Genomic DNA, 57,671 nt, shown 5'->3' on the forward strand with positions numbered 1-57,671 from the left:
TGAAGCGGGCACAGGCGTTCCAGCGCAAAACGGCATCTTGGTTGTTCGGGTCGCAGCCGGCTAGCGCTTCCCCATAGGCTTTCATGGCTTTGACAAACCAATCATAAGCCACGGTGCTTGAACCCGGGCCACCCTGATTGAAATGAAATTTGGCGCGCCGCTCGAACACAATCCCGCTATAGTATGATTTGCAGTAGGCGCTGTCCAGCCGGTTCACGATATCCTGGGCCTGTTCAAACGAGGGGTTTAGACCGCTTTTGGAAAACTTGTCGGTCAATGCCAGCAAGAGGACGATCAAGGCCTCCTGATGGTCGGGAGCGACCGCCAGGATGTCCAGGCAGATGCTTTCGGCCCCGTCCGGTTCATTGAGCATGCGATAACTTCTGGCCATGTCCAGCGCGGATGGAACCGCTTCGGGATTGAGGGTCTTCAGTTCAACCATATCGGCCTCCCTTCCAGATTAAGTTGACACCTGCCTTCGATATCTCAAGAACTGTATTATACGAAGTATTCACTTATTTTCAAGGGGCGCTCACCATCCAATGACGGCAGCGGGTATCTTGCATGGACATTGAAGACAAGCTGACCATACTGGCCGATGCGGCCAAATACGATGTTTCCTGCGCATCTAGCGGCAGCCCCCGGAAGAACAGTGGCCGGCGGCTGGGCAACACCGCTCCCTCGGGCATCTGCCATACCTACACCGAAGACGGCCGATGCGTGTCGCTGCTGAAAATCCTTCTCACCAACGTGTGCATCTATGACTGCGCCTATTGCGTCAACCGCTGCAGCAACGATATCCCCCGGGCGGCTTTCACGACGCGCGAGGTCGTCTCTTTGACCATCGACTTTTACCGGCGCAACTACATCGAGGGACTCTTCTTGAGTTCGGGGGTCATCCGCAGTCCCGACGACACCATGGAGCGGCTGGTTCGAACCGTGCAGATGCTTCGCGGCCAGGGGTTCAAAGGGTACATCCATTTAAAATGCTTACCCTTCGCCAGCCGGCGATTGATTCAACAGGCCGGGCAGCATGCGGACCGGCTGAGCGTCAATATCGAACTACCCTCTGAAGCCAGCTTGATGCGCTTAGCACGGGATAAAACCTACGCCTCCGTGCTGACCCCCATGGGGGTGATTCGTGAAGCGATCGCCGAGACGCGGGCGGACCGCAAACGCTTGCGGCATGTACCTGCCTTTGCCCCCGCCGGACAGAGCACCCAGTTGATTGTCGGCGCCAGCCCGGAGTCCGACTACGAGATACTGAACCTGGCCGATGGGCTCTACCGGCAGCAAACCCTCAAGCGGGTCTATTACTCGGCTTATGTGCCGGTGGGCGGGCCACGGAAGCCACTGCCGGATCTGGCTGAACCGCCTCTGCGGCGCGAGAACCGACTCTACCAGGCCGACTGGTTGATGCGGCTGTACGGCTTTTCCATCGACGACTTGATTGACAGCGCCTCCCCCTGGCTCGATCTGGCGATCGACCCCAAACAGGCCTTCGCCCTGAGGCATCCGGAACTGTTTCCGGTCGACATCAACACCGCCGACCGTGAAATGATTCTCAGGGTGCCGGGCATCGGACTGAAGTCGGCCAATCGCATCGTCCACTTGCGACAAAAAGGACGCATTCGCTTGGAGCATCTGCGGCAACTGGGCGCCATTGTTACCAGGGCCCGGCCGTACATTTGCTGCGATGGTTCATCGGCACGGCAATGGCCGGTCGCCGCGACAAGCATTCCCGCGCAAACCCCAACCACGGCATCACCGGCAGCAGATACCGAGGCATCCACAAGCAGCGCTGGTCGCCGGGTATTTGAAACCGACGGCAGCTTCGAGGGGCTGCTCAGCGCCATTTTCCAAGCTTACACGGGTCCGGCCCCACCGGACGCCATTGAACCTTCTGGCCGTGGCCAGAGGGGGCTGTTTGAACAGCCGGTGGCCATCGACACGGACCCGGTCATCGCTGATCGGGTGTGGAAGGGTCTGGAGAGACATCTGGGCGCCAAGCGCCGCTGCAAGTTACTCGAGGCGTTCCTGTCGGGCCACGCCGGGGTTGAGACCCTGATTTACCGGCTGGTTGCAGATGCCATTGCCGCCCGCCGAGGCCGCAGCGCCGCGACCCATCTGTCGACCTCGATCCAAATCGATAAACTCAGTCGTCAAGTCCGCCTCGAGGCGCATCGCATGAAAGGCTTGGTTCGGTTCGCACAGACCGATGCAGATGGCTATCTCGCCCTGGTGGCCCCCCGCTACGACGTGTTGCCGCTGGTTCGTCGACATTTTGAATCGCGGTTCGCCGACCAGCGCTGGATTATTTACGATACCCAAAGAAACTACGGACTCGCCTATGACGGCCGCTACACGCAGGCGCTGCAGATGGATCTCGCCGCCATAACGGCCCCCTGTCGAAACGACCATGAACAGCTTTGCCAAACCTTGTGGCAGCGCTATTATGCGGCCGCCAACGTGCCGGCGCGCAACAACCCCAAGCTGCATCTGAGCAAACTGCCGCACCGGTATTGGCGGTTTCTGACGGAAAAGCAGCCCCTGAGGTTGAATCAGGCGCATGGCCAATAAAACCAACACGGCCCGCATTTAGCTACCGGCCGTGGCCACACCTGGTGACCTCTTGTATCCCCAGGAAAATGGGGAACGTCGACGACCCACCCAATCGAAACGGATAGCGCCCACGCACTCTCGAGTCACCCTCGTGCTCGCCAACCATCGTCCGAAAACGATTTCAGCGGCTAAGCGGCTGATGGTCCGCCACAATACGGTGACTCTCGAAGAGCCGTCCGACCTTCCATTTCTGTCCATACTCAACGGGCAGGTGCCTTTTTTCGGGAATTGAACAACAAACCTCTTATCAGGGTCGCGGCAATAAATAATTCCATAATATAGCGCTGGATTTTGGTTCGTCGCCAAGGCACATTCGCCGGTGCATATCAGGATATGTGCGGGCGGGTGTAACGCCGGTGACGGGCCAAAAGACAAGTAAGATATGGAATTATTTCTTGCCGAGGCCCCCATGTAGTTGACGCCTGATTATTCTGTGTCCTTAGATTACGGGATATGTTCCGTAATTGAGAGGGCCGGGCGTCGGGCTGAGCGAAACAACTGATTCGCATTTTCAAAATCCAGATTTCCTTAAATTTGAAACTTTTTTTATTGCATAGCCTGGATTACTGATATACGGGAATTATCTTTAACGAGATTCTAACATTCTGTATTTCGAGTCCACTAAGGTCAAACTTATATTTTGAGTAAAAGTTGGCCAAATTGTTCAACCCAAGGTCGGTATTATCATTGAGTAGCAGGCCGGTTAATTTTGGGTTGTTTACGGCCGATCTGGCAACCGGCCGCGCCTGTTCCGTAAACCATCACAAACCTGGAGGAAAGCAATGCGTAAAAGTACATTCAAATGGATATCGATTCTGGTTCTGGTTGCGTTCGCCATGGCACCGGCTGCGATAGCGGCCAAAAAGCGTCTCGCCTTCGGTGGCGGACCCACCGGGGGTACTTTTCAGTACTTTGCCAATGGCATTGCCATTCTGATGTCCAAGAACATCGAGAATGTGGAAGTTTCCAGTGAAGGCACCGGCGGTTCGGCCGAAAACCTCAAACGCTTGAACGCCGGCGATGTGGATTTCGGAATCGTCTATTCGGTGGATTTGTGGCTGGGCTCCCAAGGAAAACTGCCCCAGGACACCAAGCAGTACACCAAGGTCCGTCCGATGAGCTATCTCTACGGCGCCCCGGCCCAGCTGGTGGTGCGGGCCGACAGCGGTGTGACGGACGCCATGCAGCTGGTCGGCAAGAAGGTCGCGGTGGGCAATGCCGGCTCCGGGGCGGCGCTCTCTGCGCAGCGGTTTTTTGAAGCGCTGGGGATCTGGGACAAGGTCGAGCCCCAGTTTCTGGGCTATTCTGCGGCCGCTTCCGCCCTGGGCGACAAGAAGATCGACGCTTTTTGGGTCCTGGTGGGCTTTCCCAATGCTTCGATCATCGAAGCCAGCACCACCAATGACATCGCGCTGCTGAACACATACGAAACCGCCAAAACCGCCGGCTTTTTCGACAAGTTCCCGGCCTATTCCGAAGCCAAGATTCCGGCCGGCACGTATAAAGGCCAGGACAAGGATGTCCTGACCTTCCAGGATTCCACTCTGTGGTGCGCACGGGAAGATCTCGATGCCGAGACGGTCTTTCAGGCCCTGAGCGTCGTCTACTCCCCGGAAGGGCTGGAACACATGGTGAAGTCCCACAAGGCAGCCGCCGAGATGAGCATCGAAACCGGCATCAGCGGTATTCCGCTGCCGCTGCACAAGGGGGCTGAGGCCTTCTGGACGGAACAAGGCGTCGTGATTCCCGAGGCCATCAAAGCCCAATAAAGCGCTAAGGACCTAACATTCCAGACTATAGGAGGGGTGGATATCCCCTCCTATTTTTCAACTCAATTCAGGGGGCTTGCCGGCCATGCCAGATAACGGGATTGAGAATCTCTCGGAGAGCATCACCAAGGGAGCTCTGCCGGAAGATGAAAAGATCAAAAAGATCATCGAAAAGGAGGAAAAGGGCACCCGCAAGATCCGGGGCTTCTGGCGCTGGGTTTCCATGATTCTGATGGCGGCCATGGTGCTGATCTACTTTTACTCCTCCGGCATCAGCCCGATTTCCGCCCAGTTGCACCGCGGCATCTACGTCCTGCTGACCTACGCCCTGGTTTTCATCATGTACCCGGCGGGTTCGGTCTGGATGCGGCCGGTTCTCTGTCTGTTGATGGGGTTGGGAATCGCAAGCGCCGCCTCAACCTTCGTCTTGTTCGACGGACTTGCCGGTTTTGACGCCCGGGTGGTTGCCTTCAAGGAGCTTTTTCAGGATGAAGGGCTGGTGGCGGCCCTGGGCAGCATGGGGCCGCTTTGGATCGTTTTTGTCGTCGGGGTCGTGATTGCAGGCCTTCTTTTCCTGGCGGGTTCGTGGGGCAAAAAGCGTTTCCCCAATTCCCCGAACATAACCGATGTTCTGTTCTGCCTGACCGCTTCGTTCGCCGTGATTTACTGGATACACGAATTCGAAGCCCTCAACTACCGGATGGGAAGTGAAACCGCCCTCGATTTCTACATCAGCTTTATCGGCATCCTCATTTCCCTGGAGGTGGCCCGGCGGGTGCTGGGATGGTCCTTTACCCTAATCGGGATCTTCTTCATCCTCTATTGCCTCTTCGGACCCTACATGCCGGAGGCCTTCGCGCACCGGGGTTTTCGTCTGGAGCGGATCATCAACGCGCTCTATTTGACCCAGGACGGGGTGTTCGGGGTCATGGCCGACGTTCTGGCCACCTACGTCATCCTCTTCATATTCTTCGGTGCCTTCCTGCAAAAATCCGGTGCCGGGCGCTTTTTCATCGATTTTCCCCTGGCCATCGCCGGCCGGACCGCCGGCGGGCCGGCCAAGGTGGCGGTTCTCGCATCGGCCCTATTCGGCTCCATCTCCGGCAGCGCCATCGCCAACACGGTGGCCACCGGCGCGTTTACAATCCCCATGATGAAGCGGGCCGGATTCCGCCCCCATGTGGCCGGGGCGATTGAACCGTCCGCCTCCATCGGCGGCATGTTCATGCCGCCGGTCATGGGCGCGGGCGGGTTTCTGATGGCCGAGCTGACCGGCATCCCCTATGTCAGCATCATGCTGATGAGTGTCTTTCCCGCCTTTCTCTACTTCCTATCCGTCCTCACCATGGTTCACTTCGAGGCCAAAAAACACGGGATCCGGGGCCTCGAGGACCTTCCCAAACCGTGGCAGATCCTGAAAGCGCAGTGGTACATGGCCCTTCCCCTGGTGGTCATCATCGTCTTGATGCTGCAGGGCTTTTCACCGGGCTTTTCCGCTTTCTGGGCGACCCTCGGTTGCATCATGGTCAGCTGGGTCAAAAAGGATACCCGCATGGGGCCCAAGGAAATCTGGGATGCCATGATTACGGGGTCCCGCAACACCCTGGTGATCGGCGCTACCGTCGGGGTCATTGGCATCATCGTGGGCTCGATCGCACTGACCGGCATCGGTCTCAAATTCTCGGACATCATCATTTCCCTCGCCGGCGGCAACCTGGTCATCGGCATTTTGCTGGTGGCGCTGGCTTCGCTGGTGCTGGGCATGGGCGTGCCCGTAACGGCGGCTTACCTGATCACTGCTGTTTTGGCCGTACCGGCCCTGGGGGAGATGGGGGTTATGATCATCGCGGCGCACCAGATCGTCTACTGGTTGAGCCAGGATTCCAACATCACCCCGCCGGTCTGCGTGGCGGCCTACGCGGGTGCCGCCATTGCGGGCTCAGATCCGTGGAAGACAGGCTGGACGAGCTTCAAATTCGCCAAACTGCTCTATGTCATGCCGTTTCTTTTTGCCTTCACACCCGAGATTTTGATGAAGAACTGGGATCTGACGCCGGCGGAGGCGTTTCCCTTTGGGCACGTCGCCATGTCGTTCTTCTCGGCCACCGTCGGCACACTGGCCTTCTCGTCCCTCACCATGGGGTATCTGGTGCGGCGCACCACCCTGATCGAGTGGATCTTTTTCGCGGTGGCCACGGTTCTGTGTTACACGCCCGGCCTGGCCACGGATCTTAGCGGGATCGCCATGGTGGTGGCGTTGGTCTTTTGGCAGAAACGCAAGAACCGCCTGGAGGCCCTGGCCAAAAACCCCGCCTGAAGGTTTGGCGGGTGAGCGGACGAAAAATCGCTTTTAGGTGAAGTTGTGGGAAAGTCTTTTATCCTGGAATACTTGCAGCCGTAAGAAGTTCAAAAGTTTCAGCGTCTTTGCTGCCTGCGCCGCCTTTCGGGGCGGCGCACCTTTTTTTCCGAAAAATCCTTGCCCGGCTGAAACCCAAACACTCGCCCGGTATCACGCCCTGTCCACCCGCGGACTGTTCACGGGTGGTTTTTTTTGGCGTTCGAAAGGCGAAGGGGGCGAAGGAAGGTGGGTGCCCCAGGCCGGCCTGCCTTGGAGAGGCATGAGGTGGCGGTTATCGCATCGAGTTTTCCAACCTGGCTGAGCGGGTTCTTTGCGGATCGCGAGATCACCCTGTGGGGTGCGGCCGATCTGCGACGTTTCGCCACGCCCAAGGATGAGACCGGGCAGGGATTGCCCTTCGCCCTTGCGTTTGCCTTACGGATGAATCCCAGGATCATGGTCACGATCCAGAAGGGGCCGAACCGTGCCTACGCCGATGAGTATGCCCGGGTGAACCGGCAGATCAATGATGTCTCCGCGGCCCTGGCCGCCGCAGTGAAATTCCAGGGGTTTCGGTCTTTGCCCCTGGCCGCCTCCGATCGTACCGACAGGGTGAATATCGCGGGGGATTTTCCCCACAAGACCGCAGCAACCCGGGCGGGGTTGGGCTGGGTGGGGCGCCACTGTCAGCTCATCACCCGCCCATTTGGATCGTGGGTCCGTCTGGGGACCGTTTTTACCGACCTTGAGCTGCCGTGCGGGCCGTCAAACGAGAGAAATTTCTGCGGCCGCTGCAGGCGTTGTGTGGATGCCTGCCCCGCGAAGGCCTTGAAAGGCGCCGCATGGCGTCCTGGAGTGCCCCGCGAGGAGATAGTGGACGTGCGGGCCTGTGATCGCTGGAAAAAGGAGCACTACGTGCAGTACCACGACGGGCACAACTGCGGCATTTGCTCCGCAGTCTGTCCCTACGGGTTAAAGGCGCTAAAAAATGCATCGGCTGGAAAACGAAATACCCAACCAAAACGCCCGTGACCCTGCAAGGCGGCCCTGACTGCTGGCCGCTAAAATCCCGCAGTTTTGTTGATGGGCTTCCCAACGCCAAAAACTTCGAAATGAAACGTTTTTAGGCGCCGGTATCGGTATTGCCCAGCAGCTGGGCTTTCTGGTGGATCAAGGTTCCGAGGGTGATGGTGTCCAGGCGCTGGAACATCGCCTTGCTGGCCTCGATCCAGACCCAGCGAGAGAGACAATCCCCGGCGCGGTTGCAGATTCCGCAAAGTTTGTCGTTGCGCTCGGCGCAGTCGGTGATGGCTGTTTTTTCCTCCAACACCCGGACGATGTCCCCGATTCTGATCTCTTCGGGGGCCTTGGCCAGCATGTGTCCGCCGAAAGGTCCCCGCTGGCTGTTGATGAAACCCGCCTCCTTGAGCTTTCGAATCAGCTTCTCAAGATATTTCAACGAAATGTTTTGCCGCTTGGCAATGTCACCTAGCGGCACCGGCCCCTTGTCGGCGTGAAGCGCCAGATCCAGAAGCATTCGGGTGCCGTAACGGCTTTTCGTGGTCAGTCGCATGATGGTGGCCTCAGCGCTGAAGTCCTGCTCCCAACTGGTCTGATTTGGGAACGGACACGTAAATGACAATACATCTTTCCAGCGCTGGTCAGGATTGTCAAGAGTTGTCGCCACTGACCTGAAGGTGGGCGGTCTTAAGCGCTTCGGATGCCGGATCCAGGCGGACCGCATCAGGTTCCGCGCCCTTGGATGGCAGCTGCTGCATTTCCGGTTCCGATGCCGCCTGCTTGTCCAGCCGCTGACGCGGCAGGTGGATCAAAAAGCGGGACCCTTCCCCTGGCTTGGAGGTCACCCGGATGCTGCCGCCGTGCTGGGTGATCACGTGGTGGGCGATGAACATCCCCAGCCCCGTGCCCTTGGAGCCCTTGGAGGAAAAAAAAAGGGTGAACATCTTCTCCTGGGTTTCCTGATCCATTCCCATGCCGTTGTCGGTTATCTCGAAGCAGACCCGATCGGCGCCGTCCGGGCGTGCCTGGAACCATACCTGATGGTCGGATTGGTTCCGGTCGTGCGCACAGGCCTCCACGGCGTTTTCAAGGAAGTTCACCAGCGCCGCCTGCAGCCAGTTCGGATCGGCTTCGCACACCCCCAACGCCGGGTCGAGATCGGTTACCAGCGGGACCTGGTTTCGTTCGGCCATTGGGTAGACGGTGGCCACCACGGTCCGGGCCAGGCGGTGGAGGTCCACCGGCTGGAACTGCAGCTCCCGGCTTTTGGCGTAGTAGAGGATTTCCAGCACCATCTTGCGGATGCGCTCGGTCATTTGACGGACCTGCTCGAAGGCGTGCTGGATGCGAACGGGGTCCTGTTTCTTGAGCCCGGTTTCAAGCTGATAGATCCCGCCGTCCAGGGCGGTGAGCATGCCCTTGACCCCGTGGGACATGGAGCCCAGCATCAGCCCCAGGGAGACCAGGTGATCCTGCAGCTTGCGGATTTGGGTGATGTTGGTGGACATCTCCATCACCTGGGTGATGCGGCCCCACTCGTCCCGGATGGGGGCCGTCCAGGTGAGCACGTTGTACTGGCGGCCGGACTTGGAGGTCACGATCTCCTCGGTCTGGTGGGGTTTACCGTCCCTGAAGGTGTCGGCCACCGGGCAGTTGGGGCACTGGGTGGAACGGTGTTTGTACACTTGGTAGCAGAAGGCCCCCACCTGAGTTCCAAAATCCTTTTTGAACAGGCGGTTGGCGGCGGTGATGCGAAACTGGCGATCCTGAACCGAGATGTAGCACGGCACTTCGTCAAACAGCTGCTGGTAGAGGTTCTGGGCCGTTTGCAGGGTATCGACCTGCACCGCGTAACGTTGCAGCTGGTGTTTGAGGGCAATCCACTCCCGGGCCTGTTGCAGGAGGTGATCCAGGGCCAGGCTGTCCACCGGTTTGGCGAGATAGCCCAATGCCTGGGCGCCGAGCTGTTCCATAAACCGGGGCAGGAGTTCCTCGGCGGAAAAAACGATCAGCTGGGTGAGGGGTGCATCGGCTTTGAACCCGAGCAGCAGCCGGGGGCCGGCTTCCCGGCCGGCGACCATCGGGTCGGCCAGAACGATCCGGTGCCCACCGGTTTCAAAATGCCGCCGGGCATCGGCCTGAAAAGACGCGATATCGACGACAAACTGCTGCCGCTCCAGATAAAGGGCCAGTGCCTCGGCAAGGGAGGCGTCCGGGTCGATGATGAGAATTTTCTCCGTCATGCTGGGGGTCCGTCCAATGCTTGGGTCAAGCCGGGGCCGCGCCGGGAACGCAGGGATTAGGCAAGGGTCTCGCGAACGATCTTCAGCAGCTCCTGTCGGTCGAAGGGTTTGGTCAGGGTGGCCACGGCCTTGCCGATGGCGTATTCATTTCCCGACAAACCGCTGATGACGATCACCGGGGTGTTTTTCAGCTCCGGGTCCCGGCTCATTTTGCGGTAAAACCGTGGGCCCCATTCCCCCGGCATCTCCAGATCCAGCGTAATCAGATCGGGTCGTTCGCTTTGCGCCATCTCCAGCCCCGTTTGGGCGTCCGACGCATGGCAGGTGGCGTAGCCGTGGTCCGCGAACAATGTGGTGAGATAATCGGCCACGTTGGGGTCGTCATCGATCACCAGTATCTTGTGTCCCATCTTTGCTTCCTTTCATCCGTGCAGCGGGGTTAAACCACGAACGGCATTTGGCCCGCAGCGCCTACTGTGCCTTGATCGGCCGATTCACGCTGAGCACCGGGCAGTTGGCGCGGACGATGACCTGCTCCATGGTGCTGCTCAGCCGGGCGGTTTCAACCTCCTGGGGTTGCCCGTGATGGGCCATGATTATCAGATCGGCTTGCCTTTCCCTGGCGAACTTGACGATTTCGATATAGGGGATCCCTTCCCAGACCTCGATGGCGAATTTTTTGAAGTCCCCCATTTGGGCCACGTAGAGCCCTCGAATCCGCTGGCGGGCTTCGCGCAGGCGCTTTTCGATGGTGTCCTGGTCCACCAGCACCCCGGTCTGGGGGGTGCCGATATCCAGGGCGTGAAAGAGGTGCAGCTCGGCGTTCAGGGACCGGGCCAGCTGGAGGGCGTAGGCAAACCCCGCGTTGGCGGCTTTGGAAAAATCGGTGGCAAATACGATGTGGGAAAAAGTGCCGCCCCAAAACGAGGCTGCCGAACGTCCCACGGCCAGGACGGGGCAAAAAGCCGCCTTGGCGACCCGGTGGAAGGTCGAGCCCACCATCACTTTCTTGTAAACGGAACTGTCCGGATCCTCGGTGGTGCCGCCCATCACGATCAGGTCCGGATTTTCGTCCCGCGCTTTGCGCAGGATTTCGCGATGCGGGTAGCCCAGCCGGATGTCGATTGCCGCATCGGGTATCGCCTCCAGTTGCTTGGCATAATACTGCCGGATCTCTTCCCGCACCCAGGCGATGTAGTCCGCGTCGGCCTGCACCTTCTCACCCGTTCGGACATCGAGCACCTCCTGGCTGAAGCCGCGGGTGGGCACGCCGAGTACATGCAGCAGGGCAAGCCGTCCGCCATGGCGCTGGGCCAGGTTGAAAGCCACCCGTGCTGCCGGGTCGCAGGCCGGGGTCGCCGATGTGGCAAACAGAATCTGTTCAAACATGGTTTACCCCTTTCCCCCGCTGATGGCCCGGGGGGCCTAGTTGTTTTCGGGTCGAAGATGCTCCGGGACCTGAACCATTTTGATGAGCAACGGCTTTAAAAACGACCATTTGATGGGGACATGATATTCTTCCACCAAGTCCCGAATGGCATCCCAGCAATTGTGGCAGGGGGCGATCACCAGTTCGGCGCCGGTGGCCAAGAGCTGATCCCTTTTGGTGATCAGGGCCTGGTTGCGTTGGGGGCGATACAACCCGATCCCGTTGAACCCCCCGCCGCCGCCGCAGCAATAGTTGTGCTCGCGGTTGGGGGACATCTCCCGGAAATAGCCCGGCGCGACGATGTGGCTGATGATCTCGCGGGTGATCTCCTTGAGGCCGTGGTTGCGGATGTAGTTGCAGGAATCCTGGAGCGTCACCGGGACCTTGATCCGTTTCTCCGGATCGATCTTGAGTTTGCCGCTGCGCAGGGCCTCGGCCACCCACTCCACGTAGTGGATCGATTTGACCGGCGGCCGCCCGTCCCGGCGGCCGGCCCAGTAGGGGCCTTCGATCACCGTGGCCCGGTGGGCGTGGCCGCACTCGGTGCCCACCATGCGCCTGGGCTTGAGCCGCTCCATGGCGCTGTAAACGCTTTCCACCTGGAGCTTGCACGCCTCCCAGTCCCCGGCGAACATGGACAGGCTCGTCTGTTCCCAGCCGGAACTGGGAACGGTCCAGTCTTCGCCGGCCAGATGAAACAAGATGGCGGCCTCGGCCAGGTCTTCCGGATAGTGCTTCACCTCGCGCGCATTGACCGTGTAGAGGATATCGGCCCCCTCCTTGTCCACCGGCACGGTGAGGCCCGGATAATCCTCGGCGTACTCCTCCACCATCCACTCGAAGGTTTCGACAAACTCCTGGTCGCTGACATCCATCTGGGCGCGGTAGACCCGGTGCATGCCGGCACCGATCTTCAGCTCCCAGGGAACGAACCCCTGCTGATAGAGCAATCCGCGCAGGTACCCGAACATGACCCCCATATCGATGCCATGGGGGCAATACAGGCCGCAGCGGTTGCAGCAGGTGCACTTGGCCCAGGCCGTCTCCATCGCCCTGTGCATGAAGGCGGTGTCCACGTTGCCCTTGCGGCGCACGATCTCACCCAGGGTGGACTGGATCTTGTAGGCCGGCACCTGCTTCGGGTCGCGGTTGCTGATCCGGTAGAGGAAGCAGCTGTCGGCGCACATGCCGCAATGCGCGCAGAGGCTCAGCCAGGTGCGCAGCCGGCTTTTCAATGTTTTTTGAAGGGTGCCCCACAGCAGGGCGCGGTCCACCTCCAGGGCCTTCATCTCCTGGTAGTAGGTCTTGCCGCCGGTGTCGTCCAGCAGCCGCTTTAATGCCGCCTCGGTCTTGATGGGGGTCCGGTTGCAGAGCGTGCCTTCGGGCATGGGGGGGTCTCCTTGTGGTGGCCGTCGCCGGCCGGGGGCCTTACCAGGCCATACCCTTGCCGTTTATGCCGCCGCGTTTGATGCCGTAATCCATGCCGATCTGGGCGCGGGACATAAAGAACAGGACGATGTGGGCCAGTTTGGTAAACGGGGCCAGGATCAGCAGCAGTTCGCCGCAAAGAATGTGCAAAACTAGCACGAGGGAGTAGTCGCCGACGTGGTGGCGCGCCAGCAGGCCGGTGACGAAGGGCGCGGCCGAGAGGGCCAAAATGAGGTAATCCTGCCCCGAGGTGAGAATGCGCACCTCGGGCAGCGCGATCCGCCGCAGGGTGAGCATCGCCAGCCCAACCAGCGCAGCCCAGGAGAGGATATCGGCCAGGGTGCCCGGAAGCGACGGCGGACTGACGCCGATCGCGGCCTGCAGGATCAGGGTGTGGCCCAGCAGGAAGAGCGGCACGAGCACGGCACCCAGGTGCAGCAGAAAAAAAGCCACGGTCATGAACGGCTGGGCGCGCCAGCCGTAGGTGCCGAAGGGCAGCAGCCAGGAGCCGACGGAGCGGACGGCGCCCTTCAGACCCGGGCCCGGGTACGTGCCATAGGCGACCCGGTCCAATTGCCAGTTCAGCCCCCGTGCGTACCAGATCGCGCGGGCCGCCAGGCCGACGAAAAAAACGCAGAGGGACAGAATCAGCATGGGACCGGTGAGAAATTCGTACATGGACAACCTCCAGCAAAATCTTGTCGGGACGGACGGGGTTCGTCCTCAACCCGGGATGACAGCGGACGGATTCCTGCTCAATAGGTCCGCTGGTCCTCGTCGCGTCCGGTCAAAAAGCGCCAGAAAAGCGGCAGCCCGATCAGCCCCGCGGCCATGAGCAGGTAGACGATGTTTTTGGTGTGGAGCATGAAATCCTGGAGCGTGTGATAGGCGTGCACCATGAGGCAACGGCGCCTCCTTTCCCGGCTTGGTGTTGATGGCGGGGTAAAATGCTTTTTACCGCTTCGTCAGTGTTCGTGCCTGAAATCGGGATGTTCGTATAAGATCGGCATTCGGCTGGTGATCAGCCGGTAGGCCACGATGCCCAGGGTGACGATGAAGATGCTGGTGGCGATCTCCATCCAGCTGGGGAAATAGCGCTGGGCCGGCGGCAGGTGATAGTTGAAGGCCACCAGCGATACGTTCAGGCGGTTGACCATGACACCGATCACCGTCCAGACGGCGGTCCAGCGGATCAGGCTGCGGTTGCGCTCCCGGACCCCCAAGGTGTAAGCAAAGGCCGGCAGTGCCACGAACCCCAGCAGTTCCACCAGAAACCAGGCCCCCCAGCCGGTGGCCAGGTGTGCCCAATTGTCATCCACCGCGACCCCGATGATCTTGATGAAAAAATAGCCGGCCATGACAAAGGCCGCCGCCTTGCCGAACGCCAGGACGACACCGTCGCTCTCATCCAAATGGGCCTCATCCATTTGGCCATGCAGATAGCGGTGGGCCAGGGTGCCTTCGAAAATCACCATGGACATGCCGGCAAAGAGACTGGAAACAAAAAAATAGATCGGCAGATACCCCGAGTACCACAGCGGGTGGAGCTTGGAGGGGGCGATCAGAAAAAGGGCGCCCAGCGAGGACTGGTGCAGGGTGGAGAGCACCACCCCGAAAATGGTCAGCACCAGCGTCAGGCGCACGACGATGTTGCGTGCCCGGCGCCAGCCCAGCCACTCCAGGGCCGCCGGCGAGTACTCGATGAAAAGCACCGTCAGATACAAAAAGACGCACAGGCCCACTTCAAACAGCAGGCTGGTGGTCCCCTGGCTGACGAAGATCGGGTAGGGCAGCCGCCAGGGGCGTCCCACATCGTAGTGCAGGGCGAAGACCACCAGCGCATAGCCCAGAAAGGCCGTCAGGATCGCCGGGCGCACGGCCGAGTGAAATCGTTTGAGGCCGAAGATGTAGCAGGCCGCCGAGGTCACATAGCCGCCGGCGGCCAGGGCCACGCCGCAGAGCAGGTCAAAGCCGATCCACACGCCCCAGGGGTTGTTGTCGTCCAGGTTGGTCACGGCGCCCAGCCCCCCGATGAAGCGCATGGCCGTCAGGGCCAGGCCGACAAACAAAATGCAACCGGTCACCACGTTAAAGGGCGTAAGCAGCCTTTTGCCGGGGACGGGCGTCGGTTGAGCCATTATTTTTCCTCCTTGGACTCGGGTTCACCGTTGCCGGGCAGCGCCTCGGCCTGGGCCGCCCGCGCCGCTTCCTCCAGGGCGTTTTTGACGGCCAGCTTGACGGCGATTTCTTTTTCCTTGCCCAGCTGCTCCCTGAGACCGGCCAACTTTGCCTCGGCCGCCTGCCGGGCATTTTTTTCGGCCTCGGCCACCGCCTGGCGCCGCTCGCCGGCGGCGATCTTGTCCTTGCGCTTGCCGATGGCCCAGATGCCGGTCAGCAGTACCGGCCACAACCCCACGACGATCGGGACCGCCCCCAAGGGCCCGGCGGTGAGCTGCCCGGCGGCCATTGTACCCAGGTCCTCCCGCATACCGATCTCCCTGAAGGGCGCAGCGGAGATGTACAGCCAACTGGTGCCCCCCATTTCATGCTCGCCGTAGATGTGGTGGACATAGCGGCCCGGGTGTTGGGCGATCCGATTGCGCGCCGTCTGTAGCAGCTGCCCGCGCTGGCCAAAGGTCAGCGCCTCCTTGGGGCAGGCGAGGACGCATCCGGGAAGCAAGCCTTTTTCGATGCGGGGCTGGCAAAGGGTGCACTTCTGAACCGAGGGCGAAAACGGATTGTCGTACTCGTAGGTCGGGATGTTGAACGGGCAGGCGATCATGCAGTAGCGGCAGCCGACGCAGACATCGACATTGTAGGATACGGCCCCGCTGGGTACCTTCTGAAACGCCTTGACGAAGCAGGCCGAGGCGCAGGCCGGCTCGAGACAGTGGTTGCACTGGGTTTTGACAAACACCGGCCCCTGGGCGGCTTCGAACCGGTTGACCACGGTGTAGGTGCCGGCATCGGTGCGGCGCTGTTGTTGCAGCAGGCTGAGATCATCAAACGGGCGTTCAGGCTCGGGGAGTCCGTTGACCTGCTGGCAGGCGGCTTCACAGCGGCGGCACCCGATACAGCGGGTCACATCGTGCAGCACCCCGAAGCTTTCCGCGAACCCGGGAAACTGCCGGTTACCGGCGGCCTGCGATCGTCCGGCGACCACAACCTGACTGCCGGCGGCGGCACCCACCCAGGTTAAAAATCGACGACGGGTGATCCCCATGGCTTCTCCTCGATGGGCCTGTTTCAGTTTTGGGACGCGGTCGAGCTTCGGGGCGGGTGGCACTCGGTGCAGGCCGTGGCCGCCGGTTTTTCAATCCCCATCCGTTCGTGGCACGTGATGCACTGCAGGTGATAGGCCCCCAGCAGGGCGGGGCGGCCGTCAGACGGCGTTGCGGTCATCGTTCCATGACAGCTGGCGCATGCCGGGGGTTTGGGAAGCGCGGCCGCATTGTGATGGCATCCCTGGCACAATGTTTCCGATGTTGGGTGAAAAGTCTTGGCCAGCGTATTTTCGGCGATGCGATCCGCCAGAGCCCGGACGATTTTGCGGTGGGGCAGGCGCACCGGCTCGTAGGCGTCGCTGAGGGTTCCGATGGTGACGATTTCCGGGATATCGGTTTCCGGCGGCAAGGGCGCGCCACCCCCGCGGCGCTTGACGAAAGCGGCGGCCATGGCGGCGCGGGCGTCGGGGTCTGTCAGGACGGCCACCGTCTGTTCATCCGCCGCTACCCCGTGGCAGGCTTGACAGCCGGTGGCGGCAAAATCCGGGGCCGGAGTCATGCTGTGGCATCCGGCGCAGGCGGCGTCTGTCTGGGCTTGCTGGTGGCAGCCGATACAGCTTGGATCGCGGTCCGCGACGTGCATCGCCTGCCCCAGGCCGACAAAAGCGCCCTCCCGGGAACCGTCGGGGGTGTGGCAGTCGCTGCATTTTTGCAGGGATGCGTGGTGGCATGTGCGGCAGCTTTCGACATTGGCCTCGTGGCTTTTGTGGTTGAAAGCGACCGCCGATACAGGGGCCCGGTCTTCGGGGGAAGCGGCCAGTTGGTTGGTCAAGCGTGTGGCCAGCAGAACGGCGTCCGGCTGGTTGCGTTTGAACCGGGGCAGGGGCTGGACGGTCGCGATTTGCGCCTGCATGCTTTGGTCGTGGCAGCCGGCGCAGGTAATCGGACCGAATTTGGCATTGGCCTCTTTGGCGGCCTGGGTTTGGTTGATCAGATGACAGCTCACGCAGCCGTCGTGGGCCGCTTGCCGCATGGCGCGCGCCGGATCGTCCGGTGTTGCGGCCGCCACGGGTGCGTGACAATATTGGCAGGCACCCTCGGTGCCTTTTTCATAGTACAGGGTCTGGGTGTCGGCATTGTAACGGTGATGGCAGGCGCTGCAGTTGGCGCTGTCCGCTTCGGCGGTCGGGCCGATGCGTGGGCTGGTTTCATGCCGGGCATGAAGGGAGTGGTCGAATCTCATGGCCGTCCAGGCCGAACGGTCCGGGGCGTTAGGTGTGTGGCACAGGCGGCACTCACCGGCCCTTGGGCCTGCAGGCTCCCCTTGCATGGCCGTTTTGGCGTGACAGCCGATGCAGTTGTCGTGAAATTCGGCCATGTCCGCGTGGTAGTCTTCGCCGGCTGCCTGCTTGAACGCAAAACGGATCCGTCCCTCGTCCTTCGTGTGGCAGGTCGTGCAGTCCTGTCCGGTCAGCGCATCGGTGTGGCGGTCATGGGCGAACCAAACCGGCGGCATCTCATCGGGTGTGGATGCTGTGGAGATCGAGAGCGTCAGCCAATCCGGTCGACCACTGCCCGAAACCATCTGGTCACTGCCGGCGGCGAAATAAACGAACGCCAGAACCATTGAACCACAAAGGCCTCCCCACATCCACGATCGGCTGCTGGCCCGCTTGCGCATGATCTGAACCCTTCAGGTGTGTCCATCAAAATGGCGACGGTGTTTGGTCTGCACCCGGCAAGGACGAAAATTCAAGCCCTAATCTATACCCTCCCTTTAAGGTAGGATATTTCCCTACTATTTTTGGATGTTTTGTCAAGAAAAAAATTCACCCTTTTGGAATTTCCGCATTCATCGGCCCTCCAGGGGGCGGAAGGCTCGGGTTTGGGTGGGGCCGAATATTAACGTCGGCCGGGGAAATGATTCGGAGAGTGCATGGCGCCCCATCTTGGATCGGGAAACGCCTGAGGGCAAAGAAGCGGTGCCGTTGACGAGGCCCGGGTGCCCGGATGGGTATACCAGGCGGTCTGTTTCAGATGGCGGGCTGGGTTGCGGCCGGCCGGGGCGTACGGGTCGTTTTCCGATTCGGCCGTTGCTGCGACGATGCCGTTCACCTTCGGTGTCGCGCGTCGCTGACGGCTATCAAAGCGCCTCCTTTTCCTCGGTTGTTTGTTTCTTCATGTTCTCCTCCGTCCCCTCGGAAGGCTCCGGTGTGGTGGACAAGGGTTCGGCGGCTTCGCCCCAGTCCTCGGGCGGAGACCCCGCCTCCACCGATCCCCGCGGGGGGTAGTCGAGGGTTCCGTGCAACCGGTCGATGCGTTCCCGTGAGAGGCGCGGGAACGGCAGTTTGCCGGATCGCCGCCAGGACTGCACGGCTTTGACCGCCGCCTGGCTGCTTTTCTCGTCCAGCCCCTGGTCGCGGCTGAAATACATCGTTTGCGACGGGAAGGCGAATCCGGTGCCGGCCTCGCGGACGATGTCGTTGATTCGCAGCAGAACGTCCTCACGGATGGCGAAGAACTCATTCCAGTCCCGGGTCAGCGCATAGATCCGGATCTGGATGTCGAGTGAGGAGGCACCGTATTCGAAGAAACGCACCCGGATCGTCTCGCTGTCGATCCGCGGGTGGGCGTGCAGCATTTCGCGGATCTTGACCAGCACGTAGCGCATTTGATCCGGCTCGGTTTCGTAGCGCAGGCCGATGATCGTCATGATCAGCATGCGGTCGCACTTGGCGTAGTTGATCAACTGCATGTCGGCCAAAGCCGCGTTTGGGATGGAAATCAGCGTGCGGTCCAGCGCGCGCAGCTTGGTCGAGCGCACACCGATGCTCTCGATGGTGCCGGTCTTGTCGCCGAAGCTGCAGAAATCCCCGACCCGCACAGGCTGGTCGACGTAGAGAATGATGCCGCCGATCAGGTTTTCCAGGGTCGGGCGGATGGCGAGTGCGACGGCCAGGCCGCCGATTCCCAGACCGGCGATGACACTGTAAAGCGGCACCCCCAAATAATGCGCCGCGCGGGCGAGAATGACCACCACCGCGGCAATGCCGAGCAACTTGCCGGCCAGCCGCCAGAGGTGGGCATCGAAACTGTCCTCCGGGATATTGCGCGAGCGCACGATCCCCGCGAACAGGGCACGCAGGAGCAGCCAGGCCAGCCATGCGGCGGCAAGGTACATGATGATCGTTGTCGTGGTCTCGACGATGATCGCAAAGCCTCCGGCGACGTTGATCTGCAGGGTGATAAAGTTCGAAAACCAGGAGAAGAACAAGAGAGTCGCAATCGGTGTCAAGGCGCGTCGCAGCGCTGTGGAAAACTGGCCTTTGGCTTTCTTGCGGTTGACCATGCGATGGAAAACGGTCAGCAGGACCGCAGCCAGGGTGGTCATCAGGGCGACGGCGATCACCTTCCAGATCGGCGTTTTCTGCCAGATCTCCTGCAACGGGGCTGGTATGTTGGCCGGTATCCATTTCGGGATCATCGGGCCGGTGACTTGCGGCATCGCCTGGGTCCAACTCGCAATCTCCAGCGATGACCGCAAGGGAAGATGGGCAATGCGTTTGTAGAACCGGGGCGCCACCGTGATGGTACGGGCGGCGAACAGAAACTCGCCTTCACGTTCACCGCCTTGGATCTTGGTGATGGTAATCGGCGTGCGGGGGATGCGCCAGTATTCACCCACCTGGCCGGCCTCCACGGTGGCCTGGTCCGGGATGGCCTCCAGGTCAAGGGGGTCGATGCGCCCGAAAATATCCAGCAGATAGCCCAGGGTATCCATTCCGACATCGTAGCGGGCGCTGGGCGCCACCGCCGACAGATCGATCAGCGTGTGAAAATAAGGAACGAGGCTCTCCAGTGCAGCGAAATTGGCGCGCGATTTGTCAACGAGATAGGCATTGAAGCGTTCCTCGAGGCTGCGCGTGAGCGCCTGAAAAGTCTCGATGGTCTGGCGCGGGCTGTCGGTTTGAATCAGCACGATACCGCCGGGGGGACCGGCCGCCTCCTGTTCGACGGTTGGTTGCGCGGCCGCCGGCGCCTGCCCGCAGATCAATGCAGCGGCAATCAGGCACGGCAGCAAGGCAGCAAAAAATGTCTTGTTGTGGGTATTCATTTGGATTTCTACGTTTTTCTCCTGGGCTGCCAGCGCCCTTAACACTTCAGGCCGTGACCTCCTCTTTGAGTTGGTTGATATGGACGCACTTTTTTAGCGGGCGAGTATAAAAATTTACAATCAAAGTGTCAATGATCCCAAGAATGTAGGACATGGCACGGCAAACAAGTTCACTTTTCGCCGGAACCGGTCAAATGGTCAGATGTCGCTTTATCACCCGGTAAATAGCGGAATCGAAAACAGAGTCTTTGGTGGAAAACGTTTTAGCCTGCGGTGCGATGCTTCGGCGGAAAGGAACCTTTATGGGCATTCCGGGTTCAAGCCCGAAGTTAACAATTCCGATTGATTTATCAGAACTTTAATCCGGTGTTCGGTTCAAACTTTTTGGGCACGTTCTTAGGTGTGACCGCATGTAACCTTACCCTCTTTCTGATATACGCAACTCATGAAAACCATCCCATTTTCCGTTCTTTTTTATTGTTTGATCTGCATTTTCCCCTCCTTGTCCACAGCCGGAGATATGGATTTTTTTGTGGACACCACCGATTCGATTCCATACGCATGGGAAACGGTTGATCCTGAAATCGTTCTTCGCCAGCGGCCGGTTTTCATTCAATTTGAAAGAATTTCTCCTGATCATTGCCACGAACTGCACCTCAATTTTTTTGAGGATGTTCACATGACCGTTGTTCTGGATCAGCTAAAGACCATTTCTGCGGAGGAGTCGGTCTGGATCGGATCCGTTTCATCCGGCAGCATGGGGGGGACGGCAACTTTTGTATTTAAGCCGAATCAATTAACGGGCACCGTGCGTTTTGATTCACTGGCATACCAGGTGCGCCACATCGAGGGCGCTCTTCACCTCGTCAGGGAAATCCGAGCACCCCAGGCTGGCGTGACCGCAAAGGCGCTATCGAGTGAGTCGACCAGCATGGAAACCGAGGTCTTCGCACTGGTCAATTTAGAGCGTCAGATCCAAGCCCTGCATCCCCTGCAAATGGACAGCCGATTGCATGAGGCCGCATTGAGGCACTCCCAGGACATGGCGGAGCAAAACTACTTCGATCATACCAGCCTGGACCTCCGGACACCCGGCACACGGATATCCCAAGCCGGATATGCCTGGAGCACCTACGGCGAAAATATCGCGGCCGGCTATTCGACGCCGGCGGCAGTCGTGGAAGGCTGGATGAACAGTTCGGGACACCGTGCCAACATCCTGAGTAGCGGGTTTTGCGACATCGGTGTCGGGTATGCGTATTCGGCCGGAAGTACATACGGCGCATATTGGACCCAGGATTTTGGACGGCAACAGGGGGTGTCTGCCTGCAGTTCGATTCAGGAGCACACCATCTCCGTATCAGAGGGTCTGCACGGCAGTATTTCTCCGTCAGGAATTGTGACGGTCGCCCCGGGGGGAAGCGCAACCTTCAACATCAACGCCGATCCCGGATATCAAATTTCGGATGTGTTGGTTGACGGACAATCACTGGGGAGTCGCGGCATTTACAGTTTTGTTAATGTTTGGGAAAATCATACAATTGAAGCATTGTTTGAAAGGACCGGCAACGATCGCATAACTTTCCCCTGGATTCCGCTACTTCTGCCCGCAGAGTGACGCTTGCCATTTGGGAAAAAACCTTGTCGTTCATAAATACGAAGCATCAGCTATTGCCCATTTTAACGATCACCTTGCCGCAGCCAGGCGGCCAGCCGCTCCAGGCCCTCTGCGGTGGAGACCCGCGGCGCGTAGCCCAGGTCGCGGCGCGCGGCGCTGATGTCAAACCAGTGGGCGGTGGCCAGCTCGCGGGCCACAAAGCGGGTCATGGGCGGCTCCTGCGGGATTCGTAAAAGCCGGTAGACGCCCTCCAGCAGGGCGCCGCTCAGCCAGGCCAGCCCGGCCGGAACCCTGCGGTGGACCGGCGGTTTGCCGCCCGCGGCCAGAATGGCGTCGATCATCTCCCAGAGGGGAATGGGTGCGCCCTGGCTGATGAAGTAGACCCTGCCCGAGAGCCCTGGTTCGGCGGTCAGGCGGTCGGCGGCCAGCAGGTGCGCCTCGGCGGCGTTGTCGATATAGATCGTGTCCACGCGGTTTCGCCCCCCGCCGACCCGTCTGAGGCGCCCGGCGCGGGCGAGGATGCGGGAGACCAGATGGGGGTCGCCCGGTCCCCAGATCAGGTGCGGGCGCAGGATGATGGCGGCGAGGCCCTGGCGCGCGGCCCGGATCACCAGCCTTTCGGCCAGGGCCTTGGTGCGCGGGTAGGCGGCGTGATAGCGCCCGGGGTAGGGCACCGATTCGTCCACCCCCTCCATGTCGCCCCCGTGAAACACGACGCTGGGGGAGCTGGTATGGATCAGAGCGCCCACCTCCTGCCGCCGGCAGGCGGCAATCACGTTGGCCGTGCCGATGACGTTGGTGCGGTGGTAGTCCGCGTAGGGGCCCCAGACACCCGCGCGGGCGGCGGTGTGAAAGACCACCTCTCGGCCGCGGCAGGCGGCGTCCACCGCCGCCGGGTCGGCCAGGTCGCCCAGCAGCTGGTCCACCCCCAGGGCCACCAGCTCCGGCTTGGGGTGGCGTGCAAAGCTGGCCACCCGGTCGCCGCGGGCCAGCAATCGGCGAACGATGGCGCTTCCCAGAAACCCGCCGCCGCCGGTCACCAGGATCCGTCTGCCCGATCGATCAGGGGGCATCGGGGTCTCCCGCGTCTGTCTTGCCGGGCGGCCCCGAGACCACCTGCCGCTCGGCCCAGCGGGCCAGCTGCTCCCGGAAAATTTTGGAATTGTGGCGGATGTCCACCGGAAAAGCGGGGTGAAAGAGGATGGTTTCGATCTTGTGTGTCAGGGGCGTCTCGCATGCCAGCGCCAGCAGCTCCCGGCGCAGCGCCTCGCGGTCGGCCTGCCGGGAGGTCTTTTCAAGCTCGATGCAGATCACCGGGGTCTGCTGACCGCGGGGACCCACCCCCACCAAAGCGCTGCGGAAGACGGCGGGGTGCCGGTTGAAGATCGCCTCGCAGGGAATGGTGAAAAGGGTTTCGTCGGGGGTGATCACCCGCTGGCTCTTGCGCCCGCAAAACCAAACCCGGCCCTTGGTATCCATCCAGCCCAGGTCTCCCATGCGGTGCCAGAAACCTTCCCCATCGGCGATTTTGGCCAGCGCGTCGGCTTCCGGGCGCTGGAAGTAGTGGCGGGTGACCAGGTCCCCCGTGACGGTGATCTCGCCGATATCCCCTTGGGGCACGACCCGCGCGTCGGACCACGCCCCGATGGGGTCGTCGCTGATTTCGATGATGGCCACCCTGAGCCCCTCCAGGGGCCGCCCAACGCAGGTGCCGAAACCCTTTTCGCTGAGGTGGCGGGTTTCGCTGAGGATCTCGCTGCTGCCGATGGAGATGACCGGCACGGCCTCGGTGGCGCCGTAGGGGGTGTGGATCTCGGCCTCCCCGCAGAGCATCCCCGCAAACCGTTTGATGTTGTCCGGCAGCACCGGTGCGCCGGCCGAGACCACGCGCCGGAGGCTCGGCAGGCGCAGGCCGCGGCGGGCTCCGTAGCGTCCAACGCGGTTGAGCAGCGCCGGCGAGGCGAACATGTTGGTGACCCCGTGGTTTTCGATGGCCTCCAGGATCCGCACGGGGTTCACCGCCGCCGGCCGAGTGGGGTCCATGTCGGGGATGACCGCCGTCATGCCCAGGGCGGGGTCGAAAAGAGCGAAGAGCGGAAAGGTCGGCAGGTCGATTTCGTCGGGGGCGATCTGAAAATGGGCCTGGATGTGCCGGATCTGGGCGTCGAAAACGCCGTGGGTGTAGACCACGCCCTTGGCCGGACCGGTGCTGCCGGTGGTGAACAGGATCGCGGCGGCTTCATCGGCGATCGTGCCGGCCGGGGGGTAGGCCTGCCACGGGCGCCGCAGCAGATGCAGCAGGGTGGGGCCGCCCCAGCACCAGCGGGGGCCCACTGTCACCCAGGTGCGCAGGGTTCGGAAAAAACGGGGGTAGAAAAGCCTCAAAAGATGGGCTTTGGAGATCCCCACGAACGCCTCGGGGCGGCTTTCTCCAAGGCACTCCAGCATCCGCTGGAGCCCCATGCCGGGGTCGACCACGACCGGAACGGCGCCCACCTTGAAAAGGGCGAAGCTCAGCAGAAAAAACTCGGGCCCTGGCTTGACCATCAGCACGGTGCGCACGCCGCGGGTGATCCCCGCGGCCTCCAGCCCGTTGGCAATGCGTGCGGATTCGCGCTCCAGCTGGGCGAAGGTCAGGTGCGCGTAAGTCACCCGGCCGTATGCGTCGCGGCCGGCGGGATACACCACGGCCCGCTTGTAGGGCTGGCTGCGGGCCGTGCGTCTGAGGTGGCCGGCGACGTTGACGGGGTCAGGGCCGGCGGTCGGGGCGTTTAGATCCATGGCGGATAATGGTTGCTAACCAGATTGAGGCATCGGTCATTTCAAAAAACGGGCCTTGAGTTTGGCGATCACCCCGCGGGGCTCCGGCGGCGGCCTTCGCGCCGCAAGCCCAGCCGACGCGGCCAGGGCCGTCTGCAGGTCGGCGACCATGCGCTGCTGCTGGGAGGCGATGGCCGCAAGCCCGTTTTCGCGGTTCACCAGAAAGCCAACATAGAGGGCCTGGAGCTGCTTTTCAAGTGCGCTCACGGTCTTTCGCAGCTCCCGGTCGGTTTTGACCCAGAGGCTGCGCTCGGCGGCGACGATGTTTTTCTGGTCGGGAAAGTCGGCCTCGATTTCATCCAGGCGTTTGAGCTCCCGCTCGATGAGTTCCAGCGCGCCCTCCAGGCGCAGCATCTCGGTGTAAAGGCCCGGGAGTCTTTCCCGACCGAAGGCCGCCACCTCCGGTTTGAGGGCGAGCTGCCGGAACTGGTCGGGGGGTGGCGCCCCGCTTTTCAGGACAAAAAGCGCCAGCGCCGCACCGCCCCCGGCCAGCAGGGCCAGGAGCAAAAAGATCACGATTCGTTTCTTCAAAACTCATCTCCCGCAAAAGATTCCTGCCCTCCACGGCCGATTCTGGCGGCCGCAGACGGGCCTCAGGACGGGGTGGCAGTCAGAAAGGCCCTGATGCGCGCCAGGACCCGTTCGGGTTCGTCCTCCAGCAGGTAATGCCCGGCGCGTTCGAAAATCTCCACCCGGGCCGCCGGAAAGCGGCGGCGCCATTCGGCCAGGTAGTCGCCGTCGAAGACGAAATCGTGCCGCCCCCAGAGCAGCAGTATGGGTACTGCAGCCAGAAGCGGCAGGCGCGCGGAAACCGAAGCGACCAGGGCATAGCTGGGGTCGCGGGGGCCAAGCGGAATGTCCTGGACAAATTTGAGGGTCGCGACGCGGTTGGCCGGGGTGTTGTAGGGGGCGATCAGCCCGGCGCGCACATCGGTCGTCAGGCCCCGGCGCGAGGCCATCAGCAGGGCAGCACGGGCGAACAGGTTGAGCCCCAGGACCAGGGGCGGCGCCAGCCGAGGCATGTCGCGAATCAGCCGCAGCCGCAGCGGCAGCCGCTTGCCGTTGGGCGGCAAGAAGGCCGCCGTGTTGAGCAGCACCAGGCGCCGGATCCGCTCGGGGTGCGCGACGGCGTAGGCCATGCCGATCATGCCGCCCCAATCGTGGAGCACCAGGGTCAGGGGGCCGTTTAATCCCAACTGGTCCAGCAGCGCTTCCAGATCCGAAACCCGGCTGGCCAGGCGGTAGTCGTAGCGCCCGTCTTCGGGCTTGTCCGAAAAGCCGCAGCCGATATGGTCCGGCACGACCACCCGGTAGCGTCCGGAAAGGCCCTTGACCAGCGCCCGGTAGTAGAAGGACCAGGTGGGGTTGCCGTGGAGCATCACGATTGGCTCGCCGTCGCCTTCGTCCAGGTAGTGGCAGGTGAACTTTCCCACCCGCAGATAGCGGGATCTGAACGGGTAGAGCCGGCGGAAGGCCGGTGTGGCCACGAATGCCGAATAGGGCCGGGCGGCGGTCACGGTGCCTCCTCGGGGGCGGGCTGCAGGCCGGTGCGGCTCGCTGGGGTTCGCCGACCTACCATCGCACCCCCAGCATCAGGCAGTTGAGGCCGCTGCCGATTCCCAGAAACCCCACCAGGTCGTTGGGCTGAAGAAACTCGCGCTCCGAGGCGATGGCCGCCGTGATCGGCAGCGACACGGTGCCGACATTGCCCAGATACTGGAAGGTGGTGAAATCCTTTTCCTCGGAAACGCCGATGGCGTTTAGGATCGTGCGCTGGTGGGTGGCGCCGACCTGGTGGCAAATGACCTTGTCGGGTTTGTCGAAGGGCCACGATAGCTCACGCTTGAAGGCCTTGTAGGTGGCGATCCCCAAACCGACGCCATTTTCCAGGACCCCGATGGAGTCGGTCTCCATGATGTGGGCGCAACTGGCCGGGATGCCGGTGTCCGGCCCCCAGCAGCAGAGGTGGTGGTGCTCGGTGGCGCTGCGGATGACCCCCCCCAGCAGCCGGTGGCCGCGGTTGGCCAGCGAGCCGGCGGTCAAGAGCACCGCCACGGCCCCGGAACCGCCGGTCAGGGTGGCAACGCTTTTCTTGAAAAGCGCCATGTCGGGACGCGCCAGCAGACGCCGGATGGTGATGTCGACGATCTGGCGGGCCGATTCGGAGGAGACCACCAGACCGGCCCTGATCTGCCCCAGCTCGATGGCGTTGGCCACCTGGAGCATGCCGTTGAGGACCCCCAGGCAGGCGTTGGAGAGATCGTAGACCAGTGTTTCGCCGCTCAGCCCAAGCCCGTGGGCGACGGCGCAGGCCGTGGCCGGCTCCAGGTTGTCGCGGCACACCCCCCCGTAGACCAGCATGCCGATCTCCCCCGGGTCGATCCCGGAGGCGTCCAGCGCCTTTTGCCCGGCACGCGTCGCGCCGTCGCAGTTTTTGTAACCGTCCTCCCAGTAGCGCCGCTCGTGGATGCCGGTCAGGGCTTCCAACTGCCCGGGCTTGAAGTGCAGCCGCTCGTAGAGAGCCATCAGGCGCTCCTCGAGGTCCGCCGAGGTGACCACCAGGGGGGCCAGCTCATAGCCGAATGAATCGATATATACGTTTGTGTATCGCATCGTGTCTCACGTAGGTCGGAATCGCGGACAGCAACAGGCGCTCAACCCAAGGGGGTTTTGTCCGGGTAACGGCGTCCGCGCTCCTGCACAATTTGGGGTTGCAATGCGGCCGTCGACCGGTCCGGCCGAAGCCCGCCTACCGCAGGCGCTGCCGGCCGATGGCGCCGATGCCTCAAGATAGGGCCTCGCACCCCGAAGCTCAAGGGCCAGGTCTGTTTTCAGCGCGGTCTCAGCTGCAGCCTGAAACCCTCCATCTTGTAGATGTAAAGGCCGTCCACCTGAAGGTAGCCGTCCGCCTGGAGTGCGGGGGCGGGGCCTTCGGAGACGGCGGTGACAAACGCCTCCACCATCACCTGGCGGCTGGTGGGAATGATCTGCCCCCGGTAGGTCCAGCGGTGGGACGCGGGGGCCGCCAGGGCGAAGCGGTGGGTGTCGCAGAGTTCCTTCCAGCGCCGGCGGGCCGCGAATTTCAGCAGCTGGAGAAACGATTCGATCCCCAGCGATCCCGGGCAGACCGGGTCCTGATAGAAGTGGGCCTTGAAGAACCACTCGTCGGGATCCACCGTCTTGCTGCCGCGCACGTAGCCCAACCCCCGCGGGCCGCCCTCGGGCAGGAAGATGTCGATGCGGTCGATCATCCGCAGCGCCCGGGCCGGCATGGCCAGGCCCGCCGGCGGGCTGCTGTGGGGGTCGTCCGGCGTCAGCGGCCGGGCGTCCGCCAGAAGGCGCCCCCCCGCCGGGTCTGCAGCGTCGGGCGCCCCGGACGGCGGGCTTTCCCGCAGGCCTACCTGTTTGGCCAGGGCGCTGCGGGTGAAAAAACCGAAGGCGGTGTCCCCCTCGTAGACCATGGCGCCCCCGGTGAGGACCTGGAAGTCAAAGTTCTCGATGATGATGTCGCCGGCCTTGGCCACCTTGGTCAGCCGGGCGCGCATGGTGAGGGTGCCGCTTTGCGTGGAGACCTCGCGCTGCAGCCGGGCGTTGCCGCCCAGGTTGCGGAATTGGAGGTCATGGGGGCTTTTGAGGGCCGAGCCGGCGTAGGCCGCCAGCCAGCCGCAGGGCTGGAGGGCGATTTCCAGCAGCACGCAAAAGGGCATCCGGCCGTTGCGCTCCGCCCGGAAATACCACGCCTCGGGCGGAATATCGTAGGCGGCTTCGATCCAGCCGCCCGGCGCCAGCTGCCAGGGGGGCGGCTCGGCGGCCGTGATACGATCCATGAAGCAGTAGGGCGGGCCCGGCAGGCGGGCGATGAAGCGCTCATGGTCAAAGACCCGGTAGGGTTCCCCGAAGGCCTCCGACGGGTTGCCGACGCAGAAGGCCAGCAGCTGGTCGCGGGAGAAGAGAACCGGCCGGTCCTCGGTCGGCGCAGCCGGCAGGGCGTTCGCCGGCGATGCAAGACGGCGCCGGGATTCCCACAAGCTCTCCAATTCCGTTCGGGTGGTGCCGCTGAGCTGCAGGCTGAGCCCCTGGAAGGCGACGATGCGGCGGCCGTCGGCGTACATCAGTGCGTCGGCCACGGCATAGGGGGCCGGGTTGTAGCCGATTTCGCGCAGGGCGACCTCGTAGACCACCTGCCGCGTGGCGGGGGTCACCGGCCCGCGGCACTTGAGCACGGCCTCCACGCCCGTTACCGGCTCGTAGGCCGCCCCGTCCTTGGCCGTCACCCAGCCCAGCCGCTGCAGCAGCACCCTTAGGGCATGACCGCAGCACTCGTACATCAGGGTGCCCGGCATGACCCGGTCGTCCACGAAGTGGCAGGTGAGAAACCAGTCGTCCGGATGGATGTCGGCCTGGGCGCGGATGCTGCCCAGGCCGAAGCGCCCGCCGGCGGGGTCGAGCTCCAGGACCCGGTCGATGAGATGCATCCGCCCCCCCGGCAGGCGCAGCGCCGGGGCGAGGTCAAGCCCGTCGAAGGCCGGTCCGAAGCAGGCCGAAAGATCGCCGCCGCGCAGGGCCTCCAGTTGGCCGTCGTCGTATTTTTCCTTGGCCAGGGGCGCCAGCGGCGACCAGTCTGCCGGGCGTTTGCCGGCTGCCGGGCGGGTGTCGGATTCGGTCAGAATGATCCCGCCGGAATTTTGGACTTCGGATTCGGTGAAAAAGCCGGCGCAGCCATCGCGCATGCTGATGAGGTGCGCGTCGCCGATCCAGCCTTCGAAGTGGAAGAAGAACATCCAGGTTTCCCGCTGGCGCACGAAGCGGTCGATGGCGATCTCGTAGCGGATCACGTCCCCCGGCCGCGGCAGGCCGCGGTGAAAGCGCACCTTGGCGTCCAGCAGACGATAGGCGCGCTGGCCTCTGACGGCCAGGTCGATTCCCAGGTAAGAGCACAGAAAGAGGTCTGCCTGGCCCGCCTCCACCGCGATGCACACCGGGGCACGGTCGCCGTCCAGATACCAGGCGCCGGGCAGGACGTCGTGCTCGGTCACCACGCGGCCGGGGCCCAGGGAGCCCTTCTCGCCGCTCACCGACACGATCCGGTCCACCAGCATCAGGGGCTCGTCGGGCAGGCGCACCCGCACCCGGTAGCCGTCAACCTCGGCAAATTCCGGCCCCAGCACGCGGGCCACGGAGCCCACGGCGAACTCCATGCACATCTCGCGGGAGTAGGCCGGCGGCGGTGCTGAAGGCCGGGGAGTGGTGGCCGCCGTCGGCGCGACCGGCTTTTCCGCGCCGGCCAGCTCCGCCAGCAGCCGGGTCTGGAGGTCGAAGGCGCGGGCGAAGCCCTGCTGGGACTGATCGGCGAAATCCAGGAAGCGCCGGTGGGCCTCGGCGGTGGCCTCGACGGCCGCGTCCAGGGGGCCCAACAGGTCGCTGAAGCGGCCTGGGGCGGTAGCGGCGGGGTGGGGGGGAGGTGCTGAAGCCGGGGCTGGCGCTGCGGTAGCAGCAGGGGGCGCCGTCGGCCGGGGTGGCGGCCCGCCGAGGGGGACCGTCACCGTCCGTGCAAAAACCGGTGGCGGCGCGGTTTCAGGTGTAGCGCCGCGGCTTCCGTATAGGAAATCCAGGCTCATGGGTAACCGATGGGTCCAGAGGTGTCCCAACAGCTTCAGCACGGTCAGCGGTTCGTCCTCGCCGCGGACCGAGGCCGAGACGGCCAGGTGGGGGCGATCGATCAGGATGCGCCCGATCATGCGGCTGCACGACGCCTGGGGGCCCATCTCCACAAAGATCCGCAGACCGTCGGCGTAAGCCTGCTCGACGGTGGCGGTGAAATCGAACCCGTGCAGGGCCTGGGCGAGGATCGCATCGGCGGCGCTGGCGGCGCTGAGCTCGTAAGCCCTGCCCGCCGCGCAGCTGTAAAACCGGATGCCGGGCGGGGCGGTGGTGGGGAAAAGGTGCAGCTCGCGGTAAGCCTGGCGCACCGGCTGGGCCGCATCGGAGTGGACCGTGACCACCCCGTCCAGGAAAAAAGCGTTGCAGCCCAGCTCGGCGATGACCGCCTGCAGCGCCTGGGCGTCGCCGCCGATGACGCATTCCTCGGGGGTGTTGACGATCAGCAGGCGGGTGTGCCGGTGGCGGGCGATGGCCGGGCGGACGGCGTCGGCCGCCCGGTCCACGACGGCCACGGTCCAGGTGAAGGGCTGGTCGGCGGAGATCCCCCAGGCTTGCCGGGCGGCGCGGCAGGGCCCGGCCAGCTGGGTGCTGAAAAGATCGGTGGCGGCCATGCGCGCGAGCATCTGCCCGCGATCCGGCCATGCGCCCAGGGCGAAAAGCGCCGCCGATTCACCGAGGCTGTAGCCGATGGCGGCGTCAGGGGCGGGCATGAATCGGCGCACGAGATTGGTCATCAGACCGCCGTGCACCACCTGGCCGAAAATGGGTTTCAGCGGGTCTGCAGCAAGCTGCGCCAGGGCCGCCTTTTCCCAACCGGGACCCCAGGCGCTGCGGCGGGGTAGGATGGCGTCGGGCAGCATCTGGGATTTCAAATGGGCGGTGGCGGCGTCCATGCGCCGCAGCACCTCGGGCCAACGCACGCCGATGGCGCGGCCCATGCCCAGGAAATGATTGCCGCTGCCGGGGTAGACAAAGGCCACCTGTCCACCGGGGCCCAGCGGCGCCGGGGTGAAGCAGACGCCCTCAGGGCCGTTTAAGCGAACGGCGGCGCCCTCCCGGACGGCGCCGCGGGCCTCGCGAATCCAGTGCTTTAGGCGCTCGCGGCTCCCGGCGATGATCGCCACCCCCAGTGCTGCGGCGCCCTCCGGTGCTGCGCTGCGGTGCCAGCTGCGGGCGAGAGACGCGATCGCGGCGGCCGGTCCCTGCTGCTTTAGGTGGCGCTCCAGGCGCTCCAGTCCGGCGGTGAGGCCGTCGCGGTCGCTGGCGCTGACACAAAAAAGCCCGTAGGGCAGCTCGCCTGCCGGATGAGGGCGCTGCCGGTGCGTTTTTTGGTGGCCAGTTGCGGCCGGCGCCGCTTCGACCCCCTCCAGCAGGACGTGCATGCAGCCGCCCGCTGAGGTCATGGCCGCGGCCACGGCCCGCCGCGGGCCCTCGCAGCGGTTGCGCACCCAGTACTGGGCGGAGGCCGGAAAATGAAACGGCCCCCCATGCCAACGGTCGTCGGACGGCTCGTTGAGGCCGGGCAGGGGCGGAATCATTTCGTGGTGCAGGCAAAGGGCGGTTTTGACCACCCCGGCGAGACCCGCGGCCGCTCCGCTGTGTCCGACGATCGGTTTCAGGCTGCCCACCGCGCAGGAGGCGGGGGGCGCCCCTTGAGCGGGCTGCGAAAAGACGGACTGCAGCGCGGCGCACTCCACGCGGTCCTCGGCCGGGTCGCCGCTGCCGTGGGCTTCCAGATAGCTGACAGCGGCGGCCGGGGTGCCGCCATCGCCCAGGGCACGCTCCAGGGAGAGGCGGTAGGCGGCGCTGCTGGCAAGGCCGGTGGCAATACTTCCCCCATCGGCGGCGCCGATACCGGCCACCGCCGCGTAGACCCGGTTCCCGTCGGCAACGGCCTGATCCAGGCGTTTGAGCACCAGCGCCACCGCCCCTTCGCCGGGCAGGGTGCCCTGGGCCCGGCGCTCGAAGGGCCGCACCCCGGCGCCGGTTCCCAGCGCCCGGATGCCGTGGCGTGCGGTCAGGTTGCGGACATCGGCGGTGATGTCCACGGCCCCCACCAGAACGGCGTCCAGCTCGCCCCGCTGCAGGGCGCGCACCCCGATTTCAAGGGCCCGCATGCCGGCCGCGGCTTCCGCCGATACGGTGAACGTCGGGCCCCCCAAGCGGTACTCGCGGGCGATCCGGCTGGCGACGATCCCCCCCAGGGCCCCCAGGGTGCGCACCGCGGTCAGCGGCGGGCCGCAGGCGTCGGCGAGCGCGGCCCGCCACTGGGCCAGGGCCCGGGGGTCGAGGCCGAGGCGGTAGCGGTCGTTCCACGCGGCGGCGGCCTGCAACAGGCGCCAGCGGAGGTGAAAGTCGGTGGCCGCGAAGTCGAACTCCACCCCGATCACGGCGCCCATGCGCGGCCGTTCCGGGCGGCCCTGGAAGCCGGCGGCCAGCATGGCGCCGGCGGCGGCCTTGAGCATCAGGAGCTGCTGGGGCAGGAGGTCGGCGATTTCGTTGGGGGCGATGTGGAACTCTCCGACCCCCACCGACAGGTCCGCCAGAAAAGCCCCCCGGGCGCCGGTCTCGCCGAGGAGGCCTGCGGCCGCGGTCTCAGCCCCCCGCCAGCGCTGGGACGGTCTGGGGCCGATGGCCGGGCTGCCGCTGAAAACGGCTTCCTGAAAGGCCTGCAAGCCTTCCAGAGGTCCCAAAAAGGTTTGCATGCCGATGATGGCCGCAGCCGGCCGCGCCGGGGCCTCCACCGAGGGGGCGCTGGGGGCGGGCGGGGGCACGGCCGGGTCGGGGTCGGTGAACTCCTCCAGCAGCAGGTGGGCGTTGATGCCGCCGAAGCCGAAAGCGCTCACCGCCGCCCGACGGGGCTTTCCGGCGGCGCGGGGCTCCCAGTCGGCGGGCTGCGTTTGAACCCGGAAGGGGCCGTCCAATAGCGGGCTTCCGGCCGGTGGGACGCTGAAGTGCAGCGAGGGCGGTAGGGTGCGGTGCTGCAGGGCCAAGAGGGTTTTGATGGCCCCGGCGGCCCCGGCCGCGGTGAGCAGATGGCCGATCATCGATTTGACCGAGCCGATGGCACACTGCTGCGGCTGCCAGGTCAGCCCATCCCAGAGAGACGCCAGGCTGCGAATCTCGGTGGCATCCCCCACGGGGGTGCCGGCGCCGTGGCACTCGATCAGGTCCACCGCATCCGGCGACCAGCCGGCGGTCGCGTAGGCCCCCTGCATGGCCCGCAGCTGGCCCTCGCTGGCAGGCGCCAGGAGGCTGCCGTCGATGTCGTTGGAAAGGCCGATGCCCCGGATCACGGCGTGAATCCGGTCGCCATGGGTCAGGGCGTCCGCCAGGCGCTTCAACACCAGGATGCCGGCGCCCTCTCCCACCACCAGACCGTCGGCGCTGCGGTCGAAGGGGGCGCAGCGGCCCGAGGGTGAAAGCGCCCGCAGCTGGCTGAAGCCCACCTGGGTGTAGAGACAGTCCGGGCGCGATACGCCCCCGGCCAGGATGGCGTCCGCGCGATGCGCCTGAAGGGCGTCGCAGGCCAGTTTGAGGGCGAAAAGCGACGAGGCGCAAGCCGCATCCAGGGTGTAGCTGCCGCCGCCGAGGTTGAGCGCCCGGGCCAGAAGGGCGGCCGGCAGGCCCGCCACCTGGCCGGCCAGGCAGGCATGGCGGTCGATGGCGGCCGGCGTCGACGGCTGTTTGAAAAGCCGGTTTTCCAAGGGACGGCCGAATAGCTCCCAGCTGATCTGGGAGGCGGCCTCGCTGGGAAGGACGATGGCGGCCAGAATGGTGCCGATGCGCTCCCGGTCGAGAGGCGCGTGGCGGCATTGGGCAAAGGCATCGCGGCCGGCGGTGAGCACCAGGTGGTAGAGGGGGTCAAGGGCCGCCAGCAGGTCGGTATCCAGGTCCAGGCCGGCGGGGTCCAGCGGCAGGGGGTCCACCAGACAGGCGCGGCCGGTAAGGGCCCGGTCCGGCTGGGGCTTCTGGCTGACCATGACCTCCGGGGGCGCGGCCCAGCGCCCCGGCGGGACCTCGCGGCAGGTGTCCGCCTTGCCGCGGACATTCCTCCAGAAGGTCTCCACGTCGGGCGCGCCGGGGAAAACGGCGGCGAACGCCACCACGGCGATTGGGGGGGGAGGTGTCATGGGGGGTACGAACTTCCTTATCTTTTTTCTGGGGCTTCGGACCAGCGCGGCGCGAATGGTATACCGAAGTCATCGGGGCTTGGCAAGGCTTGATGAACCACGGGTGCGCGCATCCCGCCGCCGCCGGCCCGGGTGCTGGTAAGGCGAAAAATCGCCTTCAGGGAGCCTGCGCGGTCTTGACACCTGGGTGGAATTGCCCTAAATTCGGCCCGTTGATGTGGGGCGGCGCGCCGCCCCGCAGCCATTTGGCCCCGCGGTTAAATATCCGGCGGGTGCTTTCCAAACGCAGGAGAAACCACCATGCGTATCGCCTTTCCCAGCCAGGAGGACCGCGGGTTCGACAGCCCGGTTTACGGCCACTTCGGCTCCGCCCATTACTTTATCGTCGTTGAGAGCGACAGCGGCAGCTGCGAAACCATCGTCAACCCCGACCGCGACCATCTCCATGGCCACTGCCAGCCGCTCAGCGCCTTCACGGGCACCCCGCTGGATGCCGTCGTGGTGGGCGGGATCGGCGGCGGCGCCCTGCGCCAACTGAACGCCGCCGGTGTTCAGGCCTACCGTGCGGTTGAGGGCACGGTGGCCGAAAACCTGGCCTTGATCCGGGCCGAACGCCTGCCGACCTTCACCCCGGCGCACACCTGCGCCGGGCACAGCCGGGACGGTGCCTGCAGCCACTGAACCCGGCGGCAGCCTGCGGCGGTCGATAACCGATCCGTTGTCAACATTTCAAGGAAGATGAAGCAGTAAAAAGTCAAAAACCAGACGGTTTCGAAAAAAGTTCAATTTAGGGTGCGCAAATCTCAGCGGCGTGAAGCGTACTCAGTTACGCCGCAGCGACTTCGAGATGCAGCGCAACGCAGAAAGTGGACTTTTTGCGGAACCGTCAAGGAAGCGAGCCATGAGCAACAACCCGACCATTCAACCGGCAGCTTTCGATGCCATGCACGACATGCTGGCCACCGCGGGTTATTCCGACCGGGCCATCGCCTATTACCTGGAGAAGCCCAACATGGGCAAACTGGCGAATGCCGACCAGGTCAGTGAAGTCACCGGGGAGTGCGGCGACACCATGCGGGTGTACCTCAGAATCGCCGACGGGGTGATTCAGGATGCCAAGTTCGAGGTCATGGGCTGTCCCGGTGCCGTGGCCTCGGCGATGGCGGTGGCCGACATGGTCAAAGGCGCCAGCCTGGCGAAGGCCCGGTCGATTCGCGATGCGGATATCTTTCGCTGCCTGGTGGGAATTCCAGATCAGAAACAGGACTGTATCCGGCTGGCGGCCAAGACCCTGCAACGGGCCCTGGAGGACTACCAGCCCGGAAATGGTCAGAAAGCGTGAGGGGGTAACCGATGCCGCTTTTCGACTACCTTTGTCCCGACTGCGGTCAAACTTCCGAAATCCTGACCGGCGCTGGCGCCGAGGCGCCGGTCTGCCCGGCGTGCGGCGGCAACCGGCTTAAAAAGCTGCTGTCCGCGCACTCCTCTTTTTCCGGCGCCTCGCGGCACGCCCTGCCTGGTTCGGGGGACACCGCCTGCTGCGGTTCCACACCGGGCCACGCAGGCTGTGCCGGCCCCGGGAGCTGCTGCGGCCACAAGGCCCGCTAGTGGGGCAGGGCCCGTCGGCCGAACTGAGCGCCTATCAGCGCGAACAGCTCGAAGCCCTGGTTGTGGTGCGCCGCCACCTGGCGCAGCTGGGGCCGGCCGGGCAAAACCGTCTGCGCCGCCAGGCGGCCCCCTACCTGTTGCTGCGGGCCGAGATGGCCGCCTTTCTGAACGCCAATTTCAGCGAGACCTGCACCGCCGCCTGCTTCAAAAACCGGGTGAGCGCCTGCTGCAGCCGCGACGGCATCATCACCTTCTTTGCCGACGTGGTCCTCAACGTCCTGGTTTCCGGGGAGGCGCAGCTGGAACACTTGCAGACCCTCTTGATGCGGCCCCACCTGGGCGCCAAGTGCGTCTATCTGGGCCCGCAGGGGTGCTGCTGGCGCCTGAAACCCATCGTCTGCGAGCGTTTTCTCTGCGACACCGCCCAGCGCCGGGTGTTCGGCTGTCAGCCGGCTCTGGCAGATGCCTGGGAGGCACTCAAAAAAAGGGCCAGCACCTTCACCTGGCCCGACCGCCCGATCCTCTTTGACCGGCTGGAGCAAGAATTCATTGACGCCGGCCTTTCCTCCTCCCTGATGTACCTCCACCAGAGCCCCGGCCTGCTGCGGGTCAAGCGTCGCGCCCGGCAGGCCACCGCCGACAGCACCGAATTCTGAAAAGCGCCGGGGACACCGGCTGCGACTCTTTCAGGAGGCCTCTGCAGGCAGGCTGCGCAGCCGCTCCAGGGCCTTGTCGTATTCGTAGGCCGCGATACTCGCCGCCAGCTCGGCGGCCAGCTCGGCCGGCAGATAGGCGCGCGCGGCGGCGAAGCGCGGCGGGATGGTTTCGGGGTCCGCCAGTTGGAGCGCCTCGGCCAGCCCGTCCAATTTCGCCTGCCGTTCGGCCGGGTCGGCCGCCGGGCCTTCGCCGCCGGCCGCCGCCGGCGCCGGTGAGATGGTGGCGATTCCGGCCAACACCTCGGCCAGGTGCGTACCCACGGTGTCCGTGAGGGCCGAAAGGGTCACCGGGTCCGGCGTCTGGCCGGCCGCCAGGGTTTTCTCCAACTCGCGTGCGGCTGTGGAGAGCCGGGTTGCACCGATATTGGCGGCGCTGCCCTTGATGCTGTGGGCCAGTTGGCGCAGGGCGTCGTGGTCGCCGCCCGCCCGCAGGTCCTCCAGGGCGGCGGCCGTTGCGGCATTGTGCTCGGCAAAGCCGATCAGGATCCGGCGGAAGGTGGCCGGGTCGATGCTGAGGGTCTCCAGGGTCTTGCGGACCTCGATCCCCGGCAGGCTGTCGGGCAGCGGGCCGGCTGAGGGCGGGGGCGCGGCGGCGCTCGCATCCGGCGCCGGGACGGGTTTCGGCAGCGGGCAGGCGAGCTGTGTGGCGGGCCGTTTGATGGTGCGCCAGAGGGTGTGAAAGAGGCGGTCCTGATTGATGGGTTTGGAGACGTAGCCGTCCATCCCGGCTGCCAGACATTTTTCCTCGTCGCCTTTCATGGCGTGGGCGGTCATGGCGATGATCGGGATCTGCCCCACGGCGGGGATCGCGCGGATCGCGCGGGTGGCTTCGAAGCCGTCCATTTCGGGCATCTGGATGTCCATCAGAACGGCCTCGAAAGCGCCGGCCTGAACCGCATCGACCGCTTCGCGGCCGTTGGCGGCGGTTTCCACCTGGATGCCGGCGGATTCCAGAACCGCGGTTGCGATCTCGCGGTTGGTGGGGTTGTCCTCGGCCAGAAGGACCCGAAAGCCCCGCAGGCGCTCTTTGTAGATGGAGGCCCGGGTGGTGAAGCGGGTGCGCGTGGTTTCGCTTTTGGCGGCGGTTTTGCCGAAGGCGTCCATCACCGCGTTGAACAGCTCCGACTGGTAGATGGGCTTGGCCAGAAAACCGTTGATGCCCTCCCGCTGGGCCGCGTTGCGGACGCTCTGGTCCTCGAAGGCGGTCATCAGGATGATGACGGTATCGCGCTTGAGGTCGCGGCGGATGCGTCGGGCGGCGGCGATGCCATCCATCCCGGGCATCTTCCAGTCCATCAGGACCAGGTCGAAGGGTCCTTCAGCGCCCGGCTCAGCCCCGAGGCGCTCCAGGGCCTCCTCGGCCGAGTCCGCGGTTTGGACCGCAAACCCGAAGCTCTCCAGCATCTTCTGCATGATCACGAGGCTGTCGTTGCAGTCGTCCACCACCAGCACGTTGAGTCCCTGGATGTCGGCCGGCGGCACGAACTTCGGCGGTGGCGGGCCGGCGCAGCGTTCGAAGCCGGCGGTGAAATAAAACGTGCTGCCCTTGCCCAGCTCGCTTTCCACCCAGATGGTGCCGCCCATCATCTGCACCAGCTGCTTGCAGATCGCAAGTCCCAGGCCGGTGCCCTGGTATTTGCGGGTGGAGGAAGCGTCGGCCTGACTGAAGGACTGAAACAGCAGCGGCAGGTACTCCGGTGCGATCCCGATGCCCGTGTCCTTGACGAAAAACTTCAGAAAAACCCGCTCTTCGGTGGTTTCCGCCGGAACCAGACCCACCAGGATCACGCCGCCTTTGTCGGTGAACTTGACGGAGTTGCTGACTAGGTTGGTGAGGATCTGCTGCAGGCGCAGGGGATCGCCCACCAGCGTCCTGGGAACACCGGGGTCGATATCCACCAAAAGTTCGATCCGGTTCTCGGCCACCTTGTTGTGGAAGACGTCCACCACGTTGTCCAGGATCTCGTCCAGCATGAAGGGGCGGGCTTCCAGGGCCATTTTTTCGGCCTCGATCTTGGAAAAATCCAGGATGTCGTTGATGATCCCCAGCAGGGAATAGGCGGAGGTGTGGATGATTTCGAGGTAGTGGGCGGCCCGTTCGGGCAGTTTTTCGCTCAGGGCCAGCTCGGCGGCCGCAATCACGCCGTTCATGGGGGTACGGATCTCGTGGCTCATATTGGCCAGAAACTCGCTCTTGGCGCGGGTGGCGGCCTCGGCCTGGTCCCGGGCCTGGATCAGGCGTTTCTCCACCAGGCGCCGCTCGCCGACTTCGGCCTCCAGGCGGAAGTGCGAGGTCTTCAGCCGCCGGTTGAGCTTCATAATGGTCACGGTGAAGCCCGCCAGGATCAGAAAGCCGGCGGCGATCAACTCCAGCCAGTACCAGTATTTTTTGAGCACGTCGGCAAAAGTGATCTTGCCCAGGTCCCGGTAAGGCCCGATCTTAAGCTCCCGCAGGAGATCGTGGACGTCCTGGTAGTTCAGCGGGATGGTCCAGCCGGCGTAGCGCCCGGCAACGGCCGCCGGGTTGTCGAGCGTGATCTGGAGCAGGGCGATGGCAACGGCCACGCCCAGTTCATCGGAGGTTCGGCCCATTTTGGCGATCGGCCACTCCGGGTACAGGCGGGTGGAGGCGACAAAGGGCAGGTTCTCGTGGGTGACCCCGTCCACGGGAATGATAAAAAAGTCATCGAGATCGATCTTGTTTTCGGTCTGCATCCGCTCCAGGGTGTCGGTGCGCACCGTGCCGGCGTCGCTCAATCCGTCGCGCACCGCCAGCACAACGGCGTCGTGGGTGCCGGCAAAGTGGAAGTTCTTCAAATCCCGCCGGGGGTCGATGCCGCGGGCGGCCAACTCGCGCCAGGCCGCGTGCCAGCCCCCCAGGGAGTGCTCCTCCACCGCCATGAAGGACTTGCCCTTGAGGTCTTCCAGGCGTCGGATGTCGCTGCGCTCCTGGCGGGTGAAAATCACGCCACCGTATCGGGTGAAGCTTCTGCCGGCATGAAGATTCTTGAGGGTGGCGATCCGCATGGCGCCGTATTCGATTTCCAGATCGACGTAAACCGAGGGGTTGCAGATGATAAAATTAAGCGGCTCCAGACGGAAGGGATCGAAAATCTGATCGTACTCCAGCGGGACGATGACAAACCGTTTGCCGGGTATTTGGCTGGAGAGGTAGTCCGCAGTGGGGGACCATTTTTCCAAGCAGCGATCGACGCCGCGTTTGGCCAGCACGCCGATCAGGACCTGCTGCGGGGTCTCTTCGCCGCGGGCGCCTGGAGCCGAAACAAATGTCGCTGCCAGAAGGAGAAAACCGATGAGGAGGGTTGTGCAACGCCGTCTGTTCATTCTTGCCGTTTTCCTTCCAGGCGCTTTTCTTCCAACTGGCCGGCGCTGCGGCGCTCGGATGGTTCAATCCTGAAGCCTTCCTTCTGAAGAAGCTCCAGGCAGGCGTCGACCGCATCGGGCGTGTAGCGCACGCCGCGGTGCGTGGTGATTTCCTCCAGGGCCACGTCCAGGCCGCGGGCCGGTCGGTAGGGGCGGAAGGAACTGCCGGCTTCTACGACGTCGGAGACGGTCAGGATGGTGGCCTCGCGCAGAATCTGGTCGCCTTTCAAGCCCCGGGGGTAGCCCGAGCCGTCCAGCCGTTCGTGATGTTGGTGGACGATTTCCGCCAGGGGCCAGGGGGCCGGAATGTTTTGGAGGATCTCGAAGCCCACCTGGGGATGCAGCTTGATCAACTCCATCTCCACGTCCAGCAGCCGGCCGGGGCGGTTGAGGATCGAGGTCGGAATGCGGATTTTACCGATATCGTGCAGAATCCCGGCAAAGCGGATGGCCTGGATCTGTTCCTGGGAGAGCGCCAGCTTTTCGGCGATGGCGCAGGCCAGGTGCGCCACCCGCTGCTGGTGGCCGGCGGTATATGGGTCGCGCATTTCAAGGGCGAAGGCCATGGTTTTGACCGTGGCGTTGAGCATTTCCTGAAGTTCGGCGGTTTTTTCGTTGACCTTTTTTTCCAGCACGACGTTCTGGTTGCTGAGATCCCGGCGCATCTGCCGGAGGGTCAGGTGGGTGCGCACCCGGGCCTTGACCTCCGCGGCGTGAAACGGTTTGGTGACATAGTCGACCCCGCCGACTTCGAAGCCGTGGGTCTTGTGACCCGGTTCGTCCAGGGCGGTGATGAAGATCACGGGGATTTCGCTGGTTTCCGGGTCCTGCTGCAAGCGGCCGCAGACTTCGTAGCCGTTCATCTCCGGCATCATGATATCCAGCAGGATCAGGTCCGGGTGGTGGCGTGCGGCGTACTCCAGGGCCTTGGGTCCGTTTTTGGCGATCCCCAGACGGTAGTCCTCCTTGAGGGTGTTCACCAGCAGGTCGATATTGGTGGCGTTGTCGTCAACGATCAGCACCAGGGAATCACGGTTCTGCAAGATCTTCTCCTTCGCTGGTTTCAAGCGCGGTCAGGTCCGCCGCGGCGGCCCGCAGGACCACCAGGGCGCGGTCGTATTCATAGGCAGTGATGCAGTCGTCCAGTTCATGCCAGGTGTCGGGGTCCAGATGTTCGTGCAGGGCGTTGAGGGCGTGCCGGATGGCCTGTGGGTCGGCGTTTTCGAGGCCTTCCTGGATCGCGGCGAGCAACGGTCGCAGCACGGCCGGATCGCAGGTTCGGCCGGATACCTCGGCCGTCTCCGCTTCCGTGGGATGCGCCAGGCTCTCCAGGGACCGGTGCACCTGGTCGAAGGCCGCCTGGAGGCGTTTGAAGCGCGCACCGAAATCTGCGGCGTCGCTTGCCGGGTCGGCCGCCGCGGTTTCCAGTTCGCGGGCGGCTGCCGCCAATTCAGCGGCGCCGATGGCCGCCGCGCTGCCCCGCAGGGCATGGGCGTTCTGGCGCAGGGCCGGCCGGTCTTCAGCGTCCAGGGCGGCTTCGATGCGGGTGGCGTTTTCAGCACTGTCGCGCGCAAAACGCTGCAGGATGCCGCGGAAAGTTGCGGCATCCAGGCCCAGTGCACTTCGGGCCGCGCCGATCTGCAGACCGGGCAACCAGTCCGGCAGGGCGCCCGCCCCCGGGCGTTGGGTCCCTGGGAGGCGCCCTGAAGGGCCGCTGCGGCCTTTCAGGAGCTTTCCCAGAACGGTGTAGAGGGTGTCGCGGCTGACCGGTTTGGCGATGTAGGCGTTCATCCCGGCCGCAAGACAGCGCTCCTCGTCGCCCTTGAGGGCATGGGCGGTCATGGCCACGATGGGCAATCCGGCGTGGCGCCGGTCCTGGCGGATGCGGGAGGTGGCCTCCAGGCCGTCCATGACCGGCATCTGAACGTCCATCAGGACGGCGTCGAAGCGCCTGCGGCTGACGGCGGCAACGGCCTGGCGGCCGTCCGGGGCGATTTCCACGATGGCCCCGGCCTCCTCCAGGACCGCGCGCGCGATTTCCTGGCTGGTGGGGGTGTCTTCGGCCACCAGGATGTGCGCACCCTCCAGCAGGCTTTCGTCCGCTGCGGGCGGGCTTGGGGCGGCAAGGCGATCGCCGCTGTCGGGTTCCCCGCAGAGGGTCAGGATGGCGTTGAGCAGCAGGGTGGGGTAGACCGGCTTGGCGACGAAGCCGTTGATGCCGGCGGCCATTGCAGCGCTGCGGTCGTTGTTGCGGTCATAGGCCGCCAGCAGCAGCAGCGGCACCGGGGGGGCGATTTCGGTGCGGATCCGGCGGGCGGTGGCAAGACCGTCCATCCCCGGCATTTTCTGATCCAGCAGGACAAGGTCGAAGGGTTCGCCCGCTGCTGCCGCCGTTTGGAGCCGTTTTACGGCGTCCGGCCCGCAAGCGGCGGTCTCCACCTGCAGGCCCCAGGCGCTGGCCGTGGTTTTCAGTGCCGCCAGGACTGCCGGGCAGTCATCCACCAGCAGCAGGCGCAGGCCGGCGAGCGCCCGCGGCAGCCCGGCGGAGGCCACCGCAAGGCGCTGTTTGAAACGGGCCGTGAAGTGAAAGACGCTGCCCGCCCCCGGGGTGCTCTCGACCCCGATGGTGCCCCCCATGATTTTAACCAACTGCCGGCAGATGCTGAGTCCCAGTCCGGTGCCGCCGTATTTGCGGGTGATCGAGGCGTCCGCCTGGGTGAAGGGGTTGAACAGGGCGCGGCGGTATTCGGGGGCGATGCCCACCCCGGTGTCCCGAACATGAAACTGCAGCACATCGGGCTCGCCTTCAGTCGAACCGACGTCCAGTTCGACCACCCCGCCTTTCTCGGTGAACTTAATGGCGTTGTCCAGAAGGTTCTTGAGGACCTGCTGCAGGCGCAGGGCGTCGCCGACCAGCTCGGTGGGGGTCCCGGGCTGGATGGCCACGACCAGTTCCAGCTCTTTTTCGGCCACCTTGCTCAGAAACATGCCGGTGACGCCATCCAGGGCGTTTTCGAGGTTGAACGGGCCGGCCTCCAGGTCCAGCTTGCCGGCCTCGATCTTGGAGAAGTCCAGGATGTCGTTGATGATGCCCAGCAGCGAAATCGCCGAACTGTGGATGATCTTCAGGAAATGGGCGGTCTTGGGGGAAAGCGCGTCGTTCAGGGCCAGTTCCGCCGCCGCGATGACGCCGTTCATGGGGGTGCGGATCTCATGGCTCATGTTGGCCAGAAAGTCGCTCTTGGCGCGGGTGGCGGCCTCCGCGGTTTCCTTTGCGGTCAGTAGTTCGCGGTTGGCGGCCTGCAGTTCGGCGGTGCGGTCGGCCACTCGCTGCTCCATGTCGCGATAAGCCTCCTGCAGGGCGGCCTCGGAGCGCTTGCGCAGGGAGATGTCCTGCAGAAATCCCTCGATCAGCAGAAGGCCGCCGTCGGCGGCGCGCACCGCCCGCGCCCGGATGGCGGTCCAGACGGGGCTGCCGTCCCGGCGCCTGAGCTGGCACTCGAAGTCGGTGACGACGCCTTCGCTGGTCAGGCGCGCCATCAGGGTCTCATGGTCGGCGGGGGTGACGTAGACCGCTTTGCCCAGCCTTTCCAGGGCGTCGATCAGCTCGGCGGGCGAGCCGTAGCCGAGAATTGTCGCCATCGCGGGGCTGGCGCTGATCATCTGTCCATCGGGGGTCACCTGGAATATGCCTTCGGGGGCGTTTTCGAATATGCTGCGGTATTTTGCCTCGCTTTCCGCCAGGGCCGCCTCGGTTTTCTCCTGCTCGAGGATACGCAGCTCAAGCGCCTTGCTGTACTCCTGAAGCTCGGCGGCGTGGTTGGTCAGCAGGTTTTCCTTTTCACGATAATAATCAAGCTTGGCGTAAAGCTCCTCGGGGGAAATGCGCAGGCTGGCGAGAACTTCGGTGTAGACTTCGCTGAGTTCCACGGACTCCTGGGGCGTGAAGACCGCCGAGCTGGTGAGGGCCTTGTGGGCGGCGGGGGCGCCGATGGCGCCTGCCAGAGATTTTTCCACCTCGCTGTGGAGCTTGATGAGATCGATGATGGTGATCTGCGCTTGCCCTTCCAGGCGGCAGGCCGCCAGGCAGCGGGCGAGAATCGATTGGGCTTCGGTTTCCTCCATGTAGCGCTGGAGGACCTTTTCGATTTCCAGGCGTTTGGCCGCCAGGTCGATGCTGGCTGTGTGGCGCTCCCGGTCAGGGGGCAGGCCCGCGTCCGGGCCTTCGCCGGTAAAGGCCAGCGCCAGCCGCTTTTCGCTGGGGCCCTGCTCGCGCCAGAGCGACACCAGCACGTAGGCCCCGAGATTGAAAAGGATGGACCAGAAAAGCGTGTGGGAGAGCGCCGGCAGTCCTCGCAGACCGAAGAGACTCTCGGGGTTGAGGGCCGCAAGCCCCCATGGCCCGTTTTCCAGGATGCCGGGCGAAAACCAGCCGACTCGGATCAGGGCCGGCAGCAGCAGAGTGTAGAGCCAGGTCGCGAACCCCGCGCTCAGCCCGGCCAGTGCGCCCCATTTGTTGGCCTGGCGCCAGAACATGCCGCCCACGATGGCCGGGGCGAACTGGAAGACCGCCGCAAATGAGATCATGCCGATATTGGCCAGCATGAAGGTTTGGCCGATCAAACGCTCGAAGCCGTGGCTCAGGATCAGCACCAGCCCTACGGCCGTCCACTTGCAGCGCAGCAGGTGGCGCCGCAAAAAACCCAGCCAGGGCACCCAGCGGACCAGCGGCAGCAGCAGGTGGTTGGTGAGCATCGTGGAGAGGGTGACCGAACTGATCATGATCATGCCGGTGGCGGCCGAAAAACCGCCGATAAAGACCAGCATCACCATCCAGGGTTTGCCGTGATCGCGTGGCAGATCCAGAACGAAGGTGTCGGCCCCCATGGCCGGCAGGCCCTGCAGCAGGCCCGCGGCGGCAATCGGCAGAACAAAGAGGTTGATCAGCAGCATGTAGACCGGAAAGATCCACATCGCCGAGGAGATAAAATCCGGGTTTGGGTTTTCCACCACCGCCACGTGAAATTGGCGGGGCAGAAACAGGCTGGCGGACATGGCCAGCACGATGTAGGTGGCCCACAACAGGTAGGGCGAGGCGGCGCGGCCGCTGAGGGCGAACAGGCTGTGATGGGGGCTCTCCGCCAGCCGTTGGAAAAGGTCACCGAAGCCGTCGTAGAGAAAATAGGTCACGAAAACCCCCGCCACAAGGAGGCTTGCCAGCTTGACGCCGCATTCCACCGCCAGGGCCATCACCATCCCGTCGTGGCGCTCGGTGGGGTCCAGCCGCCGAACCCCGAAAATGATGGTAAAGAGGATCATCAGCGCCACCACGATGGGGCCCACGTGGCCGCCGATCCAGGCGGAAAATCCCTGGCCCGGGGAGGTGATCAGGGCAAAGGTGCTGATGATCGCCTTGAGCTGCAGCGAAACGTAGGGGATGGTCGCAAACAGGGCCAGCAGGGTGGCCAGTGCGGCCAGGGTTTCGGATTTGTCGTAGCGGGCCGAAATGAAGTCCGCGATGCTGGTGATGTGGTGATGGGATTTGATCAGCGCCATCCGCCGCAGCACCTTCCACCAGAGGATGATGCCCAGGGTGGGCCCCAGGTAGACTGTGAGAAAGAGCAGCCCCGAGGAGGCCGCGATGCCGACGCTGCCATAGTAGGTCCAGGCGGTGCAGTAGACCGCCAGCGAGAGGGCGTAGACCCAGGGGTTGTTGGCGGGACTTCTTCCGGCTCTGGCGCAGCGCTCGGCCCACAGGGCCACCAGGAAAAGGGCCCCGGCGTAGAGCAGAAATACGAGCATGGCGACCAGCGGATCGAACATGGCTATTGCCTCGGCACCGGTGGGGGGTCGCGGTCGGCGGGCGACCGCCGGCAGTGGCGGGCGATCAGCGCCAAGACCACCACCAGGGCGGACCATGTCAGGTAGAGGTAGAGAAAACCGACCGGCGGCCGGGTCTTCTCGAGGATGGTCAGCAGGGGCCAGTTGAAGAGCAGGAAAAAAAGGCAGAAAAGAAAAATATGGAACTCCGTCTTGCCCAGCAGGTCCTTGAGGCGCGCCATAAAACCTCCTCCCGGCGGCGTCGGCCACCGTCGGTGCCGGATGGGTGCGACGGCGGTGAATTCCGGCATCCGCTCGAAAAGAATATGAAAAACGGCTCAGCCTGTCAAGCACAACCCCCGGCGGCCGCCGGGGTCTACGGGCCCATCAGGTGCCGCAGCTCGGCGATGGTGGCCGCGTAGTCCGGACTGCCGAAGATCGCCGAGCCGGCGACGAACACATCGGCGCCGGCGGCGGCAACCGCGGCGATGGTGCCGGCGTTGACGCCGCCGTCCACCTGAATGAGGGTCGAAAGCCCGCGGGACTGGATCATCCTCCGCAGCCGGGTGATTTTTTCCAGGCTGGATTGGATGAACTGCTGCCCGCCGAAGCCGGGGTTGACGCTCATCACCAGGACGAAGTCGACCGCCTCCAGGACCCATTCCAACGCCGTCAGGGGCGTGGCCGGGTTGAGGACCACGCCGGCCTTGACGCCCGCCTCGCGGATGAGCTGGATGCTGCGGTGGAGGTGGACGCAGGCCTCGACCTGCACGGCGATCAAGTCTGCCCCGGCGCGGGCGAAGTCGGTGATGTAGCGCTCCGGGGCGTCGATCATCAGGTGGACGTCCAGGGGCAGCTGGGTCACCCGCCGCACCGCCGCCACCACCAGGGGACCCATGGTGATGTTGGGCACGAAATGGCCGTCCATGACGTCGATGTGGATCCAGTCGGCGCCGGCGGCTTCAACAGCACGAATCTCCTCGCCCAACCGGCTGAAATCGGCGGATAGGATCGAGGGGGCGATCAGTTTCATTCGGCAATCTCCTCTAAATCTTGATGGCGCGGCCTTCGGGCTGCGGCCGCGCGGTTGGGGCAGTTAACACCTGCGGCGCCCAAAAAGCAAGCACGGGCTGTCGGTTTCAGTCCTCAAGGGGGCGGGCCTTGACGGGCTCTTCATCCAGGTAGACCACCAGGCTGGGGTAGGCTTCGGCGGGCACCAGGAGCCAGATTTCCTCGCCCGGCCGGAAATAGTCGTTCACCAGGTCCGTGCCGATCCCGTATAGGCTGGCGTGGACGCGCACCCGTCGCTTGAGAAAACCCTCGGGCAGACGGAAGCGAAAAAGGCGTCCCTCGGCGGTTTCCGCTGCAGCCGTGGGGTCCACCGGGGACCTGCGGCGGTTGAGAACCAGAGCGACGCTGGTGCCGGCGGTCACCCGCGAGCCCTTGGCCGGATTCTGGTCGATCACGACGTTGAGGGGTTGGTCGGGGTCGTAGCGCACCGACACCCTTCCGGCGCTGAGATGGGTGCGCTCGCAGAGCAGAATCGCATCGTCCAGACCCAGTCCGGTCAGATCCGGCATCGCATACGCCGCCGGCCGGGGGCCGGCGCTGACCAGCAGATCGGCGCAGCGGTCGTGGCGGACGGTGCTGCCGGGGGCGGGCACCTGGGCCAGGACGCCATCGGCGAACATGCGCGGATCGAAGATCAAGCTGAGATGGCCCAGGCAGAGCCCGTTTTCCTCCAGAATCAGTCGTGCCTGCTGGCTGGAAAGGCCCGTGAGGTTGGGCATCACCAGGGTTTCCGGGCCCTTGGAAATGATCAGGCGGACGTCGCGCCCCTTTTTGATCTCGGCCCCCGCCGGGGGCTCCTGGAAGATTATGCTGTGCTTGGGGGCGTCGGGGCTGAATTCGGAGCCCTTGACGCGGGTGTTGAGACCCAGGTCGCTTAAAATCTCCAGGGCGTAGACCACGTGCCGGCCGACCAAGTCGGGGATCACCACCGTGTCCTGGCTGCGGATGACGAGGGTCAGGCCCAGGTAGGCGCCGGCGCCAGCCAGGCCGACAAAGAACCCGGTGAGGGCCAGGAACTTGAGCACCCGCGGCATCATCGCCGGCGCCTCAAGCCGACGGCGAAGAACCCGTCCATGTGGTGGCGGTGGGGCAGGGTGCGCAACGCCCCCGCGGCGTCCACCAGACCGGCGGCCGCCAGGCGACCGTCCGCCGCGGAGCGTGCCAGGTCGAAGCCGGGGACGGCATCCAGAAAGGCTGCGACCACCGCGTCGGTCTCCTCGGGCTCCAGACTGCAGACCGCGTACACCAGCCGGCCGCCGGGCCTGACCAGGGGCGCCAGGTTTTTCAGAAAGCCCAGCTGGCGCTCGCCGAAGCGGCCCAGGTCGGCGCGCTCGGCGGCCCATTTGGTGTCCGGGTTGCGCCGCAGCACCCCGAGGCCCGAGCAGGGCGCATCCAGCAGGACGCGGTCAAAGGACCAGGGGGTGAGGTTTTTGGGCGGCTGGGCGAGGTCGTGGGGGACAATTTCAGCACAGCCGACCCCCAGCCGCTGGAGTTCTCCTGCGAGCTCCGCCAGCCGCAGATTGTCGTTGTCCAGGGCCACGAGGAGGCCTCGGTTCCGCAGCCGCTGGGCGATATGGCCGGTTTTGCCGCCCCGGCCGGCGCAGGCGTCCAGCACCCGCTCCCCCGGCCTGGGGTCCAGCAGATGGGTCACCAGCTGGGCGGCCTCGTCCTGGACCTGGCACCAGCCCTGCTGAAAGGGGGGCAGCTCGGTCAGCGCCTCCCTGAGCCGGGCGCAGCGAATGCCCTCGGGGGCGTAGAGGGTCGGCTGGGGTGCCTCGGCCGCGGACTGCAGGGCCGCCAGCAGCGCGGCGCGGGAGGTCTTGAGGGTGTTGGTGCGCAGGGTGATGGGCGGGATCGCGTTGGCGGCATCGCACAGGGCCAGGGTCTCCTGCAACCCGAAGCGCTGCAGCCAGCGTTCGACCAGCCAGCGGGGAAAGGCTCGGGTGGCGGCGATGGCGCCCACCGGGTCGCCAGAAAGCTCCGGGAAAGGCACGTTCTCCAGGCCGCGGGCGGCGTTTCGCAGCACACCGTTGACAAACCGTGCCGCCCAGGGGGCGGCGGTCTGTTTGGCCAGTTCGACGGCGGTGTTGACCGCGGCGGAAACCGGGATGCGCTCCATGAAGGCGATTTGAAACAGACCCAGGCGCAGGATGTTGCGGATCGGCGGGTCCATGCGCTCCAGGGGGGTCCTTGAAAAGTGGGCGATGATCCAGTCCAGTCGCCCGCGCCAGCGCTGGACCCCGTAGACCAGGGCATTGGCCAGGGCCCGGTCGCGGCGGTCGAGCTGCGGCGCGGCCTCGAAGGCCGCCGCCATGATCCGGTCGAGGGTCGTGGTCGCGCCCTCCAGGGCGTTCAGCGTCCACAGTGCGGTCTGGCGGGGGTCGTTTGACATCGGCGGGCCCTTGGGGGGACGAGGTCCCGGGGGGCAGAGGGTAAAGGGCGTCGGGCCGGTCAGGCGAGAAGGGTGCCCGGCGGCAGGTGGTGGCCCCGCAGAAAATCCCGGATCGCGAGGCGCTTGCCGGATTCCCCCTGAATCTCCAGGATCGACAGCACCCCATCGCCGGTTGCCACCCGCAGCTCATCCTCGAATCCCGGAAGGACGCGGCCCGGGGTCTCGTCGGTTGCGGCCGCCAAGGGCTGCGCCCTGAAAATCTTGAGGCGCCGGTCGCCATGAAAGGTGTAGGCACCGGGCCAGGGGGTCATCCCCCGAATGAAGCAGGCCAATTCCCGGGCGGACTTTTGCCAGGTAATCCGACCGTCTTTCTTGGCGAGCAGCGGGGCATAGGTGGCCTGCCGGTCGTCCTGGGCCACCGGGGTCAGGGTGCCGCTGGCCAGGCCTCCCAGGGCCGTGATCAACAGTTCGGCGCCGGCCACAGACAGCCGGTCGTGAAGGGTTGCCGAGGTATCCTCCGAGCGGATCACCACCTCCCGCGCGCAGAGGGTGGGGCCGGTGTCCAGACCCTCCTCCATCAGCATCGCGGTCACCCCGGTGACGGTGTCCCCGTTGATCAGCGCCCACTGGATCGGGGCCGGCCCCCGATAGCGGGGCAGGAGCGAGCCGTGGATGTTGACCGCCCCCAAACGTGGCAGGTTGAGCAGCGCAGCCGGCAGAATTCGGCCGAAGGCCACCACCACCAGGACGTCCGGCGCCAGCGCGGCCATTTCGCGGACGAACGCCTCGGTGCGGATTTTTTCGGGCTGCAGCACCGGGATGCCCAGCCGCTGGGCGCTGCGCTTGACCGGGGGCGGAGTCAGCTGGCGGCCGCGACCCACCGGGCGGTCCGGCTGGGTCACCGCCGCCAGCACCCGGTGACCGGCGGCGGCCAGGGCCTCCAGGGACGGTACGGCAAACGCCGGGGTTCCCATGAAGATGATGTCGAGGGGCTTTTTCACGTCAGGCCAGCTTCATCTGTTTTTTGATGCGGCGCTTGTAGAGCTGCCGTTTGAGGGAGCTGATGTGCTCGATAAAGAGCGTGCCTTCCAGATGGTCGATCTCGTGCTGCAGGACGATGGCCTGAAACCCGGAGGCCTCGATTTCGAGCTCATTGCCCTCCCGGTCGTAACCTTTGACGAAGACCGTGCGGGCGCGCAAAACATCCGCCCGGAAATCGGGCACGCTGAGGCAGCCCTCGTTTTCCGACAGGACCTCCCCCTCCTTGTTTACGATCCGCGGGTTGATGAGAACCTGCAGGGCGCGTTCGCCCTCTTGGGCTGCGATGTCGTAGATCAGAAAACTCTGGTCGATGCCAACCTGGATCGCCGCCAGGCCGATCCCCGGCGCCGCGTACATGGTCTCGGCCATGCGGTCGATCTGCTGCTGCAGCGCACCGTTGATGTTTTTGACCGGCTGGGTGGGCTTGAGCAGAAACTTTTCGGGATAGGTCAATATTTGGAGTGGTGTGGACATGGTAATTACCTTGGGGATTGACGGCGGCCGCCCGTCGGCGGTCCGAGGCGGCCTCTACAGGTTCAGCAGCCCGCGTGCGGTCTGGACATCCTGCCGGATCTGGGCCGAGAGCTCGGCGATGCTGTTGAACTTTTTTTCGTCCCGGATGCGCTCGATGAAGTTCACCCGGATCTCCTCGCCGTAGAGGTTGCCGCTGAAATCCAGGAGGTGGACCTCCACGGTGAACAGGTGGTCGTCGAAGGTCGGGCTGTAGCCGATGTTGGCCACGCCCTTGAACTTCTCGCCCAGGCATTCGACGGTCACGGCGTAGACGCCGGTCTGGGGGCAGAGCTCGTCGTAGAGGTTGATATTGGCCGTCGGGCAGCCGAGCAGCTTGCCGCCGCGGTCGCGTCCGGTGGCCACGGTGCCGCGGATCTGGTAATGGCGTCCCAGCAGGAAGCGGGCCTTGGCGACCTTGCCGGCCATGACCAGCTTGCGGATGCGGGTGCTGCTGATGCGCCCCTGGAGCGTGTGGTTCATTTCGATCCAGTCCATGACGAGGACCTCGAAGCCCAGCGCTTGCCCGAGTTCCTGAAGCATGGCCAGGTTCCCCTTGCGGCCCCGGCCGAAGGTATAGTCCTTGCCGACGACGATGGCCCGCATGCCGATGCGTTTTACCAAAAGGTCCTCGACGAACTGGCGGGCCGGGATGGCGGCGAACTCCAGGGTGAAAGGCACGCCGAACAGGATGTCGATGCCCGTGCTGGCGATCAGTTCGACCTTCTGCCGGTAAAGCGTGATCAGCGGAGGGTGGCCGTTGGGTTTGAGCACCCGGATGGGGTGAGGCTCGAAAGTCATGGCCACCGAGGTGCCGCCGATGGCGTCGGCCTTTTCGATCACCGCATGAAACAGGGCCTGATGGCCGATATGCACGCCGTCGAAATTGCCGATCGTAATCACGGCGTTTTTTAAAGGTTCCTTAATTTTTTCAAGGTCTTCTATAAGGTGCATGATGGGTCGGATCCAGGTCGATTTTAGCGCTTGACAGGAAAACCAAAAAAAAATATATAAGACACCTTAACCGCCAAATCAATCCTTCTTTTGGCGGTCGCCCGCGTGCCGAAGTGGCGGAACTGGTAGACGCGCTAGGTTCAGGGTCTAGTCGACGTACGTCGGTGGGAGTTCGAGTCTCCCCTTCGGCACCAAACAAACCCAACGGGTCAGGTGACCAGCCTGGCCCGTTTTTGTTTTTGGCCGAGCGCTGTATCCCCGCTTAAGCGCGTACCCAAACATAGGTCCTTCCGGGCGAAATGGAAGCCCCAATGGTTGGGAATCCGCTATTTGGATTTGAAAAGCCGCCCAGCGGTCCGATTTTGCTTGGCAAGCCAGCCTGTGAGTCGTAAAATAGTTTTAGTAGATTTCCTCATTGTGGTTTTGGCAGCCGGCTCGGTAAGCCTTTTTCTTCGCAAACAAAGCGTTTTCCAGGTTTTTAAGCGCGGCCAATCAAGGCCCCTGAAGGCGCGGGCTCATCATCTCCGGCGAGTCAAGCTCTTGGAGCACCGCCGGTTGGGGGCCAGGGGGCCAAACAATATGCTGGCAAAGTTTTGACCAAACCAAAGGAGGCCACAACATGAAGCAGCGGGATGGCGGCTGGAGCCCCTATCTGGCAGGGGCATTGAGTGGTGTGGTGGGCGTTTTGTCGGTCTGGTTCGCCGGGCAATTTTTGGGTGCATCCACCTCATTTGTGCGCACTGCCGGTATGATCGAGCAGCTTTTCGGACCGGAGCGGGTGGCTCAGATGGCCTATTTCGTCAAGACCGTGCCCAAGATCGACTGGCAGTGGATGTTCATGGTGGGTATTTTGCTCGGGTCGGCCATCGCGGCGGTCACCTCGGGCGCATTCAAGCTGCAGGCCGTTCCCGATATGTGGGCTGCGCGCTTTGGCCGCGGCAGCACCGCCCGGCGTGCTCTCGTGGCCTTTGTGGGCGGCGTGGTGGCGATGTTCGGGGCGCGCCTGGCCGATGGGTGACCGAGCGGGCACGGGTTGAGCGGTTCGCTTCAACTGGCTGTCAGTGGTTTTATCGCCTTGGTCTGCTTTTTTATCGGCGGGATGGTCGTGGCCCGCATCGTCTATGGTGGAGGTGACCGATGAAGATGCTTGTCTACGGGCTGGTGACCGGTCTGCTCTTCGGTTTTTTGCTCCAGAAGGGGCGTGTCCTGCGCTATGATAAACAACTCGGCGCCCTGCGTCTGCTGGACATGACCATCGTCAAATTCATGCTCTCCAGTGTGATGGTCGGGATGGTGGGGGTTTATCTTCTCCATGACCTGGGTCTTGCCAAGCTCTCCATCAAGGCCACGGTCTTGGGGCCCGTCATCATCGGCGGCCTTGTGTTCGGTATCGGCTGGGGCCTTTTAGGGTATTGCCCGGGAACCTCCATGGGCGCCCTGGGCGAAGGCCGCTGGGATGCGGTCTGGGGGATTTTGGGGATGATCGTGGGGGCCGGCCTGTTTGCCGAAGCCTACCCCGCGTTGAAGCAAACGGTTTACACCTGGGGGGATTTTGGGCGCATCACCATGCCCGAGGTTCTCGGCATCAACCACTGGGTCATCATTCCGCTTTTCATCGCAGGCGCCTTGCTGCTCTTCCGGTGGCTGGAAAAAAAGGGACTGTAGACCTTTTTTGCTGGGAGATTTAAGCCGGGGCGCAACCCGGGCGCCCATTGGTTCGAAACAGGCCGCAGCGGCCATCCCTGGCTTTTCGGGGTCACCTGCAGCAGGTGCACGCGCCGTTCGGCCCGGGTGTGAGCATGGATTTCAAAGACACCAATGATATGTCATCCCCGCAGCGAACCCGGCCGGAAATTCCGCCGGATGCAGGCGCCGACTGCGCTGCGTCCGTTTTTGCGGCCTCCCATCCGCTTGCCGAGCGCATCAAAGAACTCAATTGCCTTTACGGCATCTCAAATCTGCTGGAAAATCACGGGGTATCCCTTTCCTGGATCATGCAGCGGGCCGTTGAACTAATACCGGCGGCCTGGCAGTATCCCCAAAACGCCTGTGCGCGAATCCTTCTGGACGGCCAGGAATACACCTCCCGAAATTTCAAGACCACCCCTTGGCGTCAAAGTACCACGATCATACTCAACGACCAGCCCGTCGGGGGAGTGGATGTTTTCTACCTTGAGGCGCCTCCTGAAAACCCTGCGGGCCCGTTTCTGGAGGAGGAGCAAAGGCTGCTTAGGGCCATCGGGGAACGCTTGAGTAAAGTACTCTGGCTGAAGCGCTCAGAAGAAGCCCTGAAAGAAAGCGAAGCCCGCTACAGGGTGCTCACCGAGCAGGTCGCCGAAGGGGTCGCGCTGGTTCAGGATGGGCGCTTCCGCTATGTCAACCCGGCGTTTTGCGGGATGTTCAACGTCCCGCTGGCGGAGGCCCTGATCGGTGGGCTTGTGAGCGCCCCGGCAGTCGGTGCAGCCGATGACATTGCCTGCCTGTACGCCGGCTCTGCGGCAGATGACCCCACGACCCGGGTGGAGAACGTGCACCGCTTGGCCCGGGATGGCGCCACTTGCTGGATTCAGGTCTGCCACAGTCCCATCACCCTGAAAGGCCTGCCGGCACTGCTCTCCACATTCAAGGACATCACCGAGATCAAGGAGCAGCAGGTGGCCGCAGAGAAGATGGCCGACCTGTTGGACCGCGAAAACCGCGTGTTGCGCGCCTCGTTGAGCGATCGCTACCGGCTTGGAGAAATCCTGGGCCGCTCGGCGGCCATGCAAACGGTCTACGAGCTGATTCTGAAAGCGGCCGCAACCGATGCCAGTGTCGCAATTTTCGGCGAATCCGGGACCGGCAAAGAGCTTGTGGCCCGTGCGATCCACGACCACAGCCACCGCAAAAAGGCGCGCTTTGTGGCGGTCAACTGTGGGGCCATCCAGGAGACCCTTTTCGAACGCGAATTTTTCGGCCATCGCAAGGGGGCCTTTTCAAGCGCCCACGCCGATTCCCCGGGCTACCTGGATATGGCCGCGGGCGGAACCCTGTTTCTCGATGAGGTCGGGGATCTGACCCCCGGTATGCAAGCCAAGCTCCTGCGGGCGATCGAGGGCGGCGGCTATCGGCCGGTAGGCGGAACGGAGGCCATTTTGTCCGATTTCCGCATCATATCGGCCTCAAATGCCCCACTGGCCGACAGGGTTGTCAAAGGCGAGATGCGCGATGATTTTTTCTACCGGATCCAGGTGATCCAGATCCAGCTGCCCCCCTTGCGCGAGCGGCGCCAGGACATCCCCCTGCTGGTGGAGCATTTTTTGCGCAAGATGCGGCCGCCCGCTGATTCCATCAGGATCGCCGGACCCATCATGGACGCCTTGATGGACTACGACTGGCCCGGCAATGTCCGCGAGCTGCGCAACGTCCTGCAGCGTTACGCCACCCTCGGCCAGCTTGAGTTTCTCTCCCCGGGCCAACAGCCTTCAACGGCCCCCATCACAGCCGCCCTTGATCTGCGCGAAGCCGTCCAGCAGCTGGAAAAGTCCTTGATTTTACGAGCTCTTCGAGAAGCAGGCGGGAACCGCACCAAAGCCGCCAGATTACTGGGCATATCCCGCCGCGCCCTTTTCCGCAAAATAACCGCCCCATGAGTGCCTGAACCGCCCCTATCGGGGCGAAAACGCTCATATCCTAAAAAAGTAATTAATTTAGATTGTTGTAAGTTAAACCGCCACTCAAAGGCGGGCGCTTAATTCCCAGCGGTCAGCCTGTGGATTTTGTTTAAAAACAAAAAATTTCATTTATTTCCAATTAGTTATCACCTTATTGGGCAGGGTGGTATTTTTTTTGCTGTAATCTGCGGCAAAACCGCAAAAGACGCCGAGTCCGGTCATCGGTGTATAACCTGAAATAATCGCATTTCTGGAGGTGCTTTCGATGAGACTCGTGAAAAACAAAGCTTCCGGTAAATTTTTTATCGTTCTCGACGAGAATGATGCCCGGGAAACCGATTTCATGCTGATCACCCCCGAGGGAAGGGTCAAACAACTCGAGCAGCATCTGTTTGAGTCTTTGGATGACGTTGACCCCGCAGAGGACCGCTGCATCCAGCGCTACACAGCGGCCCAGTTGAAGAGATATCGCCGCTATCTCAAAGAGGAAAGCCTTTGAAACCGAGCTTTCGCGGACAGCGGATGATTCGCGGATGCAATTGAGCAGACCGGAGAGGAGATTTGTCATGTCGGATGATCCTTTTGGAAATCTTCAGGATTGGGGAGAGGCCCTCGAACTTCTCGATGAGCTGTCACGAAACGGCCGTTTGGCGGAATGCCAGCGCGGTTTGGTGCGGATACTGAACTACAAGGGCAACTGGCGCCTTCGGGAGGAAGTCCTGAAGCGCTTGGATCAAATTGAAGCACCGACCGATGAACTGATTGGACAAGTTCTCAGCATCCTCGCAGATGACAACACCTACTACGAGGCAAGAATTATGGCGAGCGGCGCCCTGATGCAATTTTTAAAAAACGGTGAAAGCGAGGTGCGGCCGGAGTTGAATCTGAAAAGTCGAAAAATAATTGAAAAGCTTTGCAAAACACCCCAGCCGCCGATTTTTGAAAAAGCCCTCCAAGAATGCAACCAGGCGTTGGCCTGAGCGGCTTCAGGGTGAAGTCAAACGCCTGCTCTTGATATCAAAAAAGGAACACTAGCATGATGACCAATACGATTAGAAACTTTGGTTTATGCTTTACCTGCAATCACCGCTGGGCTTGTCTGTCTCTGAGAAACAGCCTTCGGGAGGGTATTCCGATTTTGCACTGCGAACAGTTTGATGATGGTGCTGCCGGTGGGGGCGATTTTCGCCTCCGGAAAAAACCGAGAACATGGTTTTTGGAAAATAACGCGACCACACCAGCGCCTTTCTTCAAATCTGGGCTGGAAGCTTGAGGAAAGGAGGCACCATGCGAATCGGAATACCCAGAGAAATACTGCCGGAAGAAAAAAGAGTCGCCGCCACCCCCGAGACGGTCCTAAAGTATATCCAGATGGGTTTCAGCGTGGCGGTCGAATCCGCAGCGGGGGAGGGCGTCGGAAGAAGCGATGAAGAATACCAAAATGCGGGGGCGGTCATAATCTCCGATGTTCAAAAACTTTTTTCCGATTCGGACATCATCTTAAAAGTCAAACAACCGGTCTTCAACGATGCCATTGATCGGCACGAAGCCCGGATGCTCAAAGACGGCAGTATTCTGATCACCTTTCTGCACCCGGCAGCGCATGGTAATCACGACATGGTCCGCGTGCTGCGGGATAAGAACATCACCGCCTTCACCATGGATGGCATTCCGCGCATTCCCAGGGCCCAGAGAATGGATGCCTTGTCTTCGATGAGCACCGTCACCGGCTACAAGGCTGTGCTGGTGGCCGCCAATCGCCTGCCCAAGTTCGTGCCCATGATCACCACCGCCATCGGCACCGTCAAGCCGGCCCAATTCTTGGTCGTCGGCGCGGGGGTTGTCGGCCTTCAGGCGATTGCCACCGCCAAACGGTTGGGAGGGGTCGTCAAGGCCCTGGATATTCGCAAAGAAGCCTGCACCCAGGCCGAAAGTCTGGGGGCCAAAGTGGCGCCATTCGATATTCCCCAAGAACTGGCGGTGGGCAAAGGCGGGTATGCAAAGTCCCTGGAAGCCGAATGGCTGGAAATCGAGCGCAATGTGATGAAGCCCTTGCTAGAGGAGGCTGACGTTGTGGTCCTCAGCGCCCTGGTGCCAGGTGAG

The 57,671-nt window shown here is 63.5% G+C and carries 44 protein-coding genes and 1 tRNA gene (1 of these 45 running past the window's edge); 17 read left to right on the plus strand and 28 right to left on the minus strand.

The window, feature by feature from the left end:
• Positions 1-442, minus strand: a 442-nt coding sequence (locus LJE63_11320; GenBank protein ID MCG6907195.1) for a hypothetical protein, incomplete at its 3' end; no start/stop codon positions are given.
• Between the two features lie 122 nt (positions 443-564).
• On the opposite strand from LJE63_11320, the gene LJE63_11325 reads away from it, so the two are divergent.
• The 4 genes from LJE63_11325 to LJE63_11340 all read left to right on the plus strand — a co-directional run bounded on the left by LJE63_11325 (position 565) and on the right by LJE63_11340 (position 7,761).
• Positions 565-2,580 (plus strand): putative DNA modification/repair radical SAM protein, encoded by a 2,016-nt coding sequence (locus LJE63_11325; protein ID MCG6907196.1) that lies wholly within the window; start codon positions 565-567, stop codon positions 2,578-2,580.
• An 824-nt stretch (positions 2,581-3,404) separates the two neighbouring features.
• Positions 3,405-4,391, plus strand: a complete 987-nt coding sequence (locus LJE63_11330; protein MCG6907197.1) for a TAXI family TRAP transporter solute-binding subunit — start codon at positions 3,405-3,407, stop codon at positions 4,389-4,391.
• An 85-nt stretch (positions 4,392-4,476) separates the two neighbouring features.
• On the plus strand, positions 4,477-6,708 hold the full coding sequence (locus tag LJE63_11335; protein ID MCG6907198.1) for a TRAP transporter permease: 2,232 nt from the start codon (positions 4,477-4,479) through the stop codon (positions 6,706-6,708).
• 306 nt (positions 6,709-7,014) lie between these two features.
• Entirely contained in the window at positions 7,015-7,761 is a 747-nt protein-coding gene (locus tag LJE63_11340; protein MCG6907199.1) for a 4Fe-4S dicluster domain-containing protein, read from the plus strand.
• A gap of 91 nt (positions 7,762-7,852) precedes the next feature.
• On the opposite strand, the gene LJE63_11345 is transcribed toward LJE63_11340, so the two are convergent.
• From LJE63_11345 to LJE63_11395, 11 genes are all read right to left on the minus strand, one after another.
• Positions 7,853-8,302 carry an Rrf2 family transcriptional regulator gene (locus tag LJE63_11345; protein MCG6907200.1) on the minus strand — a complete coding sequence of 150 codons (450 nt, stop codon included), beginning with the start codon at positions 8,300-8,302 and terminating at the stop codon, positions 7,853-7,855.
• A 97-nt stretch (positions 8,303-8,399) separates the two neighbouring features.
• The gene (locus LJE63_11350) at positions 8,400-9,992 is read right to left on the minus strand and encodes a PAS domain-containing protein (protein ID MCG6907201.1); all 1,593 of its coding nucleotides are present in this window, start codon (positions 9,990-9,992) and stop codon (positions 8,400-8,402) included.
• Between the two features lie 56 nt (positions 9,993-10,048).
• Positions 10,049-10,402, minus strand: a complete 354-nt coding sequence (locus LJE63_11355; GenBank protein ID MCG6907202.1) for a response regulator — start codon at positions 10,400-10,402, stop codon at positions 10,049-10,051.
• A 61-nt stretch (positions 10,403-10,463) separates the two neighbouring features.
• Positions 10,464-11,381, minus strand: coding sequence for a universal stress protein (locus LJE63_11360; protein MCG6907203.1), 918 nt, complete (start codon positions 11,379-11,381; stop codon positions 10,464-10,466).
• A 36-nt stretch (positions 11,382-11,417) separates the two neighbouring features.
• Complete coding sequence (locus LJE63_11365; protein MCG6907204.1) at positions 11,418-12,809, minus strand: (Fe-S)-binding protein; 1,392 nt, start codon at positions 12,807-12,809, stop codon at positions 11,418-11,420.
• Between the two features lie 40 nt (positions 12,810-12,849).
• Positions 12,850-13,527, minus strand: coding sequence for a respiratory nitrate reductase subunit gamma (locus LJE63_11370; protein ID MCG6907205.1), 678 nt, complete (start codon positions 13,525-13,527; stop codon positions 12,850-12,852).
• 77 nt (positions 13,528-13,604) lie between these two features.
• Positions 13,605-13,748, minus strand: coding sequence for a hypothetical protein (locus LJE63_11375; GenBank protein ID MCG6907206.1), 144 nt, complete (start codon positions 13,746-13,748; stop codon positions 13,605-13,607).
• Positions 13,749-13,814: 66 nt separating this feature from the next.
• Complete coding sequence (hybB, locus tag LJE63_11380) at positions 13,815-14,987, minus strand: Ni/Fe-hydrogenase cytochrome b subunit (protein MCG6907207.1); 1,173 nt, start codon at positions 14,985-14,987, stop codon at positions 13,815-13,817.
• Entirely contained in the window at positions 14,987-16,072 is a 1,086-nt protein-coding gene (locus LJE63_11385) for a 4Fe-4S dicluster domain-containing protein (protein MCG6907208.1), read from the minus strand. Before LJE63_11385 ends, hybB begins: the two co-directional genes overlap by 1 nt.
• 23 nt (positions 16,073-16,095) lie before the next feature.
• Positions 16,096-17,700, minus strand: a complete 1,605-nt coding sequence (locus LJE63_11390; GenBank protein MCG6907209.1) for a cytochrome c family protein — start codon at positions 17,698-17,700, stop codon at positions 16,096-16,098.
• A gap of 516 nt (positions 17,701-18,216) precedes the next feature.
• Positions 18,217-20,187 (minus strand): mechanosensitive ion channel family protein, encoded by a 1,971-nt coding sequence (locus tag LJE63_11395; protein ID MCG6907210.1) that lies wholly within the window; start codon positions 20,185-20,187, stop codon positions 18,217-18,219.
• 445 nt (positions 20,188-20,632) lie between these two features.
• On the opposite strand from LJE63_11395, the gene LJE63_11400 reads away from it, so the two are divergent.
• Entirely contained in the window at positions 20,633-21,805 is a 1,173-nt protein-coding gene (locus LJE63_11400; GenBank protein ID MCG6907211.1) for a CAP domain-containing protein, read from the plus strand.
• A 62-nt stretch (positions 21,806-21,867) separates the two neighbouring features.
• Here the strand turns inward: LJE63_11400 and LJE63_11405 are convergent, their stop codons facing one another.
• The 6 genes from LJE63_11405 to LJE63_11430 all read right to left on the minus strand — a co-directional run bounded on the left by LJE63_11405 (position 21,868) and on the right by LJE63_11430 (position 34,419).
• Positions 21,868-22,878 (minus strand): NAD-dependent epimerase/dehydratase family protein, encoded by a 1,011-nt coding sequence (locus LJE63_11405; GenBank protein ID MCG6907212.1) that lies wholly within the window; start codon positions 22,876-22,878, stop codon positions 21,868-21,870.
• Positions 22,868-24,586, minus strand: a complete 1,719-nt coding sequence (locus LJE63_11410) for an AMP-binding protein (protein ID MCG6907213.1) — start codon at positions 24,584-24,586, stop codon at positions 22,868-22,870. The genes LJE63_11405 and LJE63_11410 overlap by 11 nt, the downstream gene beginning before the upstream one ends.
• A 36-nt stretch (positions 24,587-24,622) precedes the next feature.
• Positions 24,623-25,156 (minus strand): hypothetical protein, encoded by a 534-nt coding sequence (locus tag LJE63_11415; protein ID MCG6907214.1) that lies wholly within the window; start codon positions 25,154-25,156, stop codon positions 24,623-24,625.
• Positions 25,157-25,218: 62 nt separating this feature from the next.
• Positions 25,219-26,142: an alpha/beta fold hydrolase gene (locus LJE63_11420; protein MCG6907215.1), complete on the minus strand. Its 924-nt coding sequence runs from the start codon at positions 26,140-26,142 to the stop codon at positions 25,219-25,221.
• Positions 26,143-26,197: 55 nt separating this feature from the next.
• A complete protein-coding gene (locus tag LJE63_11425) occupies positions 26,198-27,238 on the minus strand; it encodes a 3-oxoacyl-ACP synthase III (GenBank protein MCG6907216.1) in 1,041 nt (346 codons plus the stop codon).
• A gap of 218 nt (positions 27,239-27,456) precedes the next feature.
• Positions 27,457-34,419, minus strand: a complete 6,963-nt coding sequence (locus tag LJE63_11430) for a hypothetical protein (GenBank protein MCG6907217.1) — start codon at positions 34,417-34,419, stop codon at positions 27,457-27,459.
• Between the two features lie 300 nt (positions 34,420-34,719).
• Here LJE63_11430 and LJE63_11435 point away from each other — a divergent pair, with 300 nt between their 5' ends.
• From LJE63_11435 to LJE63_11450, 4 genes are all read left to right on the plus strand, one after another.
• Entirely contained in the window at positions 34,720-35,100 is a 381-nt protein-coding gene (locus LJE63_11435; GenBank protein MCG6907218.1) for a diguanylate cyclase, read from the plus strand.
• A gap of 220 nt (positions 35,101-35,320) precedes the next feature.
• Positions 35,321-35,761 (plus strand): iron-sulfur cluster assembly scaffold protein, encoded by a 441-nt coding sequence (locus LJE63_11440; protein MCG6907219.1) that lies wholly within the window; start codon positions 35,321-35,323, stop codon positions 35,759-35,761.
• A gap of 11 nt (positions 35,762-35,772) precedes the next feature.
• Complete coding sequence (locus tag LJE63_11445) at positions 35,773-36,027, plus strand: zinc ribbon domain-containing protein (protein MCG6907220.1); 255 nt, start codon at positions 35,773-35,775, stop codon at positions 36,025-36,027.
• Complete coding sequence (locus tag LJE63_11450; GenBank protein ID MCG6907221.1) at positions 36,027-36,683, plus strand: hypothetical protein; 657 nt, start codon at positions 36,027-36,029, stop codon at positions 36,681-36,683. Before LJE63_11445 ends, LJE63_11450 begins: the two co-directional genes overlap by 1 nt.
• Positions 36,684-36,713: 30 nt before the next feature.
• On the opposite strand, the gene LJE63_11455 is transcribed toward LJE63_11450, so the two are convergent.
• The 10 genes from LJE63_11455 to LJE63_11500 all read right to left on the minus strand — a co-directional run bounded on the left by LJE63_11455 (position 36,714) and on the right by LJE63_11500 (position 51,915).
• Positions 36,714-40,088, minus strand: coding sequence for a response regulator (locus LJE63_11455; GenBank protein MCG6907222.1), 3,375 nt, complete (start codon positions 40,086-40,088; stop codon positions 36,714-36,716).
• Positions 40,085-41,170: a response regulator gene (locus LJE63_11460; protein MCG6907223.1), complete on the minus strand. Its 1,086-nt coding sequence runs from the start codon at positions 41,168-41,170 to the stop codon at positions 40,085-40,087. The genes LJE63_11455 and LJE63_11460 overlap by 4 nt, the downstream gene beginning before the upstream one ends.
• Positions 41,157-45,950, minus strand: a complete 4,794-nt coding sequence (locus tag LJE63_11465; protein MCG6907224.1) for a response regulator — start codon at positions 45,948-45,950, stop codon at positions 41,157-41,159. The genes LJE63_11460 and LJE63_11465 overlap by 14 nt, the downstream gene beginning before the upstream one ends.
• Positions 45,951-45,952: 2 nt before the next feature.
• The gene (locus LJE63_11470; protein ID MCG6907225.1) at positions 45,953-46,189 is read right to left on the minus strand and encodes a hypothetical protein; all 237 of its coding nucleotides are present in this window, start codon (positions 46,187-46,189) and stop codon (positions 45,953-45,955) included.
• A 134-nt stretch (positions 46,190-46,323) separates the two neighbouring features.
• Positions 46,324-46,980 (minus strand): ribulose-phosphate 3-epimerase, encoded by a 657-nt coding sequence (gene rpe, locus LJE63_11475; protein ID MCG6907226.1) that lies wholly within the window; start codon positions 46,978-46,980, stop codon positions 46,324-46,326.
• A gap of 106 nt (positions 46,981-47,086) precedes the next feature.
• On the minus strand, positions 47,087-48,055 hold the full coding sequence (locus LJE63_11480; GenBank protein ID MCG6907227.1) for a PASTA domain-containing protein: 969 nt from the start codon (positions 48,053-48,055) through the stop codon (positions 47,087-47,089).
• Complete coding sequence (gene rsmB, locus LJE63_11485) at positions 48,052-49,410, minus strand: 16S rRNA (cytosine(967)-C(5))-methyltransferase RsmB (protein MCG6907228.1); 1,359 nt, start codon at positions 49,408-49,410, stop codon at positions 48,052-48,054. The genes LJE63_11480 and rsmB overlap by 4 nt, the downstream gene beginning before the upstream one ends.
• Before the next feature lie 59 nt (positions 49,411-49,469).
• A complete protein-coding gene (gene fmt / locus LJE63_11490) occupies positions 49,470-50,411 on the minus strand; it encodes a methionyl-tRNA formyltransferase (GenBank protein MCG6907229.1) in 942 nt (313 codons plus the stop codon).
• A gap of 1 nt (position 50,412) precedes the next feature.
• A complete protein-coding gene (gene def / locus LJE63_11495; protein ID MCG6907230.1) occupies positions 50,413-50,925 on the minus strand; it encodes a peptide deformylase in 513 nt (170 codons plus the stop codon).
• A gap of 54 nt (positions 50,926-50,979) precedes the next feature.
• Positions 50,980-51,915 carry a bifunctional riboflavin kinase/FAD synthetase gene (locus tag LJE63_11500; GenBank protein ID MCG6907231.1) on the minus strand — a complete coding sequence of 312 codons (936 nt, stop codon included), beginning with the start codon at positions 51,913-51,915 and terminating at the stop codon, positions 50,980-50,982.
• A gap of 107 nt (positions 51,916-52,022) precedes the next feature.
• On the opposite strand from LJE63_11500, the gene LJE63_11505 reads away from it, so the two are divergent.
• From LJE63_11505 to LJE63_11540, 8 genes are all read left to right on the plus strand, one after another.
• A tRNA-Leu gene (locus tag LJE63_11505) sits at positions 52,023-52,109 on the plus strand.
• Between the two features lie 425 nt (positions 52,110-52,534).
• Complete coding sequence (locus LJE63_11510) at positions 52,535-52,933, plus strand: YeeE/YedE family protein (protein ID MCG6907232.1); 399 nt, start codon at positions 52,535-52,537, stop codon at positions 52,931-52,933.
• Between the two features lie 119 nt (positions 52,934-53,052).
• Positions 53,053-53,580, plus strand: a complete 528-nt coding sequence (locus LJE63_11515) for a YeeE/YedE family protein (GenBank protein MCG6907233.1) — start codon at positions 53,053-53,055, stop codon at positions 53,578-53,580.
• 134 nt (positions 53,581-53,714) lie between these two features.
• Positions 53,715-55,547, plus strand: a complete 1,833-nt coding sequence (locus tag LJE63_11520; GenBank protein ID MCG6907234.1) for a sigma 54-interacting transcriptional regulator — start codon at positions 53,715-53,717, stop codon at positions 55,545-55,547.
• A gap of 286 nt (positions 55,548-55,833) precedes the next feature.
• Entirely contained in the window at positions 55,834-56,067 is a 234-nt protein-coding gene (locus LJE63_11525; protein ID MCG6907235.1) for a hypothetical protein, read from the plus strand.
• A gap of 67 nt (positions 56,068-56,134) precedes the next feature.
• Positions 56,135-56,548 carry a hypothetical protein gene (locus tag LJE63_11530; protein ID MCG6907236.1) on the plus strand — a complete coding sequence of 138 codons (414 nt, stop codon included), beginning with the start codon at positions 56,135-56,137 and terminating at the stop codon, positions 56,546-56,548.
• Positions 56,549-56,604: 56 nt separating this feature from the next.
• Positions 56,605-56,841 (plus strand): hypothetical protein, encoded by a 237-nt coding sequence (locus LJE63_11535; GenBank protein ID MCG6907237.1) that lies wholly within the window; start codon positions 56,605-56,607, stop codon positions 56,839-56,841.
• A gap of 14 nt (positions 56,842-56,855) precedes the next feature.
• Positions 56,856-57,671, plus strand: partial view of an NAD(P) transhydrogenase subunit alpha gene (locus tag LJE63_11540; GenBank protein MCG6907238.1) — the 5' portion only. 354 nt of this gene lie beyond the right edge of the window; only the first 816 of its 1,170 coding nucleotides appear in the window; it begins with the start codon at positions 56,856-56,858; its stop codon lies off the right edge, out of view.

It is taken from the genome of Desulfobacteraceae bacterium (genome assembly GCA_022340425.1).
Classification (GTDB): Bacteria; Desulfobacterota; Desulfobacteria; order Desulfobacterales; family JAABRJ01; genus JAABRJ01.

Bases quoted from the DNA above. Each gene is read 5' to 3' on its own strand.
- LJE63_11465 (MCG6907224.1), bottom strand. From the start codon at position 45,950: ATGTTCGATCCGCTGGTCGCCATGCTCGTATTTCTGCTCTACGCCGGG.
- LJE63_11370 (MCG6907205.1), bottom strand. From the start codon at position 13,527: ATGTACGAATTTCTCACCGGTCCCATGCTGATTCTGTCCCTCTGCGTT.
- LJE63_11335 (MCG6907198.1), top strand. From the start codon at position 4,477: ATGCCAGATAACGGGATTGAGAATCTCTCGGAGAGCATCACCAAGGGA.
- LJE63_11400 (MCG6907211.1), top strand. From the start codon at position 20,633: ATGAAAACCATCCCATTTTCCGTTCTTTTTTATTGTTTGATCTGCATT.
- LJE63_11330 (MCG6907197.1), top strand. From the start codon at position 3,405: ATGCGTAAAAGTACATTCAAATGGATATCGATTCTGGTTCTGGTTGCG.
- LJE63_11440 (MCG6907219.1), top strand. From the start codon at position 35,321: ATGAGCAACAACCCGACCATTCAACCGGCAGCTTTCGATGCCATGCAC.
- rsmB (MCG6907228.1), bottom strand. From the start codon at position 49,410: ATGTCAAACGACCCCCGCCAGACCGCACTGTGGACGCTGAACGCCCTG.
- LJE63_11435 (MCG6907218.1), top strand. From the start codon at position 34,720: ATGCGTATCGCCTTTCCCAGCCAGGAGGACCGCGGGTTCGACAGCCCG.
- LJE63_11480 (MCG6907227.1), bottom strand. From the start codon at position 48,055: ATGATGCCGCGGGTGCTCAAGTTCCTGGCCCTCACCGGGTTCTTTGTC.
- LJE63_11510 (MCG6907232.1), top strand. From the start codon at position 52,535: ATGAAGCAGCGGGATGGCGGCTGGAGCCCCTATCTGGCAGGGGCATTG.
- LJE63_11455 (MCG6907222.1), bottom strand. From the start codon at position 40,088: ATGAACAGACGGCGTTGCACAACCCTCCTCATCGGTTTTCTCCTTCTG.
- LJE63_11430 (MCG6907217.1), bottom strand. From the start codon at position 34,419: ATGACACCTCCCCCCCCAATCGCCGTGGTGGCGTTCGCCGCCGTTTTC.
- LJE63_11345 (MCG6907200.1), bottom strand. From the start codon at position 8,302: ATGCGACTGACCACGAAAAGCCGTTACGGCACCCGAATGCTTCTGGAT.
- LJE63_11385 (MCG6907208.1), bottom strand. From the start codon at position 16,072: ATGGGGATCACCCGTCGTCGATTTTTAACCTGGGTGGGTGCCGCCGCC.
- LJE63_11515 (MCG6907233.1), top strand. From the start codon at position 53,053: ATGAAGATGCTTGTCTACGGGCTGGTGACCGGTCTGCTCTTCGGTTTT.
- LJE63_11500 (MCG6907231.1), bottom strand. From the start codon at position 51,915: ATGCACCTTATAGAAGACCTTGAAAAAATTAAGGAACCTTTAAAAAAC.
- LJE63_11350 (MCG6907201.1), bottom strand. From the start codon at position 9,992: ATGACGGAGAAAATTCTCATCATCGACCCGGACGCCTCCCTTGCCGAG.
- LJE63_11425 (MCG6907216.1), bottom strand. From the start codon at position 27,238: ATGCGATACACAAACGTATATATCGATTCATTCGGCTATGAGCTGGCC.
- LJE63_11375 (MCG6907206.1), bottom strand. From the start codon at position 13,748: ATGGTGCACGCCTATCACACGCTCCAGGATTTCATGCTCCACACCAAA.
- LJE63_11405 (MCG6907212.1), bottom strand. From the start codon at position 22,878: ATGCCCCCTGATCGATCGGGCAGACGGATCCTGGTGACCGGCGGCGGC.
- LJE63_11395 (MCG6907210.1), bottom strand. From the start codon at position 20,187: ATGAATACCCACAACAAGACATTTTTTGCTGCCTTGCTGCCGTGCCTG.
- LJE63_11520 (MCG6907234.1), top strand. From the start codon at position 53,715: ATGGATTTCAAAGACACCAATGATATGTCATCCCCGCAGCGAACCCGG.
- rpe (MCG6907226.1), bottom strand. From the start codon at position 46,980: ATGAAACTGATCGCCCCCTCGATCCTATCCGCCGATTTCAGCCGGTTG.
- LJE63_11355 (MCG6907202.1), bottom strand. From the start codon at position 10,402: ATGGGACACAAGATACTGGTGATCGATGACGACCCCAACGTGGCCGAT.
- hybB (MCG6907207.1), bottom strand. From the start codon at position 14,987: ATGGCTCAACCGACGCCCGTCCCCGGCAAAAGGCTGCTTACGCCCTTT.
- LJE63_11410 (MCG6907213.1), bottom strand. From the start codon at position 24,586: ATGGATCTAAACGCCCCGACCGCCGGCCCTGACCCCGTCAACGTCGCC.
- LJE63_11365 (MCG6907204.1), bottom strand. From the start codon at position 12,809: ATGCCCGAAGGCACGCTCTGCAACCGGACCCCCATCAAGACCGAGGCG.
- LJE63_11535 (MCG6907237.1), top strand. From the start codon at position 56,605: ATGATGACCAATACGATTAGAAACTTTGGTTTATGCTTTACCTGCAAT.
- LJE63_11390 (MCG6907209.1), bottom strand. From the start codon at position 17,700: ATGGTTCTGGCGTTCGTTTATTTCGCCGCCGGCAGTGACCAGATGGTT.
- LJE63_11445 (MCG6907220.1), top strand. From the start codon at position 35,773: ATGCCGCTTTTCGACTACCTTTGTCCCGACTGCGGTCAAACTTCCGAA.
- LJE63_11525 (MCG6907235.1), top strand. From the start codon at position 55,834: ATGAGACTCGTGAAAAACAAAGCTTCCGGTAAATTTTTTATCGTTCTC.
- LJE63_11325 (MCG6907196.1), top strand. From the start codon at position 565: ATGGACATTGAAGACAAGCTGACCATACTGGCCGATGCGGCCAAATAC.
- LJE63_11360 (MCG6907203.1), bottom strand. From the start codon at position 11,381: ATGTTTGAACAGATTCTGTTTGCCACATCGGCGACCCCGGCCTGCGAC.
- def (MCG6907230.1), bottom strand. From the start codon at position 50,925: ATGTCCACACCACTCCAAATATTGACCTATCCCGAAAAGTTTCTGCTC.
- LJE63_11470 (MCG6907225.1), bottom strand. From the start codon at position 46,189: ATGGCGCGCCTCAAGGACCTGCTGGGCAAGACGGAGTTCCATATTTTT.
- LJE63_11530 (MCG6907236.1), top strand. From the start codon at position 56,135: ATGTCGGATGATCCTTTTGGAAATCTTCAGGATTGGGGAGAGGCCCTC.